The following is a 40883-nucleotide window of genomic DNA, read 5'->3' on the forward strand; positions in this document are numbered from 1 at the left end:
AGATCATGTCGAACGAGCAGTTCAACCAGGCGTTCACGATGCACGGCACGATCATGCTGCTGATGTTCGCGACGCCGCTGTTCGCGGGCTTCGCGAACTGGATCATGCCGCTGCAGATCGGCGCGCCGGACGTGGCCTTCCCGCGGCTGAACATGTTCGCCTACTGGCTGTACCTGTTCGGCTCGCTCATCGCGGTCGGCGGCTTCCTCACGCCGCAGGGCGCGGCCGACTTCGGCTGGTTCGCCTACAGCCCGCTGTCGGACGCGGTCCGCTCCCCGGGCATCGGCGCCGACATGTGGATCATGGGTCTGGCCTTCTCCGGCTTCGGCACCATCCTCGGCTCGGTCAACTTCATCACCACGATCATCTGCATGCGCGCCCCGGGCATGACGATGTTCCGCATGCCGATCTTCACCTGGAACGTGCTGCTGACCGGTGTGCTGGTCCTGCTGGCCTTCCCGGTCCTGGCCGCGGCCCTGTTCGCGCTGGAGGCGGACCGCAAGTTCGGCGCCCACGTCTTCGACTCCGCCAACGGCGGCGCCCTGCTGTGGCAGCACCTCTTCTGGTTCTTCGGCCATCCAGAGGTGTACATCATCGCGCTGCCGTTCTTCGGCATCATCAGTGAGGTCATCCCGGTCTTCTCCCGCAAGCCGATGTTCGGCTACACGGGTCTGATCGGCGCGACCATCGCGATCGCGGGCCTGTCCGTGACGGTGTGGGCCCACCACATGTACGTCACCGGCGGTGTCCTGCTGCCGTTCTTCTCCTTCATGACCTTCCTCATCGCGGTCCCGACCGGTGTGAAGTTCTTCAACTGGATCGGCACCATGTGGAAGGGCTCGCTGTCCTTCGAGACCCCCATGCTCTGGGCCACCGGCTTCCTGATCACCTTCACCTTCGGTGGTCTGACCGGTGTCATCCTGGCCTCGCCGCCCATGGACTTCCACGTCTCCGACTCCTACTTCGTGGTGGCCCACTTCCACTACGTCGTCTTCGGCACCGTGGTCTTCGCGATGTTCTCCGGCTTCCACTTCTGGTGGCCGAAGTGGACCGGCAAGATGCTGGACGAGCGCCTGGGCAAGATCACCTTCTGGACGCTGTTCATCGGCTTCCACGGCACGTTCCTGGTCCAGCACTGGCTGGGCGCCGAGGGCATGCCGCGCCGTTACGCCGACTACCTGGCGGCCGACGGCTTCACCGCGCTGAACACGATCTCGACGATCAGCTCGTTCCTGCTCGGCATGTCGATCCTGCCGTTCTTCTACAACGTGTGGAAGACGGCCAAGTACGGCAAGCCGGTCGGCGTCGACGACCCGTGGGGCTACGGCCGCTCCCTGGAGTGGGCCACCTCCTGCCCGCCGCCCCGCCACAACTTCATCACCATGCCGCGGATCCGGAGTGAATCCCCGGCGTTCGACCTGCACCACCCGGAGATCGCCGCCCTCGACCAGCTCGAGAACGTGGGCCACGGCGACAAGGCTCTGGCTGGCGGCAAGGAGGCCGGCAAGTGAAGATCCAGGGCAAGATGTTCATGTGGCTGAGCGCCTTCATCCTCGTCATGGCGATCGTCTATGGCTGGTGGTCGAAGGAGCCGGCCGGCACCACGGCGCTCTTCCTGGCGTTCGGCCTGGCCATCATGATCGGCTTCTACCTCGGCTTCACGGCCAAGCGGGTCGACGTGGGCGCCCAGGACGACAAGGAGGCGGACGTCGCCGACGACGCCGGCGAGGTCGGGTTCTTCAGCCCGCACAGCTGGCAGCCGCTCTCCCTGGCCATCGGTGGCGCCCTGGCCTTCCTGGCCGTCGCCATCGGCTGGTGGCTGATGTACTTCTCGCTGCCGATCATCCTGATCGGCATCTGGGGCTGGGTCTTCGAGTACTACCGCGGTGAGAACCGCACCCAGTAACACCGCACCGAGCGCCGCAGGGGCCCGGACACTCCGTGAGGAGAGTCCGGGCCCCTGGTCGTGGGCTCCTGCTCCCGGCGTAATACATGTCACTCGTACGGGTCGGTCGGCGTGCCGCTCTTGACGCGACTTCCTAGCGTGAGGCCATGAGCCACACAGCGATATCCCGCCCCCGCGCCGCCGTCGGCTGCGCGCTGCTGGTCATGGCCCTCGGCGCGGGCGTCACCGCCTGCGGCTCCGACGGCAACCCCCTCTCCGCCCGCCCCTACGACGCGGCGGACCAGATCTCCTTCAACACCCCGGACGGCCACAAGAAGGCCGACCCGGACAAGCCCCTGGAAGTCGTCGTCGAGGACTCCGGCGGGCGCATCACCGACGTCACCGCCCACGACGCCGCAGGACGCCACGTGGCGGGCGAACTCGCCGCCGACGGGAGCCGCTGGCACAGCACCTCGCCGCTCGCCGCCAACGCCGGCTACACGGTCCGGGTGAGCACCGAGGACGAGGACGGCGCTCCCGGCCGCAAGGTCCTCACCTTCGCCACCGGCAAGCCGGCCGCCAAGAAGCGCCTGGACGTCACCTTCGGCCCCGAGCAGGGCACCTACGGCGTCGGCCAGCCCATCACGGCCGAGCTCAGCCAGCCCGTCAAGGACACGGCGCAGCGGGCCGTCGTCGAACGCGCGCTCAGGGTCTCCTCCACGCCCGCCACGGACGGCGCCTGGCACTGGGTGGACGACAGGAAGCTCCACTACCGCCCGAAGGACTACTGGCCCGCCCAGGCCACCGTCCAGGTCCGCAGCAACCTGGAGGGCATCAAGATCGGCGACCGCATGTGGGGCGGCAGGGCCAAGCCGCTGACCATCACCACGGGCGACAAGGTCGTCGCCGTCACGGACGCCGCGGCCCACCGGATGACCGTCTACAAGAACGACGAGGTCGTCCGCGAGATCCCGGTCACCACGGGCATGCCCGGCTATGACACCCGCAACGGCGTCAAGGTCGTCCTGGCCAAGGAGGGCACCGTCCGGATGACCAGCGCCAGCATCGGCGCCTCGGACTTCTACGACCTGGTCGTCCACCACTCGGTCCGGGTCACCAACAGCGGCGAGTACGTCCACGCCGCCCCCTGGTCGGTGGGCTCGCAGGGCTACGCCAACGTCAGCCACGGCTGCACCGGCATGAGCACCGAGAACGCCGCCTGGTTCTACGAGACCGTCCGCGAGGGCGACATCGTCAAGGTCGTCAACTCCGCCGGCGACACGATGACGCCGTTCGGCAACGGCTACGGCGACTGGAACCTCGACTGGACGAAGTGGCGCACCGGCAGCGCCCTGGTGGGCGGCACCCCGGAGGGCCCCACCCCGGCCGACAGGGCCCGGCTGCGCCCGCAGAGCGTCTGACCTGAAGGGGCGCGGGGAACTGCGCGAACAGCCCCCACGCACCGGTACGTCGCCACACGACCGGACGTCTGGGGCTCCTAGGCGTTCAAAGCCGCCCTCGACCGCAACAAGGAAGCCAGGGCGGAGGCGAACTCCACCGGCTCCACCGGCAAGGTCACCGCCGCCTCCGCACGGCTCCACGTCGCCAGCCACGCGTCCTGCGGCCGCCCGATCAGCAACAGCACCGGAGGACAGTCGAAGATCTCGTCCTTGATCTGCCGGCAGACCCCCATGCCCCCCATCGGCACGGCCTCACCGTCCAGCACGCAGACGTCGATCCCGCCGCGGTCCAGTTCCTTGATCACTGCCGCCGGGGTCGCGCACTCCACGAACTCCACCACAGGCACGTCCGGGGCCGGCCGCCGGCCGGTCGCGAGCCGCACCTGTTCGCGGGTGTTGGAGTCGTCGCTGTAGACCAGCACCGTGGCGGTCGGCTGCATTGTTCCTCCGTGACGTCAGCGTCGTAAGGACAGGCCCGTTGAGCCGGATGCTACTCCCTTGAACACCACGTCAACACCGGTACGACCGGCTTAGACACTCCGAACGGCACCCCCCGGAGTGAGGGCGGGATAAGCGACCGACATAATGTCGGTCGTGGCGACAGCAACGACAGTAGAAACCGGGCACGCGCACCCGTCGGTCAACCGGCCGAACCTCACCAGCGTCGGAACCATCATCTGGTTGAGTTCCGAGCTGATGTTCTTCGCGGCCCTCTTCGCGATGTACTTCACCCTGCGATCGGTGACCGGTCCTGACTTCTGGCAGGAGAAGGCCGATGCCCTGAACTTCCCGTTCTCGGCGACGAACACCACGATCCTGGTGCTCTCCTCCCTCACCTGCCAGCTCGGCGTCTTCGCCGCCGAGCGCGGTGACGTGAAGAAGCTCCGGATGTGGTTCATCGTCACCTTCATCATGGGTGCGATCTTCATCGGAGGCCAGGTCTTCGAGTACACCGAGCTGGTCAAGCACGAGGGCCTGTCCCTCTCGTCCGACCCGTACGGCTCGGTCTTCTACCTGACCACCGGCTTCCACGGCCTGCACGTGACGGGCGGTCTCATCGCCTTCCTGCTGGTCCTGGGCCGGACCTACGCGGCCCGGAGGTTCACCCACGAGCAGGCGACCGCCGCGATCGTCGTGTCCTACTACTGGCACTTCGTCGATGTCGTCTGGATCGGCCTCTTCGCCACGATCTACATGATCAAGTAGCAGGGCCCGCATCCGCCGCGCCCGACGAGGCGCGCATCCCAGAAGCATCGACGCAGAAGATCCTGACACCGGGGTAATCCGTGAAAAAGCTCTCCGCACGACGACGCCACCCGATGGCGGCGCTCGTCGTCCTACTCCTCGCGCTGGCATGCACCGGGGGGCTGTACGCCGCGTTCGCACCCGCGAGCAAGGCGCAGGCCGACGAATCCGCCCAGTCCCTCACCATCGAGGAGGGCAAGAAGCTCTACTCGGTCGGCTGCGCCAGTTGCCACGGCACCGGCGGTCAGGGCACCTCCGACGGCCCGAGCCTGGTGGGTGTGGGCGCCGCGTCCGTCGACTTCCAGGTGGGCACGGGCCGTATGCCGGCCGCCACCTCCCAGGGCCCGCAGGTCCCGAAGAAGAAGAACATCTACACCCAGGCCGAGATCGACCAGCTCGCGGCGTACATCGCCTCCCTCGGTGCCGGCCCGGCCGTCCCGACGGAGGACCAGTACAGCCCCGAGGGCGCCGACATCGCCAAGGGCGGTGAACTCTTCCGGACCAACTGCGCGCAGTGCCACAACTTCACCGGCAAGGGCGGCGCGCTGACGCACGGCAAGTACGCGCCGAGCCTGGAGGGCGTCTCCGAGAAGCACATCTACGAGGCCATGCAGACCGGCCCGCAGAACATGCCGTCCTTCCCCGACACCACGCTGTCGGAGAAGAACAAGAAGGACATCATCGCGTACCTCGACGCGGTCAACAGCGAGAAGACCGAGAGCCCCGGTGGCCTCGAACTGGGCGGTCTGGGACCGGTCAGCGAGGGCCTCTTCGGCTGGATCTTCGGTCTCGGCGGACTGATCGCCGTCGCCGTGTGGGTCGCCGCCCGGACCGCAAAGGCCAAGAAGTCATGAGTAGCCAAGAGATTCCAGAAGAGAACCTGCCCGCCGCGCGGTCCGCAGGACATGACGAGCACGGCGTGGTCAGCGTCGCGGACGAGAAGCACCCGTTCGCCGACCCGGGCCTGCCGCCCCACGAGCACCGGATCCAGGACATCGACGAGCGGGCCGCCAAGCGGTCCGAGCGCTCGGTCGCCCTGATGTTCACGGTGTCGATGCTGGCCACCATCGCCTTCATCGCCGCGTTCGTGGCGATCCCGGTCGACAAGTCGGTCTACATCTTCCCGCTCGGCCGCATCAGCGCCCTGAACTTCGCGCTGGGCATGACGCTCGGCATCGCGCTGTTCTGCATCGGCGCCGGCGCCGTCCACTGGGCGCGCACCCTGATGTCGGACGTGGAGATCGCCGACGAGCGGCACCCGATCGAGGCGGAGCCCGAGGTGCGCGAGAAGGTCTTCGCGGACTTCAAGCAGGGCGCCAAGGAGTCCGCGCTCGGCCGCCGCAAGCTGATCCGCAACACCATGCTCGGCGCGCTCACGCTGGTGCCGCTCTCCGGCGTCGTGCTGCTGCGCGACCTCGGCCCGCTGCCCGGCGAGAAGCTCCGCCACACGCTGTGGTCCAAGGGCAAGCTGCTCGTGAACATGAACACGAACCAGCCGCTGCGCCCCTCGGACGTCGCGGTCGGTTCGCTGACCTTCGCCAAGCCCGAGGGCCTGGAGGAGCACGACCACGAGTTCCAGAACGAGATCGCCAAGGCCGCCCTGATGATCGTCCGGATCCAGCCGGAGAACATCAAGGACAAGCGCGAGCTCGAGTGGTCGCACGAGGGCATCGTCGCGTACTCGAAGATCTGCACCCACGTCGGTTGCCCGATCTCCCTGTACGAGCAGCAGACGCATCACGTGCTCTGCCCCTGCCACCAGTCCACCTTCGACCTGTCCGACGGTGCCCGAGTGATCTTCGGTCCCGCCGGTCACGCCCTGCCGCAGCTGCGCATCGGCGTGAACGACGAGGGCTACCTCGAGGCGCTCGGCGACTTCGAAGAGCCCGTCGGTCCTGCCTTCTGGGAGCGCGGATGAGTAACAAGGACGACCGCCGCAAGGCGCCCGCCGGAGAGCGGGTCGCCGACTGGGCCGACGGCCGCCTGGGGATCTACTCCCTGGCCAAGGCCAACATGCGCAAGATCTTCCCGGACCACTGGTCCTTCATGCTGGGTGAGATCTGCCTCTACAGCTTCATCATCATCATCCTGACGGGTGTGTACCTGACGCTGTTCTTCCACCCGTCGATGAACGAGGTGGAGTACCACGGCAGTTACGTCCCGCTCCAGGGGCAGCTGATGTCGGAGGCGTTCGCCTCCACGCTGGACATCAGCTTCGACGTCCGCGGCGGTCTGCTCATCCGGCAGATCCACCACTGGGCGGCGATCATCTTCCTCGCCGGCATGTTCGTGCACATGATGCGCGTCTTCTTCACCGGCGCGTTCCGCAAGCCGCGCGAGATCAACTGGCTGTTCGGCTTCCTGCTGTTCGTCCTCGGCATGTTCACCGGTTTCACCGGCTACTCGCTCCCGGACGACCTGCTCTCCGGCACCGGTGTCCGCTTCACGCAGGGCGCGATCCTGTCCGTGCCGATCGTCGGCACGTACATCTCGATGTTCCTGTTCGGCGGGGAGTTCCCGGGCACCGACTTCGTCGCCCGGTTCTACTCGATCCACATCCTGCTGCTGCCGGGCATCATGCTCGGGCTCGTGGTCGGCCACCTGATCCTGGTCTTCTACCACAAGCACACGCAGTTCGCGGGCCCTGGACGGACCAACAAGAACGTCGTCGGCATGCCGCTGCTGCCGGTCTACATGGCCAAGGCCGGAGGCTTCTTCTTCCTGGTCTTCGGTGTCATCGCGGCCCTCGCCGGCATCGCCACGGTCAACCCGATCTGGGTCCTCGGCCCGTACCGGCCCGACCAGGTGTCGACCGGCGCGCAGCCCGACTGGTACATGGGCTTCGCCGAGGGTCTGGTCCGCGCCATGCCGGGCTGGGAGATCAACTTCTGGGGTCACACGCTCGTCCTGGGCGTGTTCATCCCGCTGGTCCTCTTCGGCCTGTTCCTCGCGATCATCGCCCTGTACCCGTTCATCGAGTCGTGGGTGACCGGGGACAAGCGCGAGCACCACATCCTGGACCGGCCGCGCAACGCCCCGACGCGCACCGCGTTCGGTGTCGCCTGGGTCACCGGCTACATGATCATGCTGATCGGCGGTGGCAACGACATCGTCGCCACGCACTTCCACCTGTCGATCAACGCGGTCACCTGGTTCGTCCGGATCGGGTTCTTCGCCGGGCCGGTCATCGCGTTCATCATCACCAAGCGGATCTGCCTCGGCCTGCAGCGCCGGGACAAGGACAAGGTGCTGCACGGCCGCGAGTCGGGCATCATCAAGCGCCTGCCGCACGGTGAGTTCATCGAGGTGCACGAGCCGCTCAGCCAGGAGCAGATGTACACGCTCACGGCGCACGAGCAGTACAAGCCGGTCGAGCTCGGCCCGACGGTCGACGAGAACGGTGTCGAGCGCAAGGTGAAGGGCTCCGAGAAGCTGCGCGCCAAGCTCAGCGACGCCTACTACGGCGAGGGCGCCCAGATCCCGAAGCCCACCGTCGAGGAGTACCGGGAGATCACGAGCGGCCACGGCCACCACTGATCACTGCTTCGCCACGCCACGGCAAGGGCCCCGTCCGGTGTTCGGACGGGGCCCTTCGCGGTGCTCTGGGGCTGGATAGGGTGGACCTCGTTGAGACTCTCGTCCCGTAGTGCGGGACGCCTGATCCTGGAGCGGCTTATGAGCGCTGTGACCCCCGCTGGAGGCGACACCGCGGCGGGCCGCTCCTGGCCCCTGTTGTTGAACGGCCTGCTTCAGGGCCGGGACCTGACCGCCGACGACACCGCGTGGGCGATGGACCTGATCATGCGCGGCGAGGCGACCGACGCGCAGATCGCCGGGTTCGTGGTGGCACTGCGCGCCAAGGGGGAGACCGTCGAGGAGATCGCCGGGTTCGTCCGGGCGATGTACGAGCACGCCAACGTCATCGAGGTGCCGGGCCCCGCGGTCGACATCGTCGGCACGGGCGGCGACGGCGCGAAGACCGTCAACATCTCCACGATGTCGGCCATCGTCATCGCCGGCACGGGCGCGAAGGTCGTCAAGCACGGCAACCGCGCCGCGTCCTCGGCGTCCGGCGCCTCCGACGTCCTGGAGAAGCTCGGCGTCAACCTGGAGCTGCCGGTGCACCGGGTGGCCGGGGTGGCCGAGGAGGCCGGGATCACGTTCTGCTTCGCGGCGAAGTTCCACCCGTCGATGCGGTACGCGGGCGCGGCTCGCGGGCAGCTGGGCATCCGGACCATCTTCAACGTCCTCGGGCCGCTGACCAACCCCGCCAAGGTCCGCGCCCAGGCGGTCGGCGTGGCCGACCCGCGCATGGCGCCGATCGTGGCCGGCGTCTTCGCCGAGCGCGGTCACTCCTCCCTGGTCTTCCGCGGCGACGACGGCCTCGACGAACTGACCACCACCGCCACCTCCCGGGTCTGGATCGTCCGCGACGGCAAGGTGACCGAGGAGGCCTTCGACCCGCGCGAGGTGGGGCTCGAACTGGTCCCGGTGGAGGCCCTGCGCGGCGCGGACGCCTCGTACAACGCCGAGGTCGCCCGCCGCCTGCTGGACGGCGAGCGGGGCCCGGTGCGGGACGCGGTGCTGCTGAACGCGGCGGCGGCGCTGGTGGCGCTGGAGCCGGGCACGGGCACGCTGGCCGAGCAGATCCGCGCCGGCATGGCCAGGGCGGCGGAGTCGATCGACTCGGGGGCCGCCAAGCGGACGCTGGAGCGGTGGGTGGCCGCCAGCAACGCCTGACGCGTGAGGTGCGTCCCGTGATCCGGACACGGGTTGCGGGACGCCGATCACTTCACGTACGTTCCCGTACCAGGTCATGAGTGACAGTCATGAGGCCCCGGCCGACTGTCCGGCAACCCTCCGTCCGTGGCGGGGTGCCCCGGGTGAAGACCAGGCCGCAGGCAGCGAGGTCTGCGGCAAGCGCGGACCCCTCGCGACACCAGGGGTCCTGGTCGACGAGGAGTCTTCCGTGAGTCAGCGAATGCGATAGGGCCGCAGAGCCCCGCCTCCGCACCCCCTTCCTCTCTCTCCACCCCTGTCTCTCACGGGAGTTCGCCATGTCCGTCTCCACCCTTGCCGCCGACCGGTCTGTATGTGCCCCGCTGCCCGTTCTGGGACGGGATGTCACCGTGCCGCTCGTGACCGGCGGTGAGGTCACCTACGCCGCGCTCGACTACGCCGCCAGCGCCCCGGCGCTGCAGCGGGTCTGGGACGACGTCGCCGCCTACGCGCCGTACTACGGCAGCGTCCACCGCGGTGCCGGGTACCTGTCCCAGCTGTCCACCGACCTGTTCGAGAACGCCCGCCGGACCGTCGCCGGGTTCCTCGACTGCCGCGCCGACGACCAGGTCGTGTTCACCCGCTCCACCACCGACTCGCTCAACCTCCTCGCCGCCGCCCTCCCGGAGGGCTGCGAGGTCTTCGTGTTCGAGACCGAGCACCACGCGTCGCTGCTGCCCTGGCGCGACGCCCGCGTCACCTTCCTCGACGCTCCGAGGAGCCACCGCGAGGCCGTCGGGACCCTGCAGCGCGCCCTCGCCGGCCGGGACCCCCACGGACCCGCCCTCGTCTGCGTCACCGGCGCCTCGAACGTCACCGGCGAGCTGTGGCCCGTACGGGAGCTGGCGGCCACCGCGCACGCCCACGGGGCGCGGATCGTGCTGGACGCCGCCCAGCTGGCCCCGCACCACCCGGTGTCCGTCGCGGACCTCGACGTCGACTGGGTCGCCTTCTCCGGGCACAAGCTGTACGCGCCCTTCGGCTCCGGCGTCCTGGCCGGGCGGGCCGACTGGCTGCGCGCGGCGGAGCCGTACCTCGCGGGTGGCGGGGCCAGCCGCAAGGTCGCGCGGGGTGCGGACGGGGGCGTGGACGTGGAGTGGCACGAGAGCGCCGCCCGCCACGAGGCCGGCTCCCCGAACGTCATCGGCGCCTACGCCGTCGCCTCCGCCTGCAAGGCCCTCACCGAGGCCGGGTTCGACGCCCTCGTCGCCCGCGAGCGGTACCTGATCGAGAAGGTGCGCGCGGGGCTCGCCGAGGTGCCCGAGGTCCGCACCCTCTCCCTCTTCGGGGACGACGCCCCGCGGGTCGGCGTGATCTCCTTCGTCGTCGACGGCTGGAACAGCTCGCACTTCGCCGCCGCCCTCTCGGCCGAGTACGGCATCGGCGTGCGGGACGGGCTGTTCTGCGCCCACCCGCTGCTGCGCACGCTGCTCGGCAGCGACCCGCAGACGCAGGGCGAATGCGGGGCGCCGGAGGCAGCGCCGGGGGAGAGGTCCCTCAACGCCGTCCGTGTGAGCTTCGGGGCCGGTACGCCGGACGAGCACGTCGAACGGTTCGTGAACGCGGTGAAGGAGCTCGTCACGGACGGAGCGAAGTGGAACTACCGCACGGAGGAAGGGCGTTGCGTCCCGGACACCTCGGCGTGAAGCGGTAGCCGGGCGCCCAGGACGATCATCCGCAGGGCCCGTTCGGTGGCGTCGGTGAGCAGCTCGCCCGCCCGCAGCAGCGCCTCCGCCAGCTCCATCGGGGCGGGCAGGATGCCGTGGCAGGCGTCCACGCCCGGCACCTGGTGCGCGCCCTCGCCGAGGGTGCCGGCCAGCGCCAGGACCGGGCGTCCGTACCGCTTGGCCCGGCGGGCCACCTCGGCCGGGACCTTGCCGCGCGGCGTCTGGCGGTCCAGGGCACCCTCGGCGGTGACGACCAGATCGGCGCGGGCCAGCCGGGCGTCCAGGTCGAGGTGGTCCAGCAGCACGTCGAAGCGGGGCAGGAGCCGGGCGCCCAGGGCGGCGAGCCCGGCCCCCAGGCCGCCGGAGGCTCCCGTGCCCGGGCCGGAGCGCAGCTCGGTGCCCGGGACGGCGGCGTCCCGGGTGAGGACGAACGCCCAGTTCTCCAGGGCCGCCGACAGCTCCTCCACCTGCGCGGGCGTCGCCCCCTTCTGCGGTCCGAAGACCCGGGCCACGCCCCGCTCGCCGCACAGCACGTTGTACGGGTTGCAGGCGACGAGCAGCTCCACGTCCGCGAGCCGGGGATCCAGTCCGGCCGGGTCGACGCGGCGCAGCCGGGTCAGCTCCCGGCCGCCCCGGGGCAGTTCCCGGCCGTCCTCGTCCAGCAGCCGGGCCCCGAGGGCCTGGAGCGCGCCCGCCCCGCCGTCGGAGGTGCCCGAGTCGCCGCAGCCGACCAGGATCCGCCGGACGCCCGAGTCCAGGGCGGCGCGGATCAGTTCGCCGACGCCGTACGTGGTGGTGGCGCCCGGGTCGCGCCGGTCGCGCGGGACCAGGGAGAGGCCCGCCACCGCCGCCATCTCCACCACGGCCGTGTCCCCGGAACCCAGCAGGGCGTAGTGCGCGGCGAGGGGCTCCCCGACCGGGCCGGTCGCGGGCACGGTGACGATCCTGCCCCCGGTCGCGGCGGCCAGGGCCAGGGCCGTGCCCTCGCCGCCGTCCACCAGCGGGACGAGGTCGAGCTCGGCGCCCGGCAGCACGCGGCGCACCCCGGCCGCGATGGCGTCGGCGGCGGCCTCGGCCGACAGGGACTCCTTGAAGCCGCTGGGGGCTACGACGACACGGTTCAGCATGGAGGGCTCCTCAACGGGTGACGGACACGCCGAGCAGCGGCCACACCGCGACGGCGAACAGCAGGACGAGTACGGCGGTCAGCGGGGCCAGGACGGCGGACAGGCGCAGCAGGTCGCGCGGGGTGAACGTGGGGGTGCCGGGAACCTGCGCGAAGAGCGTGACCGGCTTGGCCGAGGCGGGCAGCGTGTGGCAGAAGCCGGCGGCGGCGGTGGAGGCGAGGGCGGCGGCGACCGGATTGACGCCGGCGGCGGCGGAGGCGGCCACGACCAGCGGCACCAGGACCGAGGAGCGGGCCGAACGCGACTGCAGGACCAGATGGGCCGCCGTGCTCACGGTGATCACGACCGCCAGGAACGCCACCGGGGTCGCGCCCGCCGGCAGCCCCGCAACCAGCCAACCGGCCGCGCCCGAGTCGGCGAGCGCGACGCCCATCGCCATCGTCGCCGCCATGAACAGCAGCAGCGCCCAGGGGACGGTCTTCAGGGCGTCCTTCAGGCGCACGGTACCCAGGGCCGGCGAGGAGGCGATGACGGCACCGATCAGTGCGACCAGGGCCGGCGGCACCCGGTGCAGCGGCTCACTGCACCACAGCAGGACCACGGTGGCCAGCAGCAGGGCGCAGCGCTTCTCGGCCTGGCTCCAGGGGCCGGTCACCGGCTGCTCGCTGTGCTCCTGGATCTGCTCGGGGGTGACGCGGACCGGGCCGCGGCGGTCCGCGCGCCGGGTCGTCGTCAGCAGGACCAGCTCGGCGGCCAGGTGCGAGGAGACCACGGCCAGCGGCAGGCCCAGCAGCAGCCACTGCGTGAAGCCGATCTGCTGCCCGGTGGCCTCCCACAGCACCGACACGGTGATCAGATGCGCACCCGCGCCGATCAGGGTCGCCACCGCAGACAGAAGGATCACGGTCGGAAACAGCAGCGCCAGCATCACGACCAGTCGCTTCCGGTCGGCGAGGACCTTCGCCAGCGCGAGGAACACCGGCAGCGCGAGCGCGGCCCGGCCGGAGGTGGCGGGCACCGCGAACGCCGTGACGACCAGGGCGGCGGTGGTCAGGTGCACGAGCTGCCGCACGCCGCGCGCCCCGCTGACCAGGAACACCGCCGCCCGGCCCGCGAGCCCGGTCCGGCTCACCGCGGCCGCCAGCACGAACGCGCAGATCAACAGCCAGACCGTGGCGTCCCCGAGCGTCCCGAACAGGGTGTCGCTGCTGATCACCCCGGTCACCGTGAGCGCGAGTCCGGCGCCCAGGGCGATGTAGGTGTCGTCGACGGACGTCCCGATCCAGGCGCAGGTCGCCAGCGCGAACACGCCGAGCGTGAGCCGGGCGTCGCCGCCGAGCCCCGGGAAGTTCGCGGGCACGGCGAGCAGCGCGCACATGGACAGGGCGACGCACAGGGCGATCGTGGTGCGGAGGTTCAGCGTCACGTCATCGAGGATTCTTCGGGGCGGTGAGTCGTCGATGAGTTCCACATGAAGGAACGTTCAGGTGCGCCACCTCGGGGGCGCGGGGAACTGCGCGACCAGCCACACGCCACCCGCACCCGGCCACGGCGCTCATGCGGCACTACGGCAACCGGTACCCCATCCCCCGCACCGTCTCCACCCGCTCCGCCCCGAGCTTCTTCCGCAGCGTCCGCACGTACACGTCCACGATGTTGGACCCCGGATCGAAGTCGTACCCCCACACGTGCGACAGGATCTGCTCCCGGGACAGCACCTGCCCGGGATGCCGCAGGAACAGTTCCAGCAGCACGAACTCACGCGCCGTCAGGTCGACCGTCCGCTCCCCGGCCCGGGCCCGCCGCGTGCGCAGGTCCAGGCTCAGGGAGCCCGACCTGAGCACCGTCACCTCCGGCGCCCGCGCCGCCGTGCGGAGCCTGAGCCGCACCCGCGCCAGCAGTTCCTCGAACCGGAACGGCTTGGTCATCCAGTCGTCGGCACCGCCCTCCAGACCGGCCACCGTGTCCCGCACGGAGTCCCGTGCGGTCAGCACGATCACCGGTACCGACACCCGCGCCTCGCGCAGCTCGCGCAGGAGGGTGAAGCCGTCCCGGCCGGGCAGCCCGATGTCGAGGACGACGAGGTCGAAGCCGCCGGTCAGGGCGTACTCGTAGCCCGCGTCGCCGTCGGTGACGACGGTCGTGGTGAAGCCGTTGGAGCGCAGTCCCTTCTCCACGAAGGAGGCGATGCGCTCCTCGTCCTCGACGATGAGGATGCGGTTCACGTGGGGTCTCCTTCCGGTGCCCGGGGTGCGTGCAGGACGAGGGCGAAGGTGGCGCCGCCGCCGGGCGTCCCGTGGAGCCGCACCCGCCCCCGGTGGCCCTCCGCGATCGCCTTGACGATGGACAGCCCGAGCCCGGCCCCGGAGCCCCGGGCACCCCGGCGGGCCGTGCCGCGCCGGAAGCGTTCGAAGATCACCTCGGTGTCCTGGGGCTGCACCCCCGGCCCGGAGTCGGCGACGTACAGCTCCAGGTGCGGGCCGTCGGCGCGGGAGCCGATGCGGATGGTCTGGCCGGTGGTGGTGTGCTGCACGGCGTTCTGCGCGAGCTGCACCATGGCCTGGGTGATCCGCTGTGGATCCAGTTCGGCCTCCACGTCGGCGACCGAGTCGAGCCGCCAGTCGCGTTCGCCCAGGGTGCGGGCCTTGACGTAGACGTCGGCGGTCAGTTCGGCGACCTGGACCGGTTCGGGCGTGACGAAGTCGGGGCGTTCGGCCCTGGCGAGCAGCAGCAGGTCCTCGACGATGCGGCTCATCCGGTCCAGCTCGTCGGTGACCAGCCGGACGGTCTCCTCCCGCTCGGCCGGGTCGTCGCCCATGACCTCCAGGTGGCCGCGCACGATGGTGATCGGCGTGCGCAGCTCGTGCCCGGCGTCGTCGACGAACTCGCGCTGCGCCGCGAACGCCCGCTCCAGCCGGTCGAGCATGCCGTTGAAGGTCTCGGCCAGGGCCGCTATGTCGTCGTGGCCGTGCACCGGGATACGGCGGGTGAGGTCCTGCTCGGTGAGCTGCGCGGCGGCCGTGCGCACCACCCGCACCGGCCGCAGGATCCGCCCGGCGACCGCCCAGGCGATGCCGGTCGTCAGCAGCAGGGCGACCCCGGAGATGACCAGCAGCGTGCGGAAGACGGTGTTCACCCGCGCCCGCTCCCGCTCCGGGTGGAAGGCGACGACGAACGCGGCGTCCGGCTCCCGGCCCGGCTGAGCCACGGTGACCTTGGCCCAGCGGATCTCGCCCTGAGGCCGCCGCAGCACACCGGAGGACTCGGGGGAGACGAAGACGCGGCGCCGGGCCTCGGGGTCCCGGTGCAGGGGCAGGGCGACGGGCAGGTCGTGCGGCTGGCGGATCTGCCGGGGGCCGCCGCCGCCCGCCCGCCCGACCAGGCCGATCAGCTCCTCGTCCGCGTCCGGGTACTGCCGTTCCAGGAAGACCGTCAGCAGCCGGTCCGCGTCGGTGAACGGCCGGCCGGTCTGCGGGTCGCCGCCGCGCTCCTCGAAGTTGGCGAACTCGCCGGTCTCCTGCGTGAGCAGCCGGTTGACCCGGTTGTCGACGTCCCGCAGCAGGTAGGAGCGGGTGGTCATGGCCACCGAGGCGAGCGCGACCGCCATCACCAGCAGCAGCCACAGCAGGATCCGGACCCGGGCGGAGATCCGCCGGCGGCCGCCGTCAGTTGTCGGAGCCGGGGCCGTCGTCGTCGCCCGGCCCGTCGTCCGAGCTGCCCGGGCCGAGGTCGTCGTCGTCATCGTCACTCGCTGAGCTGTCGGTCACCGGGGGCCGCGAGACCACCTCGTCGCCCGGGGCGGACCCGCCCGGCGAGGGCGACGAGGGGGACTGGAGCGTGGAGGTGGGAGTGGGCGTGCCGCGGTCCAGCTCCACCTGCTGGGACGGCACCCTGGGCGCCTCGGGACGGTCCGCGAGGGCGTAGCTGGTCGCGGCGATGCCCAGCGGGATCAGCACGACGGCGGACAGGGCCGCCATACGACGGGAGAAAGCCATGCGCCCGATCCTGCGGACGTGAGCCGGGGAACGGGATGAAGCCCGGATGAAGAACTCTTCATCCTCCGCGCCCGGAGGCGACTCAGCTGTCGAGACCGATCGCGAACGCCGCCTCCAGGTCGTGCTGCGAGTACGTGCGGAACGCCACGTGCGTGTCCGTGCCCTCCACCCCGGGGATCTTGCTGATCCGGCCGGGGATGACCTCGGCCAGGTCCTCGTGCTCCTTGACCCGGACCATCGCGATCAGGTCGTAGGTGCCGGTGACGGAGAAGACCTCGCTGACGTTGTCCAGCGCCGCGATCGACTCGGCGATCTCGGGGATCCGGTCCACGCTGGTCTTGATCAGGACGATCGCGGTGATCACGGCTGGTTCTCTCCCTCGGGGGCCGGAGCAGGGGCGGCCTTCACTCTAGTGGGGCCGGTCGGGCGGCCGTAGCGGACGGAGGCGTAGCCGAAGCCCAGACCGAAGCCGATGAGGTGGGCGAGGTAGGCCACCCCCGGCCCGGCCGGGGCCCGGCCCGCCGCCAGCCACTGCAGGGCCGCCCAGAACGGCAGCACGATCCACGCCGGGAAGCGCACCGGCAGGAAGAACAGGAACGGCAGGAGACTGGTCACCCGGGCCCGGGGGAACAGGTACAGGAACGCGCCGAGGACCGCCGAGATGGCTCCCGAGGCACCGACCAGGGACTGCTCGGAGTCCGCGTTGGCGACGGCGTAGCCCAGCAGGGCCAGGTAGCCGCAGCCGACGTAGAACAGGGTGAACTGCACGCGGCCCATCCGTTCCTCGGTCATCGCCCCGAAGACGTAGAGGAAGAGCATGTTGCCGAGCAGGTGCACCCAGCTGCCGTGGACGAACAGCGCCGTCGCGGGGGTCAGGGGCGAGCCCCCGGACCCGTCGAACAGTTCTGCGGGGATCACGCCCCAGCGCCGGAAGTAGGCCCGCTGCGCGGCGAGCAGCTCGTCCCCCGATCCGTAGGCCGGATTCAGGCCCGAGGCGGGTCCGGCCAGGAAGACCGCGCAGCACAGCGCGATCAGCGCGTACGTCACCGGCGCCGACGACCCCCTGATCGCTCTGCCGCCCCGGACGATCGACGCACTCCACTTCCTGATCATGAATACAGAGCATGACGTAACCGGACGCAACAGCACAGACCGCCTCGCCGCCGTGGACACGCGGGCGGCGAGCACCCGCCAGGCCGTAGGGTTACGAGCCACACGCACCGGGAGGCCGGTCGCGTCACGGACACTAGAAGGAAAGAGAACAGGCCACGATGACGGTTCCCCTGCCGACCGCCTCGACGCGGTGGCGCTGCACCCTCTGCGGCAACCTCACGAGGTTCGACGTGACCCGCTCGTCCAAGGTCGTCGAGTACGTCCACCTGGACCTGGCCGGGGAGCCGAAGGTCGAGGAGCGCGAGGTGCTCAGTGAGACCATCGAGTCGGTGCGCTGCCGCTGGTGCAACGCGGTGGACCAGGTGGAACTCGTGGACAGGCCGGGCGCCGGCTCCTGAGGGGAGCCGGCCCCGCACAGCATTGGGGTGTGACGGATGGTGGAGACCACGGGCGGGGGGCCGGGCGACGGCGCCGCCGAGGTGCTCGACCGTCCGCTGCCCGACGGCGTGCGCCGCAGGGTCGTCCAGATCGTCTCGGACGGCTTCGGCTCCCTGACGGTCGGCGAGCTGCCCGCGCAGCTGCGGCAGTACGCCCGGTTCGCCCCGAACCGCCGGGCCAAGTTCGCCGGCAACGCCATGGCGGCGGCGCTGGAGACCGACCCGCTGTTCCGGCAGCGCATCGGGGAGAAGCTCAGAGAGACCCAGCCGGAACTGACCGGCGCCCTCGACTCCGGCTCCCCGCCCCTGGCCGCGGACCCGCTCGACGTGGCGGCCGCGGCCTACGTACTGCGGCCGCCCGGCTGGGTGAAGCTCGTGGCCGCCGCCGGCGAGGAGGCCCAGCGGGCCGACGCCGAGCGCGCCGACGAGGAGAACCGGGCGGAGCTGGAGCGGCTGCGCGCCGAGCTCGACCGGGCCCGTGACCACACCCGGGCCGAGACCGAGCGGCTGCGCGCGGAACTGGATTCGGCCAAGAAGGAGACCGAGTCGCTGCACCGCAAGCTCCGCGCCGCCCTCAGCGACGTCAAGCGCGGCGAGGCCGCCCTGCGCAAGGTCCAGGGGGAGATCGAGGCCGTGCGCGCCGACGCGCACGCCCAGGTCTCCGCCGCCGAGAGCGAGGCCCGGCGGCTCAAGGCCCGGCTCGGGGAGAGCGAGGCCGCGCTGGAGGCGGCCCGGCGCGCCGCCCGCGAGGGCCGCAGCGTCGAGGACATGCGGGTGCGGCTGCTGCTGGACACCCTGCTGGACGCCACCCAGGGGCTGCGCCGCGAACTCGCCCTGCCGCCGGTGTCGGTGCGGCCCGCCGAGACCGTCGACGCCGTCGAGCCGGGCCGGATGACCCCCAAGGACATCGCCGCGCGCGCCCTGTCGGAGAACGACCCGCAGGTCCTCGACCAGCTGCTCGCGCTGCCGCAGGCCCATCTGGTCGTCGACGGCTACAACGTCACCAAGACCGGCTATCCGCAGATGCCGCTGGAGAAGCAGCGCCTGCGGCTGCTCGGCCAGCTCTCCCAGCTGGCCGCGCAGAGCGGCGCCGAGGTGACCTGTGTCTTCGACGGCGCCGAACTGGCCGCGCCGGTGCTGCTCGCGCCGCCGCGCGGCGTGCGCGTGCTGTTCTCGAAGCCCGGCGTCACCGCCGACGAGCTCATCCGCCAGCTGGTGCGCGCCGAACCGCCCGGCCGCCCGGTCATCGTGGCCTCCACCGACCGCGAGGTCGCCGACGGCGTGGCCCGCGCCGGGGCCCGGCCGGTCGCCTCCGCGATGCTCCTCAAGCGCCTTTCGAGGGCCTAGGGGTCGTACGTCCCCTGCGTAACCTCCGGGCGCGATGCCCGAATTGGTGAGGCCTGTGAGCCACGTTGAGTCAAGTGGGTCTCACCGCCTGTGAGTCCAGGTGAAAAGATGGCCTACCGTGACGTGATTTTTCATCTGAGGATTTGAACTGATCACAGGAAGGTCACTAGGGTCAGGCCCCGAACCTCCGCTCGGGTGATCACTCATCGGGAGAGACGGCGGAGGGGCTGAGAAGGAGCTTTTCACCCGTGGCGTCCCACCGTCGTCCCAAGCAGCCGAGCCGCGCACGTGTGACCGTGCTGACCACCGCCGCCGCCGCTGCCGTCGCCTTCAGCTCGCAGGCCGCCAACGCCGCCCCCAGCGAGAAGCCGAGCAAGGACGAGGTCAAGACCAAGGTCGACAAGCTCTACCAGGAGGCCGAGCAGGCCACCGAGAAGTACAACGGCGCCAAGGAGAAGCAGGAGAAGCTCCAGAAGGAGATCTCCACCATCCAGGACAACGTCGCCCGCGGCCAGGAGGAGCTCAACGAGCTGCGCGACAGTCTCGGCCTCGCCGCCGCCTCGCAGTACCGCACCGGCAGCATCGACCCCTCGGTCCAGCTCTTCCTCTCCTCGGACCCGGACGACTACCTCGACAAGGCCTCCACGCTCGACCAGTTGAGCGGCCAGCAGGTCGAGGCGCTGAAGAAGGTCCAGGAGAAGCAGCGCGAACTCGCCCAGGAGCGCGCCGAGGCCTCCGAGAAGCTCAAGGACCTCGCCTCCACCCGCGCCGAACTCGGCAAGAAGAAGAAGGAAGTCCAGGGCAAGCTCGCCGCCGCGCAGAAGCTGCTCAACAGCCTCTCCGCCGCCGAGAAGGCCAAGCTCGCCGAGGAGCAGAACCGCGCCAGCCGGAGCGCCGAGCGCGACGCCCTCACGAGCAACGTGCCGCCCGGCTCCGGCCGCGCCGCCGCCGCCTTCGCCTTCGCCCAGAGCCAGCTCGGCAAGCCCTACGTCTACGGCGCCACCGGCATGAGCTCCTTCGACTGCTCCGGCCTGACCTCCCGGGCCTACGCGGCCGCCGGCGTGCAGATCCCGCGCACCTCCGAGGCGCAGACCACGATCGGCACCAAGATCTACTCGGTCAGCCAGCTCAAGGTCGGCGACCTGGTCTTCTTCTTCAACGACCTGCACCACGTCGGTCTCTACGCCGGCAACGGGCAGATCATCCACGCCCCGCGCACCGGCACGGTCGTGCGCTACGAGTCGATGAACACCATCGGCGGCCCCTTCATGTTCGGCGTCCGGGTCTGATCCCAGCCCTCCGGCGTCTCTCGCAGCGGGACGCCGTGTCCGCCGTTCGGGCGAATCCCGACCGCCCCGAGTGAGCCCCCGCCCCGCCGGTGACCTGCGTCAGCGGTGGGGCGTCCGGCCGCGTACCCACGGATGGTCGTTGGCGGTCCCCGGTCTCGGGGCTACTGTCTGCCGCGTTCCAAGTCCGTCAACGGAAGGAGAGCGGCTTCCCGTGGGGTCCCATCGCCGCCTTGCACCGTCCGGCTTCGACCGGGGCGCCAGCGTCGCGGTCAGCCTGCTGTCCGTCGCTGCCGCCGCCCTGGTCGCGGTACCGGCCGCGGCCGCACCGTACGACGACACCCGGGCCAAGGTGGACCGGCTCTACGAGCAGGCCGAGAAGGCGACCGAGGCCTACAACGCGGCCGACGAACGCGCCGACGCGCTGCGCGAGGAGGTCGGCACCGCCCGGGACCGGATCGCCCGGCAGCAGCAGCGCATCAACTCCCTGCGGGAGTCGATCGGTTCGCTCGCCGGCGCCCAGTACCGGGCGGGCGGCATCGACCCGGCCGTGGCCCTGCTGTTCTCCGACGACCCGGACGACTACCTCGACAAGGCGTCCCGGCTCGACCGCATCACCGCCCACCAGGCCGGCGAACTGAAGGACCTCCAGGACGCCATGCGCGAACTCGCCCAGGACCGTGCGGAGGCGGCGGACAAGCTCCGTGAACTGGAGCGGAGCCGCAAGGCCGTCGCCGCCCACAAGAAGACCGTCGAGCGCAAACTCGCCTCCGCGCGGCGGCTGCTCAACTCCCTGCCCGACGGCGAACGCGACGCCTACGACCGGGCCTCCCGCTCCGGCCGCGACGACGTGCCCGACCTCGGCGGCGCCACCGCCGCCTCGGGACGCGGGGCCGCCGCGGTCGCCGCCGCCCGCAGCGCCCTCGGCAAGCCCTACGTGTGGGGCGCCAGCGGGCCCACCGGCTTCGACTGCTCGGGCCTGATGCAGTGGTCGTACGCCCAGGCCGGGGTCTCTCTGCCGCGCACCTCGCAGGCCCAGCGGTTCGCCGGCCGGCAGGTCCCGCTGTCCGAGGCACGCCCCGGCGACCTGGTCGTCTACCGGGCCGACGCCAGCCACGTCGGGATGTACATGGGCAACGGCCAGGTCATCCACGCGCCCTATCCCGGCGCGCCCGTGCGCTACGACCCGGTCGGGATGATGCCCGTGTCGTCGGTCACCCGGGTCTGACCGACGCCGCCCCGCGCCCGTATTCTCGGGGCGTGGCTGGTCGACGGTGGGGCTCCGGGGCGGTGGCGCTGGTACTGCTGCTCGCCGCCCTGGTGGGGTGCGGAGGCCCGTCCGCGACCGACAGTGCCACGGCCGACGTCCAGCGGCTGCTGGACCGGCGGGCCGCAGCGGTCGTCGACCGCGACGAGCGGGCCTACGAACGGACGGGCACCGCAGCCGACTTCCACCGGCTGCGGGCCGTGCCCGTGGCCGGCTGGTCCTACCGCGTGACCGCGCTGCGCCGCAGCGGCGACACGGCCACCGCCGACGCCGAACTGCGCTACAGCGTCGCCGGGTACGACCGGGCGCCGGTGACCGCCGGGCGCACGCTGCGGCTGAGCCGCGACGCCGGCGGACGGTGGTCCGTCGTCGACGACCGGCCCGCCAGGAAGTCCGCGCAGCAGCTGTGGGACCAGGGCACGGTGCGGATCATGCGGGGCGCACACAGCCTCGTCCTCGGCGTCGGTCAGTCCGACCGGTCCCTGCGCGGCTTCGCCGATCTGGCGGACCGGGCGGTGCCCGCCGTGTCGGACGCGTGGGGCACGCGGTGGAGCCGGCGCGTCGTGATGCTCGTGCCGAAGTCGCTGGAGGGGATGGCGGGGCTGCTCGGCTCGCCCGCCTCCTCCTACCGCGGCATCGCGGCCGTCACGACCGGTGAGACGGGCGCCCCGGCCCGGGCGCCGGCGGACCGGATCATCGTCAACCCGGACGCGTTCGCCCTCCTCGGCAGCCTCGGGGAGCAGGTCGTCGTCACCCACGAGACGACCCATGTCGCCACCCGGGCCCGGACCACCGCGGCCACGCCGCTGTGGCTGTCCGAGGGCTTCGCCGACTGGGTCGGCTACCGCTCCGTCGGCCGCACACCCGCCGAGGCCGCCCCCGAACTGACCCGCGCCGTGGACCGGGGGCGGCTTCCTGCGGCGCTCCCGGCCGACAAGGACTTCGGCTTCACCGGCGACTCCGGCCGTCTGGCCCGCGCCTACGAGAGCGGCTGGACGGCGTGCCGGATGATCGCCGACCGCTGGGGCGAGTCACGGCTGCGCGCGTTCTACCGGGCCGTGGGCGAGCACGACGAGCGGGCCGGGGCGGTGCAGGACGCGATGCGCGAGGTCCTGGGGACCACGCCGGAGGCCTTCACGGCGCAGTGGCGGGAGTATCTGCGCACGCAGCTGGGCTGAGGGCGGGCCCCTTCCCGGGGCGGGACGAGCGGCGGGCCGTCGGGCGGCAGGCCGTGCTCCTGCCCGGTGCCCTCGCACTGGCCGCGGCCGTCCTGCTGTCCCTCGCCGCCCCCTGGAGCATGGCCGCCTTCACAGCCGGGGGCGTCGCTGTTCCCGCGTGCGCCGGGCGCTGCTGCTGCCGGGCCGCCACCTCGCGCTGGGCGGGGTCTTCGAGGGCGCCGGGGGCGCTGCTGCGGGTCACCGTGCTCGGCACGGCCGTCCAGCCGGGGCTCGCGCACGGGCCGGCGGGGCTGGGGCTGCCCGGGGTGTGCCTGGCGCCGGCGGCCGCCCCACGGCGGTGCGGTGCGCCCTGGCGGGGCCGCTGTTCCGGCGGGCCCCGGATCAGGAGGAGACGGGGGTCTCGCCGGCGCGGGCGGGCTGAGGGGACCGGGCGGCGGGCAGCGTGCGCGGGACCGTCGCCCGCCACAGGGCCCGGGCGGCGGTCAGCGCGGCGGCCACCAGCAGGCCGTTGCGCAGGAACAGCAGGGTCAGGCCCAGCCCGTCGCTGGCCACCACGTCGGCGAAGTACAACGGGAACTCCAGCACCGTCACGAAGCACGCGACCAGCACGAGAACGACCGGCATCCGCATCCGGCTGCCCGGGAAGTACAGGCACACCGCCGCCAGCCCGACCAGCCACACCATGTACTGGGGGCTGATCACGCGGCTGGTGGTGGTGAACATCAGCACCGCCACGAACGCCGCGTCGGCGAGCGTGTGCTCCTCGAAGCGCCGGGCCAGCAGCCGCCACAGCACCAGCCAGCCGAACGCCGCCCCCGTCAGGAACAGCGCGCCCGTGCTCACCTCTGTCACGTACGGCCCGAGGAACTCGATCGAGCCGTAGTTCAGCCGCACCTCGCCCTGCCAGCCGAAGTGCCGGGCGACGTGGAAGACCAGGGCGCCCAGCGACTCCACCTCCGTGCCCCGGTCGCGCTGGAACGTCAGGAAGGCGAACGCGCCCGGCATGGCCAGGGCGAACCCACCCGCCACCACGACCCCGGTCACCAGGGCCGACAGCCAGGCGCTGCCGCGGCGGGCGCCCAGCAGCAGCATCGCGGGCCAGACCTTCAGCAGCGCGCCGAACGCCGCCAGGGCCCCCATCGCCCTCGGGTGCCGGGCACCCGCGAGCAGCGCCGCCACCGCCACCGCCGTGACCATCACGTCGTAGCGGGCGTACACCGTCGGCCCGAGCAGCGGCACGCCGGTCACCCACACCCAGGCGCCGCGCAGCGACCGGCCCGGGCGGCGTCCCGCGTACGTCAGGAGCGCCAGCACGGCCAGGTCGGTGACGCAGACCAGGACGAAGAACGCCGTCGCGTAGTCCAGGAAGGGCAGCAGGCCGGGGGAGAGGACCGCCAGCGCCGCGGCCGGCGGGTACTGCCAGGTGACGTCCTCCAGAGGGAACGTTCCGCTGCGCAGGACGCCGTACCAGCCCTGGTAGATCACCTGCACGTCGCTGGTGACGTCCGGGCCGGGGAAGACGTACACCTTCAGCACGAACAGCAGGAGCATCAGCCTGGTGGGACACCAGACCACCGGCAGCCATGCCAGGGACCGCCTCGTGCCCGTCGTCTCCACGTGATTCCCTGCCCGTTCGCCCGCCGTGTCGAGGGGGCCATCATGGGCCCGTCAGCTGTGAGCGTGCCATACGAGCCGCCGAGCAGGGCCGCGAGGGCCCGTTCGATAGGGTCAGCGGCGTGCGCAAGACCCTGATCGTGACCAACGACTTCCCGCCCCGGCCCGGCGGCATCCAGGCGTTCCTGCACAACATGGCGCTGCGGCTGGACCCCGGGCAGCTGGTCGTCTACGCCTCGACCTGGAAGCGGACCCGGGAGGGCGTCGAGGCGACCCGCGCCTTCGACGCCGAGCAGCCCTTCACCGTCGTGCGCGACCGTACGACCATGCTGCTGCCCACACCGGGAGCCACCCGGCGGGCCGTCCGACTGCTGCGCGAGCACGGCTGCACCTCCGTGTGGTTCGGGGCGGCGGCCCCGCTCGGCCTGATGGCACCGGCCCTGCGCGCCGCGGGCGCCGAGCGGCTGGTCGCCACCACGCACGGCCACGAGGCCGGCTGGGCGCAACTGCCCGCCGCCCGGCAGCTGCTGCGTCGCGTCGGGGACGCCACGGACACGATCACCTACCTCGGCGAGTACACGCGCTCGCGGATCGCCACCGCCCTCACGCCCGAGGCGGCCGCCCGCATGGTCCAGCTGCCGCCGGGCGTCGACGAGAAGACCTTCCACCCCGGCTCGGGCGGCGACGAGGTCCGGGCCCGCCTGGGCCTCACGGACCGCCCGGTCGTGGTCTGCGTCTCCCGCCTCGTCCGGCGCAAGGGCCAGGACACCCTGATCAGGGCCATGCCGAGGATCCTCGCGGCCGAGCCGGACACGGTGCTGCTCGTCGTCGGGGGCGGCCCGTACGAGAAGGACCTTCGGCGGCTGGCCCACGAGACCGGCGTCGCCGCCTCGGTCCGCTTCACCGGCTCCGTCCCCTGGTCCGAGCTGCCCGCCCACTACGGCGCCGGCGACGTCTTCGCGATGCCCTGCCGCACCCGCCGCGGCGGCCTGGACGTCGAGGGCCTCGGCATCGTCTACCTGGAGGCCTCCGCGACGGGCCTCCCGGTGGTCGCCGGCGACTCGGGCGGCGCCCCTGACGCGGTCCTGGACGGCGAGACCGGCTGGGTGGTGCGCGGCGGCTCCCCCGAGGAGGCGGCCGACCGCATCACCACCCTCCTCGGCGACGCGGAGCTGCGCCGCAGGATGGGGGAGCGGGGTCGCGAGTGGGTCGAGCAGAAGTGGCGCTGGGACCTGCTCGCGGAGCACCTCAAGGACTTGCTGTAGTACGACTGCCCTGAAAGGGCGCGGGGAACTGCGCGAGCGACCACGACGCACCCGCGCCCGCCCACGGCGCATACATGGCACCCCACTGGGCGGAACCCCGAGCCGCCCGGTGGCGGGTCACTTCGCGTAGATCGCCTCGATCTCGTGCGCGTAGTCCTTCGCCACCACGTTCCGCTTCAGCTTCAGCGAGGGCGTCAGGTGGCCCGACTCCTCCGTGAACTGGGAGGACAGGATGCGGAACTTCCGCACCGACTCCGCCTTCGACACCGCGGCGTTGCCGTCGTCGACCGCGGCCTGGACCGCGGCGAGCAGGTCCGGGTCCTCGCGCAGCGACGCCGCGGTGGAACCCGCCGGCTTGCCGTGGTCGGCGCACCAGCGGCCCAGGAACTCCTCGTCGAGGGTGACCAGCGCGCCCACGAACGGCCGCCCGTCGCCCACCACCATGCACTCGGCGACCAGCGCGTGCGCCCGGATGCGGTCCTCGATCACGGCCGGGGCGACGTTCTTGCCGCCCGCGGTGACGATGATCTCCTTCTTGCGGCCGGTGATCCTGAGGTAGCCGTCCTCGTCGAGGGTTCCGATGTCACCGGTGTGGAACCAGCCGTCGGCCAGCGCCTCCGCGGTCGCGCCGGGGTTGTTCCAGTACTCCTTGAACAGGTGCTCGCCGTGCAGCAGCACCTCGCCGTCGTCGGCGATCCGCACCACCGAACCGGGCAGCGGCTGGCCGACCGTGCCGATCTTCTGCCGGTCCCAGGGGTTGAACGCGGTGGCGGCGCAGGACTCGGTCAGCCCGTAGCCCTCCAGCACCGTGAAGCCGATGCCGCGGAAGAAGTGCCCGAGCCGCTCGCCGAGCGGGGCACCGCCGGAGATGGCGTACTCGCCGCGGCCGCCGAGGACCGCGCGCAGCTTGCCGTAGACGAGCTTGTCGAACGCCTTGTGCTTGATCCTCAGGCCGAACGACGGCCCCGAGGAGGTGTCCAGCGCCTTGCTGTAGGCGATCGCGGTGTCGGCGGCCTTGTCGAAGATCTTGCCCTTGCCGTCGGCCTGCGCCTTGGCGCGCGCCGAGTTGTAGACCTTCTCGAAGACGCGCGGCACCCCGAGGATCAGCGTCGGGCGGAACGCGGCCAGCTCGTCGGTGAGGTTCTTGATGTCCGGGACGCAGCCGAGCTTGATCGGCGCCATCATGGGCGCGATCTGCACCAGCCGTCCGAAGACGTGCGCGAGCGGCAGGAACAGCAGCACCGAGCACTCGCCCGTGCGGAACAGCGGACGCAGCCGCTCCACGATGTTGCCGCACTCCGCGAAGAAGCTGCGGTGGGTGAGCACACAGCCCTTGGGGCGGCCGGTGGTGCCCGAGGTGTAGACGATGGTCGCCGGGTCGTCGGCCTTGGCGACGGAGCCGCGCTCCTCGACCGTCTCGTCCGTGACGTCCTGGCCGAGCCGGGCCAGCTCGTCGAGGCCGCCGCCCTCGATCTGCCACACGTGCTTGAGCGCCGGCAGCCCCTCGCGCACCGACTCGACGGCGGCCGTGTGGGCGTCGGTCTCCACGACGCAGGCGGTCGCCCCCGAGTCGCCGAGGATCCAGCGCACCTGCTCCGGCGAACTCGTCTCGTACACCGGCACGGTCACCGCGCCGGCGCTCCAGATCGCGAAGTCGAGCAGCGTCCACTCGTAGCGGGTGCGGGACATCAGGCCCACCCGGTCGCCCGGCTGGACCCCGGCGGCGATCAGGCCCTTTGCGGCCGTGACCACCTCGGCGAGGAAGGCGGTGGCCGAGACGTCCTGCCAGGTGCCTGCGACCTTGCGGGCGATGACGGCGACGTCCGGGTGCTGCGCGGCGTTTCTGCGGACGATGTCGGTCAGGTTCCCGTCCGCGGGGACCTCGTACAAAGCCGGAAGGCTGAACTCGCGCAAGACTGCTGCTCCTCATAGGGCGCCGGCGCCACGACGGTGTGTGCTGCGACGGTGCGGTCCAAGGCTCGGGCAGGTGCTCGGGCTTTCACTTGTTGAAATGCAGAGCACGACTGGACTGCCCGGACGTTACCCGCCGGTATGGCTTCTCCGACAGGGGGTCCCGTCGAGATGTTCGCTGCGTCACACAGTTGGGTATTCCTTCGCGCACAGTAGTCCACGGGCTGAATCACTGACCAGTAACCGCAGGTAGGACCGCCACTGTTCACGTATGCCGCACACGCTTACGCTTGATCGTCATGGCACCCACACCCACCGGAGACAGAAGGACACGCGTGCACGTGGTCAGCGACGTGCACGGCAACGCCCGTGACCTGGCCAGAGCCGGTGAGGGCGCCGACGCGCTGATCTGCCTGGGCGATCTCGTCCTGTTCCTCGACTACGCCGACCACTCGCGCGGCATCTTCCCCGACCTCTTCGGCGTCGAGAACGCCGACCGCATCGTCGCGTTGCGCACCGCGCGCCGCTTCGAGGAGGCACGGGAACTCGGGGCCCGGCTGTGGGCCGGCATCGGCGGGGACCGGGCCGCGGTGATCGAGCAGGCGGTGCGCAAGCAGTACGCGGAGCTGTTCGCCGCGTTCCCCACTCCGACGTACGCCACCTACGGCAACGTCGACATGCCGCCCCTGTGGCAGGAGTACGCCGGCCCCGGCACGACGGTCCTCGACGGCGAGCGCGTCGAGATAGGCGGCCGGGTCTTCGGCTTCGTCGGCGGCGGCCTGCGCACCCCGATGCGGACGCCGTACGAGATCAGCGACGAGGAGTACGCGGCGAAGATCGAGGCGGTCGGCGAGGTCGACGTGCTGTGCACGCACATCCCGCCCGAGGTCCCCGAACTCGTCTACGACACCGTCGCGCGCCGTTTCGAGCGGGGCAGCCGGGCCCTGCTGGACGCCATCCGCCGCACCCGCCCCCGCTACTCCCTCTTCGGGCACGTGCACCAGCCGCTGGTGCGCAGGATGCGGATCGGGGCAACCGAGTGTGTGAACGTGGGGCACTTCGCGGGGACCGGGACGCCGTGGGCGCTGGAGTGGTGAGGACGCCCCAGGTCGGGTGAGATCGGCGGGTCCCGTGCGCGGTAGCCTTCACGCTGCACACACGTGCGCACGAGTGCGCGCGGCGATCTCTTACCGGCCCGCATCTGGAGGAGCCACGGCGATGGCGGAACACACCAGCTCGAGCATCACCATCGAGGCGGCCCCGGCCGACGTCATGGCGGTCATCGCCGACTTCGAGCGCTACCCGGACTGGACCGGCGAGGTGAAGGAGGCGGAGGTCCTCAAGGCCGACGCCCAGGGCCGTGCCGAGCAGGTCCGCCTCGTCATGGACGCCGGCGCGATCAAGGACGACCAGGTGCTCGCGTACACCTGGACCGGCGGGAACGAGGTGTCCTGGACGCTGGTGAAGTCCCAGATGCTGCGCTCCCTCGACGGCACGTATCTGCTGAAGCCGGCGGGGGCGGGCGGCACGGAGGTCACCTACGCGCTCACCGTCGACGTCAAGATCCCCATGCTCGGCATGATCAAGCGCAAGGCGGAGAAGGTCATCATCGACCGGGCGCTGGCGGGACTGAAGAAGCGGGTGGAGTCGGGCACGTAGGGGGTCGCGTCGCAGGCGTTCCGTGCTCTGCCGTGCGCGGGCGCGTCGTGGCTCGTCGCGCAGTTCCCGGCGCCCCTGGGGGCGCGGCGGCACCGGTACCGTTCACCCCCATGCGCACCCTCCTGATCACCGGCCCCGGCGGCAGCGGTCGTACCACCCTCGCGGCCGCGACCGCCCTGGCCGCGGCGGCGCGGGGCACGGACACCCTCGTCCTCGGCACCGACCGCACGGACACCCTCGGTGCCGCCCTCGGCGTCCCGACCGGCCCGGCCCCGGTCGAAGCCGCCCCGCACCTCACCGCCTGGCGCCCCGACCCCGCGCGGGACTTCCGCCGGGACCTCACCGCCCTCCAGGACCGCGCCGCCTCCGCCCTCGACCTCCTGGGCGCCTCCCGCCTGGACCCCGAGGAACTCACCCCGCTGCCCGGAGCCGAGGAACTCGCCCTGCTGCGCGCCCTGCGCGACGCCGCGCTGTCGGAGAGGTACGGCCTCCTCGTCGTCGACCTGCCCCCGGTCCCGCAGGCCCTCGCCCTGCTCGCCCTGCCCGAGGAACTCCGCCGCTACCTGCGCCGCCTGCTGCCGCCCGAGCGGCAGGCCGCCCGCGCCCTGCGCCCCGTCCTCGGCCGGCTCGCCGGCGTCCCGATGCCCGCGGAGTGGCTGTACGAGACGGCGGCCCGCTGGGACGTGGAGCTGGCCGCCGTGGAGGCCGTCGTCGCCGACCGCGACACCGTCGTACGGCTGGTCGCCGAACCCGGCCCGGCCGGCGCCGACGCCCTGCGCGCCGCCGGTCTCGGCCTCGCCCTGCGCGGCCTGCGCACCGACGTCGTCGTCGCCAACCGCGTCCTGCCCGAGGCCTCGGCGGACACCTGGCTGGCCGGCCCGGTCGCCCAGCAGCGCAAGACGCTGGACGAGTGGCGCGAGTCCCACGAGGTGCGCACCGTCGCCCACCTCGGCCGCGACCCGCGCGGCGGCGACGACCTCACCGCCCTGGCCGTGCCCGGTCCCGGCGCGGACGCCCCCGCCGTCGAGTGGCCCGTGACCGACCGGCTCGGCGAGGACGGCGTGCTCGTGTGGCACATCCCGCTGCCCGGCGCCCTGCGCGACGAACTCGACCTCGTGCGGCGCGGCGACGAACTCGTCGTCACGGCGGGGAGGTTCCGCCGGGTCGTCCCCCTGCCCTCCGTGCTGCGCCGCTGCACCGTGGCCGGGGCCGCTCTGCGCGACGGCGAGCTGCGCATCCGCTTCGCCCCCGACCCGAAGCTCTGGCCGCGGTCCCGGTGACTCCGGCCGCTACGCCCGTTCGGGTAACGTCGTAGGGACGAACCGTAGGCAGGAGTCCGTCATGAGCGAACAGCTCCCCCCGTCCGGTGACACCCCCGACGAGGCCGTGGACGAGACGCGGGCGACCGACGCCGACGCCTGGGCGACGGCGTGCGCCGAGGACCTCGAAGCGGAGCAGGCCCGCCGCCGCACCCGGTACGGTCCGCCCCCCGGCTCCGCGGCCGAGGAGCTGAAGAAGCTCGTCGACGCCGTCGCGGACCGGCTGTCCGGCCTGCAGTCCCCGCTGTTCGGCGCGGTCGCCGGGCCCGCCGCCCAGCAGGTCGTACGGCAGGTCGTCGATCAGGCCAAGGCGGCCGTGGAACCGGTCATCGAGCGCAATCCGGACGTCTTCGACCACCTGGCGGCCGCCGGGAACGAGCTGCTCGCCGCCTACCGCTCCGCCGTCCAGGCCCAGGAGCGCCGCTGGACCGGCCGCGACGACCGAAGCGACCCGCGTGACCCGCACGAACGCCGTGACCCGGGTGACGACGCGGGCCCGGGCGAGCGCATCGACCTCGACTGAGCCCGCGGTCACCGGCCGAGCGGCGCCCGGCGCGCCGCCGCCGGGCGTGCCCACCGACCGGACGACAGGAATCCCGGGGCAGGGCCTCGGGTACCGTTGGCCGTAGCGGGGCTCGACCGAAACTGAGGGATTCATGGGACTCACCATCGGCGTCGACATCGGCGGCACGAAGATCGCGGCCGGCGTGGTCGATGAGGAAGGCAACATCCTCTCTACCCACAAGGTGCCGACCCCGGGCACGCCCGAGGGCATCGTGGACGCCATCGCCTCGGCGGTGGACGGCGCACACGTCGGTCACGACATCGTCGGCGTGGGCATCGGCGCCGCCGGCTACGTCAACCGGCAGCGCTCGGAGGTCTACTTCGCGCCCAACATCCACTGGCGCAACGAGCCGCTCAAGGAGAAGGTCGAGGCCCGTGTGGGCCTCCCGGTGGTCGTCGAGAACGACGCGAACGCCGCGGCGTGGGGCGAGTACAAGTTCGGTGCCGGCAAGGGCCACCGCAACGTCATCTGCATCACGCTGGGGACGGGCCTCGGCGGCGGCATCATCATCGGCAACAAGCTGCGCCGCGGACACTTCGGCGTGGCCGCCGAGTTCGGCCACATCCGCATGGTGCCGGACGGCCTGCTGTGCGGCTGCGGCTCGCAGGGCTGCTGGGAGCAGTACGCCTCGGGCCGCGCGCTGGTGAGGTACGCCAAGCAGCGCGCCAACGCCACCCCCGAGAACGCCGAGATCCTGCTCGGCCTCGGCAACGGCACGCCCGACGGCATCGAGGGCAAGCACATCTCCATGGCCGCCCGCCAGGGCGACCGCGTGGCCGTCGACTCCTACCGCGAACTGGCCCGTTGGGTCGGCGCGGGCCTGGCCGACCTCGCCTCCCTCTTCGACCCCTCGGCGTTCATCGTCGGCGGCGGCCTCTCCGACGAGGGCGAACTGGTCCTGGGCCCGATCCGCAAGTCCTACAAGCGCTGGCTGGTGGGCGGCAACTGGCGCCCGGTGGCCGAGGTCCGCGCCGCGGAACTGGGCAACAAGGCGGGCCTGGTGGGAGCCGCCGACCTGGCCCGGGAGCCCGACCCGATCATGTGACGCCCTGTGCTGTCAGGGGTGCGGGGAACCGCGCGACAAGCCACGAACCACCGGCACTCGCGCACGGTCCCCGCGCCCCGAGCCGCGGGGCGTAGATTGATCACATGCCGCTGCTCCCCAACTCCCGTACCGAACCCGACGGTTCCGCGGTCATCAGGGTCCTCAGCTACAACATCCGCTCGATGCGCGACGACACCGCCGCCCTGGCCCGTGTCATCCGCGCCTGCGAACCCGACCTGGTGCTCATCCAGGAAGCCCCCCGCTTCTTCCGCTGGCGCAAGAAGCTCGCCCGCCTCGCCCTCGCCTGCGACCTGGTCCTCGTCACCGGGGGCGCCACCACCACGGGCCCGGCGATCCTCAGCTCGCTCCGGGTGGGCGTCGAACGCACGGAGGACGTCCTCCTGCCCCACACCCCCGGCCTGCACCGCCGCGGCTTCGCCACCGCGGTCGTCCGCATCGCCGGCGCCCGCCTCGGCGTTTTGAGCTGCCACCTGTCCCTGCAGCAGGACGAGCGCCGCGACCAGGCCGGCATGCTCCTTGACCGGCTCGCCGGGCTGGGCGTGGAGCACGCGATCGCCGGCGGCGACCTGAACGAACGGCCCGACGGCCCCGCCTTCCGCCGCCTGGCCGGCACCCTGACCGACTGCCGGGCCGCGTCCCCCTGGGGCGGCGAGCACACCTGGACCCCCGCCGACCCCCACCAGCGCATCGACGCGATCTTCGCGACCGAGGGCGTCGAGGTGCTGGGCTGCGGCGTACCGACCGACCTGCCCGGGGTGACCGGGACAGACCTGAGGGCGGCCACGGACCACCTCCCGGTCCTGGCCGCCCTCAGGGTGCCGGCGTCCTAGACGACCGCTCCCCGCCCGGGGTCGTCGTCCTCCTCGTCGTCCGTCCGCATGCGCATCACCAGCGTCGCGAACCCGCCCAGGAACCCGCCGATCCCGAGCGTGGTCAGCCACCAGGTCATCTCCCAGCCGAGCAGCACGGCCAGCAGGAGCAGCACCGGCCCGCCGAGCACCCCCAGCCAGGCGAACTTCGCCGTCGGGTCGGCGGTCGGCAGCGGCGGCGGCTCCGGCGGCACGAAGTGGCCCTCGTCGTCCGCGTCGAAGTCGTCCTCGGTGGGCTCGGGCGCGGTGTAGTCGCGGGGGCCGACGCCGGGCGCGAAGGAGACGGAGCCACCCAGCGGCCCGGCCGGCTTGTCCGGCCTGTCACCCGACGGCTTGGGCTCCGGCCCGTCCGGCTCCCCGGGCCGGCCGGCCTCGGCGGGGGCCGTCCCGGCCGCCGCGTCCACCCGGTCGTCGTTGGTCGGGGACTCCAGCAGCGCGAGGTCCTCGACCGACTTGAACGGCTTGGCACCCGGCGGGTCCGGCGGCTCGTCGCCGTAGCCGGCGACGATCGCCGCCCAGGCGGCCTCCTCGTCGAAGGGGGCGCCCTTCTCGTCCGGCTCGCGGCCCTCGTGGCCTTCGCGGCCCTCGCGGCCCTCGCGGTCGGAGTCGTGCTCAGCCACCTGCGGTCGTCCCTTCCTTGCCGAGCCCGGGCTCCTTGACGAGGCCGGGTGCGAGCCGGTCGATGAACGCGAGGCTCTCCTCGTGGATCCGGTCCGCGTCATGGTCCAACGTGGCCACGTGGTAGCTCTGTTCCAGCAGGACCTCCCGCACGTCCGTCGACGAGATGCGGCTGAGGACACGGGCCGAGTCGGCGGGCGGCACCACATGGTCCTGCGGGCTGTGCAGCAGCAGCACCGGCTGGGTGACCTGGGGCAGTTCACCGTCGACGATCCGGAAGAACCGGCGCAGCGAGTGCGCCGCGTGCAGGGGCACCCGGTCGTAGCCCAGCTCCCGGCTGTCCGGCTTGGCGATGTCGCTGGCGATGCCCTTCGTCGCCGGGACCAGGTGGCGGACCACCGGCAGGGCGTGCGCGGCCAGGCCGTGCACCTTGTTCGCCGGGTTGACGACGACCACGCCGCTCACGGCGTCGCCGTGCTTCGCGGCCAGGCGCAGGGCCAGGGCGCCGCCCATGGACAGACCGGCCACGAAGACCTTGGCGCGGCGCTCGCGCAGGGCGCGCAGCTCGCGGTCCACCTCCGCGTACCAGTCCTGCCAGCCCGTGATCCGCAGGTCCTCCCAGCGGGTGCCGTGCCCGGGCAGCAGCGGCAGGGAGACGGTCAGGCCGTGCTCGGCGAGGTACTCCGCCCAGGGGCGCAGCGACTGCGGTGAACCGGTGAAACCATGGCAGAGGAGGACGGCGACCTCCCCGCCCTCGTGGCGAAACGGCTCGGCTCCGGCAAGGACCGGCACCTTCGGCCTCCAGGTCGTGAGAAGGGACGGACACGATCACGGATCGTCACGGAACGTCATGGAAGGGGTCGCACGTCGTTCGCGGGACCTTCACCGTACGCGACCGCACTGACACCGACCAGGGCCGTCGGCGCCTTCGACAGCGCTCCGGGTTAAGGTCTGACCGACACATACGGGAGGCACTCGGTTGTTGTACGGCGCGATGAAGGTCGCTGTTGGGGGACCGCTCAAGGTCGCCTTCAGGCCCTGGGTGGAAGGCCTGGAGAACGTTCCCGCAGAGGGCCCCGCGATCCTGGCGAGCAACCACCTGTCCTTCTCGGACTCGTTCTTCCTGCCCGCGGTCCTGGACCGCAAGGTCACGTTCATCGCGAAGGCCGAGTACTTCACCACGCCCGGGGTGAAGGGCCGGCTGACGGCCGCCTTCTTCAAGGGCGTCGGCCAGCTGCCCGTCGACCGCTCCGGTGCGCGCGGCGCCGGCGAGGCCGCCATCAGGAGCGGCATCGAGGTGCTGGAGCGCGGTGAGCTGTTCGGGATCTACCCGGAGGGCACGCGCTCGCCCGACGGCCGGCTCTACCGGGGCAAGCCGGGCGGCCTCGCGCGCGTGGCGCTCGCTACCGGCGCGCCCGTCGTCCCGGTCGCCATGATCGACACGGAGAAGATCCAGCCGCCCGGCAAGGTCGTGCCCAAGCTCATGCGGCCCGGCATCCGGATCGGCAAGCCCCTCGACTTCAGCCGCTACCAGGGCATGGAGCACGACCGCTTCGTGCTGCGCGCGGTGACCGACGAGGTCATGTACGAGATCATGAAGCTCTCCGGCCAGGAGTACGTCGACATGTACGCGACGGCCATGAAGCGGCAGCTCGCGGACGCGGCGAAGGCGGAGAAGGAAGCCGACAAGGCGGCCAGGGCCGCGCTCGCACGGGCGGAGAAGCAACAGGCGGAGAAGCAACAGGCCGAGAAGGAGAAGGCCGAGAAGGACGAGCAGACGGGCGAGCCGCGGACCTAGTCCGGGACGGGGCAGGCCGGGGGGTGGGGGACATGGCCGGACGCGAGCGCGTGATGAGGATGTCGGTCGAGCAGCCGCTGTGGCGTGCGCTCACGGCGTACCGGGTGCTGACGGTGCTGTACGCGGTCGGCCTGTTCGCCACCGCCCACGAGGAGTTCGTGCGCCCCTGGGTCGCCGTCGCCTACTTCGCCGTACTGGGCGCGTGGACCCTGGCCACGCTGCCCCGGGTCGCGAACGCCGCCCGCTGCACCAAGGGGTTCCTCGCCGCCGACCTGACCGTCGCCCTCACGGGCATCCTGCTCACGCCCGTCGCCGACGCGCACGAGCGGGTCCAGTCGGGCGGCCCCACCCTGCCGTCGATATGGACGGCCGGTGCCGTCCTGGCCTTCGCCATCAAGGGCGGCTGGCGCTGGGCGGCCATGGCCAGCGGCCTGGTGGCCGTCGCCAACCTGATCGAGCGCGGCAGCCCGGCCCGCGACACCGTCCACAACGTCATCCTGGTCTGCATCGCCTCCATCGCCATCGGCTACGTCGTCGAGGTGGCCCGCGCCTCCGAGCGCACCCTGGCCCGCGCCCTGGAGATCGAGGCCGCGACCCGGGAGCGGGAGCGCCTGGCCCGGGACATCCACGACAGCGTCCTGCAGGTGCTGGCCATGGTGCAGCGCCGCGGGGCGGTGATCGGCGGCGAGGCGGCCGAGCTGGGCCGGATGGCCGGCGAGCAGGAGGTCGCCCTGCGCACCCTGGTCTCCGGCGGGCTCGTGCCCGTCTCCCGGGTGTCGGAGGACGCGACCCGGGGCGCGCTCGTCCGCGCCGTCGACGACGGCCCGGACGGGGACGAGCCGGCCGACGGCGGCCCGGTCGACCTGCGCGCCCTGCTCGCGCCGTACGCGGGGGCCAGGGTCAGCCTGGCCGAGCCGGGGGCGCCCGTGCCGCTGGCGCCGGCCGCCGCCCGGGAGGTGGCCGCCGCCGTCGGGGCCGCCCTGGACAACGTCCGCAAGCACGCCGGGGAGCAGGCGCGCGCCTGGATCCTGGTCGAGGACGAACCGGACGAGGTGATCGTCACCGTCCGGGACGACGGCCCCGGCATCCCCGAGGGACGGCTCGCCCAGGCCGAGGGCGAGGGGCGGCTCGGTGTCGCCCTGTCGATCCGCGGCCGGCTGCGCGACCTCGGCGGCAGCGCGGACCTGATCTCGGTGCCGGGCCAGGGCACGGAGGTCGAGCTGAAGGTACCGAAGGACGTGGCGGACACACGGGGGAAGGCGGAGCGGCGATGACGCGGAGCGTGGGGGACCGGCAGGAACCGATCAAGGTCATGGTGGTCGACGACCACCCCATGTGGCGCGACGCGGTCGCCCGCGACCTGGCCGAGACGGGCTTCGAGGTGGTCGCGACCGCCGGCGACGGCGAGCAGGCCGTGCGCCGCGCCAAGGCCGCCGCCCCGGACGTCCTGGTGCTCGACCTGAACCTGCCCGGCAAGCCCGGCGTCCAGGTCTGCAAGGAGGTCGTGGCCGCGAACCCGGCGCTGCGCGTCCTGGTGCTGTCCGCGAGCGGCGAGCACGCCGACGTCCTGGAGGCGGTGAAGTCCGGCGCGACGGGCTACCTGCTGAAGTCGGCCTCCACCGAGGAGCTCCAGGACGCGGTGCGCCGCACGGCCGTCGGCGACCCCGTCTTCACGCCGGGCCTCGCCGGACTGGTCCTCGGCGAGTACCGCCGCCTCGCCTCCGAGCCCGCCCCGGCCCCCGACACCGACGAGCCGAAGGCGCCCCGGCTCACCGACCGCGAGACCGAGGTGCTGCGCCTGGTCGCCAAGGGCCTGAGCTACAAGCAGATCGCCGAACGCCTGGTCATCTCCCACCGCACGGTGCAGAACCACGTCCAGAACACCCTCGGCAAGCTCCAGTTGCACAACCGGGTCGAACTGGTCAGGTACGCGATCGAGCGCGGCCTCGACGACGAGTGAGAGGCACGTCACACTGACCCTTCGTCAGGCACCTGCGGCGAAGGGACTGTTCCATGCGCGTCGGAGTACTGACCGGAGGCGGCGACTGCCCCGGCCTCAACGCCGTCATCCGGGCCGTCGTCCGCAAGGGCGTGCAGGAGTACGGCTACGACTTCACCGGCTTCCGGGACGGCTGGCGAGGGCCGCTGGAGAACGCCACCGTCCCGCTCGGCATCCCCGCGGTGCGCGGCATCCTGCCCCGCGGCGGCACGATCCTCGGCTCCTCGCGGACCAACCCGCTGCAGGAGCAGGACGGCGTCCGCCGGATCAAGGAGAACCTCGCCCGGCTGGAGGTCGGGGCGCTCATCACGATCGGCGGCGAGGACACCCTGGGCGTGGCCGCCCGCCTGTCCGGCGAGCACGGCGTGCCCTGCGTGGGCGTGCCCAAGACCATCGACAACGACCTGTCCGCCACCGACTACACCTTCGGCTTCGACACCGCCGTCGGCATCGCCACCGAGGCCATCGACCGGCTGCACACCACCGCCGAGTCCCACATGCGGGTCCTGGTCGTGGAGGTGATGGGCCGGCACGCCGGCTGGATCGCCCTGCACTCGGGCCTGGCCGGCGGCGCCAACGTCATCCTCATCCCGGAGCAGCGCTTCGACGTGGAGCAGGTGTGCGACTGGGTGATCTCCCGCTTCCGGGCGTCGTACGCGCCGATCGTCGTCGTCGCCGAGGGCGCGATGCCGAAGGACGGCGACATGGTCCTCAAGGACCGGTCCCTGGACTCCTTCGGGCACGTCCGGCTGTCCGGGGTGGGGGAGTGGCTCGCCAAGGAGATCGAGAAGCGCACGGGCAAGGAGGCCCGCACGACCGTCCTCGGCCATGTCCAGCGCGGCGGAACCCCCAGCGCGTTCGACCGCTGGCTCGCCACCCGCTTCGGCCTGCACGCCATCGACTGCGTCCGTGACGGCGCCTTCGGCACGATGGTCGCCCTGCGCGGCACCGACATCGTCCGGGTCCCCCTCGCGGACGCCACGGCCCGCCTGAAGACGGTGGACCCGGCGCTGTACGAGGAGGTCGGGGTGTTCTTCGGCTGACCGCCCGACGCCGGCCGGGGCGGGCGGCCCCGGCCGGCACCTGGTCAGACCGAGGGCGCGCCCGTGCCGCGCAGCTGCCCCACCAGTTCCCGCACCACCCGCGCCCCGTTCAGCGTCAGCACCGACTCGGGATGGAACTGCACACCCGCGAACCCGGGCCCGCGCAGCGCGTGCACCTCACCGTTCACGGCCCGGGAGACCTCGACCCCGCGGGCCGTCAGCCCGGCGGCCGCCTCGTCGTCGCAGCGGGCCACGTAACTGTTGTAGAACCCGACGGTCTCCCGCCGCCCGAACAGCTCGATCTCCGTCTGCGCCCCCTGGTACGGCACTTCCTTGCGCGCGATGTCCAGCCCCAGCTCCGCGGCGATCAGCTCGTGGCCGAGGCAGACGCCCAGCACGCCCCGCCGCTGCGCCCGCATCACCTCGGCGGTCAGGGAGCGCAGGAACCGCATCTTCGGATCGGCCGGGTCGGACGGATCGCCCGGCCCGGGCCCCAGCACCACCGGGCCCTCGTGCCCGAGCACCGCCTCCCGCAGCCCCGGCTCGTCGTACCGCCGCACGCTCACCTCCAGGCCGCCGGAGCGCAGCACGTGCGCGAGCATCGCCGTGAAGGTGTCCTCCCCGTCGACGACCAGCGCGTGCCCCGCGAGTTCCGCGGAGCGCTCCTGCATCCGCAGCCAGAAGGGCGCGAGCGAGGCCCGGCGCCCGTCCAGCGCCGCACGCACGCGTGGATCGTCGGCGAGCCGTACGCGCGCGTGCTCCGTGCGCGGCCGCGGCGGCCGTACGCCCAGGGCCGCCAGCACACCGGCCGCCTTCGCGTGGGTCTCGGCCACCTCGCTCGCCGGGTCCGAGCCGCGCACCAGGGTCGCGCCGACGGGGACCCGCAGCCGCCCGTCCGCGTCGATGTCGGCGGTGCGGATCAGGATGGGGGAGTCGAGGGTCTGGGCCCCGCCCGCATCCCGGCCGATCAGGGCCAGCGCCCCCGCGTAGTACCCGCGCCCCCCGCTCTCGTGCCGCTCGATCACCCGGCAGGCGTTCTGCACCGGCGAGCCGGTGACGGTCGCGGCGAACATGGTCTCCCTCAGCACCTCCCGCACGTCCAGCGAGGACCTGCCGCGCAGCTCGTACTCGGTGTGCGCGAGGTGGGCCATCTCCTTCAGCCGGGGCCCGACCACGACCCCGCCCATGTCGCCGACGGTGCACATCATCTTGAGCTCCTCGTCGACCACCATCGACAGCTCCTCGGTCTCCTTGCCGTCGGCGAGGAAGTCCAGCAGGTGCCCGGGCGTCGGCCCCTCGGCGGGATAGCGGTAGGTGCCGCTGATCGGGTTCATGACGACCGTGCCGCCGGACATCCGCACATGCACCTCCGGACTCGCCCCGACCAGCGTGCGGTCCCCGGTGTGCACGACGAACGTCCAGTACGCCCCCCGCTCGCCCTCCAGCAGCCGCCGGAACAGGGCGAGGGCGTCGGCCCGCCCGAACCCGGGGATCCGGCCCCGGTAGGTCCGGCGGATCACGAAGTTGGCGCCCTCGCCCCGGCCGATCTCCTCCTCCAGCACGCGTCCGACGATCCGCGCGTACTCCTCGTCGGCGACGTCGAAGCCTCCGTCGTCGACACGGACGTCGTGCGCCGGGAGCTGCTCCAGTGCCTCGGCCAGCGGGACGGAGTACGACTCCTCGGGGGTGAGCGCCAGCAGGGGCGTGCCGTCGTCGCGGACGTCGAAGCCGCGCTCGCGGATCTGCCGGAACGGCACGAGCGCGAGGCTCTCGCCGGGGAGGTCGGCGAGCCGCTCGTGGGCGGCGACGGGGCCGATCAGGACCTCGACCAGCTCGTGGTCGTGGCCCGGGGTACGGCGGCGGAGCAGGGCGAACGGACGGGAGTCGTCCGGCAAGCCGAGCAGGTTCATGGGTCCGTGCTCCTTCTCAGGGAGGGAGGAACGGACCCCGGAAACACCGAAGGCCGCCCCTCGGGCGGCCTTCGCGAAGTCTCGAGTACGCGCAGTCAGCGGGCCGCCGGATGAGCGGTCCACCACCAGGTCTGGGTCGAGTGCGCGAACATGCCACGCACCCTACCCCATGTCCGAGGGGTGTACCCGGTGTCTCACTTCCTGGGCATGGGTCCTGGGCGCCCGAGGCGACCCCGTAGTGTTGAGGCCGTGACCGTGAACGCTAAGACCAGCGCGAGTGCTGGCAACACCTGGCGAGACCTGCCCGCGGCGCAGCAGCCCGAGTACCCCGACACCGAGGCTCTGCGCGCAGTGATCGCGGACCTCGAGTCGTATCCGCCGCTCGTCTTCGCGGGCGAGTGCGACCAGCTGCGCGCCCGGATGGCGGCCGTCGCCAAGGGAGAGGCGTTCCTCCTCCAGGG

40 protein-coding genes and 1 riboswitch are annotated in these 40883 nt (G+C 72.1%); of the genes, 26 read left to right on the forward strand and 14 right to left on the reverse strand.

The annotated features are described in order from the left end of the window. From RIN80_RS09985 to RIN80_RS09995, 3 genes are all read left to right on the forward strand, one after another. A partial coding sequence (locus tag RIN80_RS09985) for a cbb3-type cytochrome c oxidase subunit I (protein ID WP_309095168.1) occupies nucleotides 1-1511 on the forward strand: 1511 nt, incomplete at its 5' end. Next, nucleotides 1508-1906, forward strand: coding sequence for a cytochrome c oxidase subunit 4 (locus tag RIN80_RS09990; protein ID WP_309095169.1), 399 nt, complete (start codon nucleotides 1508-1510; stop codon nucleotides 1904-1906). The genes RIN80_RS09985 and RIN80_RS09990, both read left to right, overlap by 4 nt. Before the next feature lie 146 nt (nucleotides 1907-2052). Continuing rightward, nucleotides 2053-3306 carry an Ig-like domain-containing protein gene (locus RIN80_RS09995; protein ID WP_309095170.1) on the forward strand — a complete coding sequence of 418 codons (1254 nt, stop codon included), beginning with the start codon at nucleotides 2053-2055 and terminating at the stop codon, nucleotides 3304-3306. 77 nt (nucleotides 3307-3383) lie between these two features. On the opposite strand, the gene RIN80_RS10000 is transcribed toward RIN80_RS09995, so the two are convergent. Beyond that, nucleotides 3384-3785: a hypothetical protein gene (locus RIN80_RS10000; protein ID WP_309095171.1), complete on the reverse strand. Its 402-nt coding sequence runs from the start codon at nucleotides 3783-3785 to the stop codon at nucleotides 3384-3386. 145 nt (nucleotides 3786-3930) lie between these two features. On the opposite strand from RIN80_RS10000, the gene RIN80_RS10005 reads away from it, so the two are divergent. From RIN80_RS10005 to RIN80_RS10030, 6 genes are all read left to right on the forward strand, one after another. Next, a complete protein-coding gene (locus RIN80_RS10005; protein ID WP_309095172.1) occupies nucleotides 3931-4551 on the forward strand; it encodes a heme-copper oxidase subunit III in 621 nt (206 codons plus the stop codon). 80 nt (nucleotides 4552-4631) lie between these two features. Beyond that, nucleotides 4632-5444 (forward strand): cytochrome c, encoded by an 813-nt coding sequence (locus RIN80_RS10010; RefSeq protein WP_309095173.1) that lies wholly within the window; start codon nucleotides 4632-4634, stop codon nucleotides 5442-5444. After that, nucleotides 5441-6508, forward strand: coding sequence for a Rieske 2Fe-2S domain-containing protein (locus tag RIN80_RS10015; RefSeq protein ID WP_309095174.1), 1068 nt, complete (start codon nucleotides 5441-5443; stop codon nucleotides 6506-6508). The genes RIN80_RS10010 and RIN80_RS10015 overlap by 4 nt, the downstream gene beginning before the upstream one ends. After that, a complete protein-coding gene (locus tag RIN80_RS10020) occupies nucleotides 6505-8127 on the forward strand; it encodes a cytochrome bc complex cytochrome b subunit (RefSeq protein WP_309095175.1) in 1623 nt (540 codons plus the stop codon). The genes RIN80_RS10015 and RIN80_RS10020 overlap by 4 nt, the downstream gene beginning before the upstream one ends. 138 nt (nucleotides 8128-8265) lie before the next feature. Further along, nucleotides 8266-9330 carry an anthranilate phosphoribosyltransferase gene (gene trpD, locus RIN80_RS10025; RefSeq protein WP_309095176.1) on the forward strand — a complete coding sequence of 355 codons (1065 nt, stop codon included), beginning with the start codon at nucleotides 8266-8268 and terminating at the stop codon, nucleotides 9328-9330. Nucleotides 9331-9402: 72 nt separating this feature from the next. Continuing rightward, nucleotides 9403-9519: riboswitch (SAM riboswitch) on the forward strand. Between the two features lie 128 nt (nucleotides 9520-9647). Further along, a complete protein-coding gene (locus tag RIN80_RS10030; RefSeq protein WP_309095177.1) occupies nucleotides 9648-11015 on the forward strand; it encodes an aminotransferase class V-fold PLP-dependent enzyme in 1368 nt (455 codons plus the stop codon). Here RIN80_RS10030 and RIN80_RS10035 read toward each other — a convergent pair. From RIN80_RS10035 to RIN80_RS10065, 7 genes are all read right to left on the reverse strand, one after another. Then, the gene (locus RIN80_RS10035) at nucleotides 10970-12163 is read right to left on the reverse strand and encodes a glycerate kinase (RefSeq protein WP_309095178.1); all 1194 of its coding nucleotides are present in this window, start codon (nucleotides 12161-12163) and stop codon (nucleotides 10970-10972) included. The genes RIN80_RS10030 and RIN80_RS10035 overlap by 46 nt on opposite strands. Nucleotides 12164-12173: 10 nt before the next feature. Then, complete coding sequence (locus tag RIN80_RS10040; protein WP_309095179.1) at nucleotides 12174-13589, reverse strand: SLC13 family permease; 1416 nt, start codon at nucleotides 13587-13589, stop codon at nucleotides 12174-12176. Nucleotides 13590-13728: 139 nt separating this feature from the next. Next, a complete protein-coding gene (locus RIN80_RS10045) occupies nucleotides 13729-14388 on the reverse strand; it encodes a response regulator transcription factor (protein ID WP_309095180.1) in 660 nt (219 codons plus the stop codon). Next, on the reverse strand, nucleotides 14385-15770 hold the full coding sequence (locus RIN80_RS10050) for an ATP-binding protein (protein WP_309095204.1): 1386 nt from the start codon (nucleotides 15768-15770) through the stop codon (nucleotides 14385-14387). The genes RIN80_RS10045 and RIN80_RS10050 overlap by 4 nt, the downstream gene beginning before the upstream one ends. Before the next feature lie 58 nt (nucleotides 15771-15828). Beyond that, nucleotides 15829-16158, reverse strand: coding sequence for a small secreted hydrophilic protein (locus RIN80_RS10055; protein WP_309095181.1), 330 nt, complete (start codon nucleotides 16156-16158; stop codon nucleotides 15829-15831). A gap of 82 nt (nucleotides 16159-16240) precedes the next feature. Next, the gene (locus RIN80_RS10060) at nucleotides 16241-16522 is read right to left on the reverse strand and encodes an Lrp/AsnC ligand binding domain-containing protein (RefSeq protein ID WP_309095182.1); all 282 of its coding nucleotides are present in this window, start codon (nucleotides 16520-16522) and stop codon (nucleotides 16241-16243) included. Then, a complete protein-coding gene (locus RIN80_RS10065) occupies nucleotides 16519-17271 on the reverse strand; it encodes a rhomboid family intramembrane serine protease (RefSeq protein WP_309095183.1) in 753 nt (250 codons plus the stop codon). The genes RIN80_RS10060 and RIN80_RS10065 overlap by 4 nt, the downstream gene beginning before the upstream one ends. A gap of 158 nt (nucleotides 17272-17429) precedes the next feature. Between RIN80_RS10065 and RIN80_RS10070 the strand changes: the two genes are divergently transcribed. The 5 genes from RIN80_RS10070 to RIN80_RS10090 all read left to right on the forward strand — a co-directional run bounded on the left by RIN80_RS10070 (nucleotide 17430) and on the right by RIN80_RS10090 (nucleotide 22786). After that, on the forward strand, nucleotides 17430-17669 hold the full coding sequence (locus RIN80_RS10070) for a hypothetical protein (RefSeq protein ID WP_010048941.1): 240 nt from the start codon (nucleotides 17430-17432) through the stop codon (nucleotides 17667-17669). Between the two features lie 36 nt (nucleotides 17670-17705). Then, the gene (locus RIN80_RS10075; protein WP_309095184.1) at nucleotides 17706-19055 is read left to right on the forward strand and encodes an NYN domain-containing protein; all 1350 of its coding nucleotides are present in this window, start codon (nucleotides 17706-17708) and stop codon (nucleotides 19053-19055) included. Between the two features lie 248 nt (nucleotides 19056-19303). After that, nucleotides 19304-20344, forward strand: coding sequence for an NlpC/P60 family protein (locus RIN80_RS10080; protein WP_309095185.1), 1041 nt, complete (start codon nucleotides 19304-19306; stop codon nucleotides 20342-20344). Between the two features lie 211 nt (nucleotides 20345-20555). Continuing rightward, a complete protein-coding gene (locus RIN80_RS10085) occupies nucleotides 20556-21569 on the forward strand; it encodes an NlpC/P60 family protein (RefSeq protein WP_309095186.1) in 1014 nt (337 codons plus the stop codon). Nucleotides 21570-21601: 32 nt separating this feature from the next. Then, nucleotides 21602-22786 carry a hypothetical protein gene (locus RIN80_RS10090; RefSeq protein ID WP_309095187.1) on the forward strand — a complete coding sequence of 395 codons (1185 nt, stop codon included), beginning with the start codon at nucleotides 21602-21604 and terminating at the stop codon, nucleotides 22784-22786. A 381-nt stretch (nucleotides 22787-23167) separates the two neighbouring features. Here the strand turns inward: RIN80_RS10090 and RIN80_RS10095 are convergent, their stop codons facing one another. After that, the gene (locus RIN80_RS10095; RefSeq protein WP_309095188.1) at nucleotides 23168-24403 is read right to left on the reverse strand and encodes a glycosyltransferase family 87 protein; all 1236 of its coding nucleotides are present in this window, start codon (nucleotides 24401-24403) and stop codon (nucleotides 23168-23170) included. Nucleotides 24404-24522: 119 nt separating this feature from the next. Between RIN80_RS10095 and RIN80_RS10100 the strand changes: the two genes are divergently transcribed. Next, a complete protein-coding gene (locus tag RIN80_RS10100) occupies nucleotides 24523-25665 on the forward strand; it encodes a glycosyltransferase family 4 protein (protein ID WP_309095189.1) in 1143 nt (380 codons plus the stop codon). Between the two features lie 117 nt (nucleotides 25666-25782). On the opposite strand, the gene RIN80_RS10105 is transcribed toward RIN80_RS10100, so the two are convergent. After that, entirely contained in the window at nucleotides 25783-27579 is a 1797-nt protein-coding gene (locus RIN80_RS10105; RefSeq protein WP_309095190.1) for an AMP-dependent synthetase/ligase, read from the reverse strand. Between the two features lie 338 nt (nucleotides 27580-27917). On the opposite strand from RIN80_RS10105, the gene RIN80_RS10110 reads away from it, so the two are divergent. The 6 genes from RIN80_RS10110 to RIN80_RS10135 all read left to right on the forward strand — a co-directional run bounded on the left by RIN80_RS10110 (nucleotide 27918) and on the right by RIN80_RS10135 (nucleotide 33015). Further along, nucleotides 27918-28673: a metallophosphoesterase gene (locus RIN80_RS10110; protein ID WP_309095205.1), complete on the forward strand. Its 756-nt coding sequence runs from the start codon at nucleotides 27918-27920 to the stop codon at nucleotides 28671-28673. Nucleotides 28674-28794: 121 nt separating this feature from the next. Continuing rightward, a complete protein-coding gene (locus tag RIN80_RS10115) occupies nucleotides 28795-29235 on the forward strand; it encodes an SRPBCC family protein (protein ID WP_309095191.1) in 441 nt (146 codons plus the stop codon). Between the two features lie 110 nt (nucleotides 29236-29345). Then, the gene (locus tag RIN80_RS10120) at nucleotides 29346-30515 is read left to right on the forward strand and encodes an ArsA-related P-loop ATPase (protein WP_309095192.1); all 1170 of its coding nucleotides are present in this window, start codon (nucleotides 29346-29348) and stop codon (nucleotides 30513-30515) included. A gap of 61 nt (nucleotides 30516-30576) precedes the next feature. Continuing rightward, nucleotides 30577-31077, forward strand: coding sequence for a DUF5304 domain-containing protein (locus tag RIN80_RS10125; protein WP_309095193.1), 501 nt, complete (start codon nucleotides 30577-30579; stop codon nucleotides 31075-31077). A 133-nt stretch (nucleotides 31078-31210) separates the two neighbouring features. Beyond that, nucleotides 31211-32164, forward strand: coding sequence for an ROK family glucokinase (locus RIN80_RS10130; protein WP_309095194.1), 954 nt, complete (start codon nucleotides 31211-31213; stop codon nucleotides 32162-32164). Between the two features lie 104 nt (nucleotides 32165-32268). After that, nucleotides 32269-33015: an endonuclease/exonuclease/phosphatase family protein gene (locus tag RIN80_RS10135; protein ID WP_309095195.1), complete on the forward strand. Its 747-nt coding sequence runs from the start codon at nucleotides 32269-32271 to the stop codon at nucleotides 33013-33015. Here the strand turns inward: RIN80_RS10135 and RIN80_RS10140 are convergent. Together RIN80_RS10140 and RIN80_RS10145 are read right to left on the reverse strand one after the other, a co-directional pair. Then, nucleotides 33012-33674, reverse strand: a complete 663-nt coding sequence (locus RIN80_RS10140; RefSeq protein ID WP_309095196.1) for a hypothetical protein — start codon at nucleotides 33672-33674, stop codon at nucleotides 33012-33014. The two genes, RIN80_RS10135 and RIN80_RS10140, sit on opposite strands and share 4 nt — an antisense overlap. Next, nucleotides 33667-34464, reverse strand: a complete 798-nt coding sequence (locus RIN80_RS10145) for an alpha/beta fold hydrolase (protein WP_309095197.1) — start codon at nucleotides 34462-34464, stop codon at nucleotides 33667-33669. Before RIN80_RS10145 ends, RIN80_RS10140 begins: the two co-directional genes overlap by 8 nt. 202 nt (nucleotides 34465-34666) lie before the next feature. Between RIN80_RS10145 and RIN80_RS10150 the strand changes: the two genes are divergently transcribed. Genes RIN80_RS10150 through RIN80_RS10165 form a run of 4 tightly spaced genes read left to right on the forward strand, consistent with a single transcriptional unit; the run spans nucleotide 34667 to nucleotide 38512 of the window. Next, nucleotides 34667-35470 carry a lysophospholipid acyltransferase family protein gene (locus RIN80_RS10150; protein WP_309095198.1) on the forward strand — a complete coding sequence of 268 codons (804 nt, stop codon included), beginning with the start codon at nucleotides 34667-34669 and terminating at the stop codon, nucleotides 35468-35470. Nucleotides 35471-35502: 32 nt separating this feature from the next. After that, nucleotides 35503-36744 (forward strand): MacS family sensor histidine kinase, encoded by a 1242-nt coding sequence (gene macS / locus RIN80_RS10155; protein WP_309095199.1) that lies wholly within the window; start codon nucleotides 35503-35505, stop codon nucleotides 36742-36744. Then, a complete protein-coding gene (locus RIN80_RS10160) occupies nucleotides 36741-37430 on the forward strand; it encodes a response regulator transcription factor (RefSeq protein ID WP_309095200.1) in 690 nt (229 codons plus the stop codon). Before macS ends, RIN80_RS10160 begins: the two co-directional genes overlap by 4 nt. Nucleotides 37431-37483: 53 nt before the next feature. Further along, the gene (locus RIN80_RS10165; RefSeq protein WP_309095201.1) at nucleotides 37484-38512 is read left to right on the forward strand and encodes a 6-phosphofructokinase; all 1029 of its coding nucleotides are present in this window, start codon (nucleotides 37484-37486) and stop codon (nucleotides 38510-38512) included. Between the two features lie 44 nt (nucleotides 38513-38556). Here RIN80_RS10165 and RIN80_RS10170 read toward each other — a convergent pair whose 3' ends face one another. Continuing rightward, nucleotides 38557-40422, reverse strand: coding sequence for an anthranilate synthase family protein (locus RIN80_RS10170; protein ID WP_309095202.1), 1866 nt, complete (start codon nucleotides 40420-40422; stop codon nucleotides 38557-38559). Nucleotides 40423-40517: 95 nt separating this feature from the next. Beyond that, complete coding sequence (locus RIN80_RS26565) at nucleotides 40518-40574, reverse strand: trp operon leader peptide (RefSeq protein WP_078625594.1); 57 nt, start codon at nucleotides 40572-40574, stop codon at nucleotides 40518-40520. Nucleotides 40575-40671: 97 nt separating this feature from the next. Here RIN80_RS26565 and RIN80_RS10175 point away from each other — a divergent pair. Beyond that, nucleotides 40672-40883: 3-deoxy-7-phosphoheptulonate synthase (locus RIN80_RS10175; RefSeq protein ID WP_309095203.1), on the forward strand; the 212-nt coding region annotated here is incomplete at its 3' end.

Origin of the sequence: Streptomyces sp. (assembly GCF_031181705.1) — a bacterium.
In the GTDB taxonomy this organism is placed as follows: domain Bacteria; phylum Actinomycetota; class Actinomycetes; order Streptomycetales; family Streptomycetaceae; genus Streptomyces.

Bases quoted from the DNA above. Each gene is read 5' to 3' on its own strand.
- RIN80_RS10115 (WP_309095191.1), top strand. From the start codon at position 28,795: ATGGCGGAACACACCAGCTCGAGCATCACCATCGAGGCGGCCCCGGCC.
- RIN80_RS10150 (WP_309095198.1), top strand. From the start codon at position 34,667: ATGAAGGTCGCTGTTGGGGGACCGCTCAAGGTCGCCTTCAGGCCCTGG.
- RIN80_RS10035 (WP_309095178.1), bottom strand. From the start codon at position 12,163: ATGCTGAACCGTGTCGTCGTAGCCCCCAGCGGCTTCAAGGAGTCCCTG.
- RIN80_RS10130 (WP_309095194.1), top strand. From the start codon at position 31,211: ATGGGACTCACCATCGGCGTCGACATCGGCGGCACGAAGATCGCGGCC.
- trpD (WP_309095176.1), top strand. From the start codon at position 8,266: ATGAGCGCTGTGACCCCCGCTGGAGGCGACACCGCGGCGGGCCGCTCC.
- macS (WP_309095199.1), top strand. From the start codon at position 35,503: ATGGCCGGACGCGAGCGCGTGATGAGGATGTCGGTCGAGCAGCCGCTG.
- RIN80_RS09995 (WP_309095170.1), top strand. From the start codon at position 2,053: ATGAGCCACACAGCGATATCCCGCCCCCGCGCCGCCGTCGGCTGCGCG.
- RIN80_RS10170 (WP_309095202.1), bottom strand. From the start codon at position 40,422: ATGAACCTGCTCGGCTTGCCGGACGACTCCCGTCCGTTCGCCCTGCTC.
- RIN80_RS10120 (WP_309095192.1), top strand. From the start codon at position 29,346: ATGCGCACCCTCCTGATCACCGGCCCCGGCGGCAGCGGTCGTACCACC.
- RIN80_RS10075 (WP_309095184.1), top strand. From the start codon at position 17,706: ATGGTGGAGACCACGGGCGGGGGGCCGGGCGACGGCGCCGCCGAGGTG.
- RIN80_RS10070 (WP_010048941.1), top strand. From the start codon at position 17,430: ATGACGGTTCCCCTGCCGACCGCCTCGACGCGGTGGCGCTGCACCCTC.
- RIN80_RS10005 (WP_309095172.1), top strand. From the start codon at position 3,931: ATGTCGGTCGTGGCGACAGCAACGACAGTAGAAACCGGGCACGCGCAC.
- RIN80_RS10050 (WP_309095204.1), bottom strand. From the start codon at position 15,770: ATGGCGGTCGCGCTCGCCTCGGTGGCCATGACCACCCGCTCCTACCTG.
- RIN80_RS10125 (WP_309095193.1), top strand. From the start codon at position 30,577: ATGAGCGAACAGCTCCCCCCGTCCGGTGACACCCCCGACGAGGCCGTG.
- RIN80_RS10055 (WP_309095181.1), bottom strand. From the start codon at position 16,158: ATGGCTTTCTCCCGTCGTATGGCGGCCCTGTCCGCCGTCGTGCTGATC.
- RIN80_RS10000 (WP_309095171.1), bottom strand. From the start codon at position 3,785: ATGCAGCCGACCGCCACGGTGCTGGTCTACAGCGACGACTCCAACACC.
- RIN80_RS10030 (WP_309095177.1), top strand. From the start codon at position 9,648: ATGTCCGTCTCCACCCTTGCCGCCGACCGGTCTGTATGTGCCCCGCTG.
- RIN80_RS10160 (WP_309095200.1), top strand. From the start codon at position 36,741: ATGACGCGGAGCGTGGGGGACCGGCAGGAACCGATCAAGGTCATGGTG.
- RIN80_RS10135 (WP_309095195.1), top strand. From the start codon at position 32,269: ATGCCGCTGCTCCCCAACTCCCGTACCGAACCCGACGGTTCCGCGGTC.
- RIN80_RS10165 (WP_309095201.1), top strand. From the start codon at position 37,484: ATGCGCGTCGGAGTACTGACCGGAGGCGGCGACTGCCCCGGCCTCAAC.
- RIN80_RS10015 (WP_309095174.1), top strand. From the start codon at position 5,441: ATGAGTAGCCAAGAGATTCCAGAAGAGAACCTGCCCGCCGCGCGGTCC.
- RIN80_RS10065 (WP_309095183.1), bottom strand. From the start codon at position 17,271: ATGATCAGGAAGTGGAGTGCGTCGATCGTCCGGGGCGGCAGAGCGATC.
- RIN80_RS10020 (WP_309095175.1), top strand. From the start codon at position 6,505: ATGAGTAACAAGGACGACCGCCGCAAGGCGCCCGCCGGAGAGCGGGTC.